We start from the raw sequence: 47,278 nt of genomic DNA, 5'->3' as shown, positions 1-47,278 counted from the left end.
CAAGTGGCGATAAAACCTACAGGTTTTATCCATCCTCCACGTCTACAGGGCAACCCTCAGCTTCGTTGACAATTTCAGGTGTCAAAAAGCCAGTTACGAAAATTAGATTTGTCGGAGAATGAAGTGATGGTAGTGAATGTCAGCCCTGTTAACTTATCTCGCATAGTAGAAAAACTATCAGAAGTCGTCGACTTCAAAAGCGACTTGCCTTCAAAAGTTTTTTTAGAAAACGAATTGGTGTTTTGGTTTTTCGAGCGCCCACTGCTTGCATTTATAGAGGTAGTTTCTGGGTTGATTTCAAAAAGTATCTCTAGTTATGGGGTGGATGTCTTTGTTAAGTTCTCTGGTGATGAATTGCTGGATAACTCTTGCATTGTTTTTGATGGGTGTGACACTGAAAATAAAATTTTAATTGTTAATGATGATTACGTTAATTTTCTTGGTGGGAAAGTTGGCTATCCGATAGTCTTGTTTAATGAGAGTCACGACTGGGTGGCTTTCGAGAGTGCGCATGAAGAATTTGGTGTTATAGCGGTAAGGGAAGCTAGTCTTTCAAAGGGTTTTTTTGATTATTTGGAGTCGAATTTCATTTCAGCTAAAATTCTTGATGAGCTGGCATTGAGTTCCACTGCTGATGGCCTTACAGCAAGAGCTTTTAAGGAGTCATACAGAAGTTAACTGATCCAAAAGCTACTGATAGCGTTTCAGGAAAGGTAGATGATCTAGCCTCTAGTGGCTCAAGTTCGGTGTAAAATATTCCAAGTGGAGCAGGTCTTGGTGGTTTCAGTGACTTCGAATTAGAATGCCCGATCGCCCTAGGGATCGCTCACCAGCCCACTGCTGCCGAGGACAGTTAAGTGGGCACGGAGAGGGATACCAGGGCTATCGCAATCATTGCTTAACCGAGCTTCAGGCCTAGTGCCGCGGACAACTGGATTGATAGGGCAGGTACCGAAGACCTCCATGAAACGCTGGCGCGCGAGGTTTTCCTCAGCCTTCGGTTTCGGCATTTCCAGCGGTTTCCACTTCAAGCAAATCTGCTGCCATTCCCGCACCTTCGAACACTCGGATAATCATTTCCGCGCGGCGGCTGCCAGGCTCGTCATGAACAATGCTTTTGCAGGCTGCCAAGAAGTGTGCTGCGGCCTCGCCAAAGTCAGCGCCGTAGGAGTGACGGTGCTTCAAGATATCCGTCCCCTTGAACATGATCAGCTGAAGGGAAGGGCCTTGAGCCGTACGTATCGCCTGGTCATAGGTCTGTTTCGTCGTCGCTCGAAGAAACTCCAACTCGCGTGCTCCCCACCCTTGGTTATTCACCAGCCCCTCGTACACCTCCAACAGGGTGAGCGAGCTGGTATCAGCTTGTTGGACTGCTTTGAGCTCCGCGGCGATATCAGGATGAATGGGAGAATCCGTTCCAAACATTGAAGGTGTGCGAAGTCCTTCCTTGATTCGTGCCCGAAACCCTTCGAGCCAGTCACGAATCAGCGATCTTGCAAGGTCAGTATTTCCTGTCAGTTGCTCAGCACGCTTCGCTAATGCTGACACCGCGTACATGTCCATCATCGTGACCGCTGGAAGCAATGCCTCGAGCTCGCCAATGAGGTCGGCGTCACTGAGGTCAGGGTACCAATCGCAGTGGGAGTAGAATTGCAGAGTACGTTCTCGTACAGCCAGAATCTCACCTTCCGAAATGTACCGCTGAATGATTTGCTCCACTGCTGAGCTATCTAGAAGACCTGAAGTCAGAAAATCGACTACGAGCACCTCATATTCGTCCGTTTCCTCAATCCCTAATTTGCGAAGAAAGAGGCTCCACGCTTCGTGTGTTTTTTCCTCAGCGGTGACCTCTTGGTTTGTCTGTTTCTTGAGGAACAGTCGTGTGAGCGTCGTGGCCGAGTTGTACCCTAGTACGAAGTCAAAATCCGGGCCTGTCTCCAAAGCTTTGTAGTGGATGGCGCTGAGCAGCACAGTTGAAGGAATCACCCGCTTCAGCACGTCCAAGGAGGCGTTCGTACCACCGCCCAGCAGCCTGTTAGCGACACCAATGATCTTTCGAATGATGCGAATATTAGTGATGGCACAGAGCTCAATGGCCGGCTTCACTTGATCCGCCCAGGCGGTTGGGGTGTACAGGAGGCCAATATCGAAAGCCTCCGATGGAGTCGTATCGAGCCGTAGCTCCTGGTCGATGACCTTCTCGCGAAACTGCTCCCAAACCAGCTTATCACTCAGCTTATCGCTGTTAAGCACCAAGAGAATCCGACAGCCGTGAACTTGCACGCACTCGTCAATGAAACCCAAAATCTCATCGATGGAAAGCTTCTCATGCTTTCGCTCAATGTCGTCGATGACGATAAACCGCCCCTTCAGCAACAAGGGGGCAGCGAGCAGGCCTAGCTCATCGAGCGCTGAAAAACCTGAGTGGACTGATCGCAGTATTTTTTTCGTACCCGCGATCAAATTGCCCACAGCTGCCGTGACAGCGCTGTTGCTTTTCAACGTAGGGAGGATGGCTTGAGCTACCTTGAGCTTCAGATCGTTGATCGAATTGACGCCGAAGAGTGAAACCGAAATTGAGCTTTTTGCCTGCTCATCATCAGTCTCCTCACATACCTTGCGCCACATGTGCGTCTTGCCCGTCCCCCATTTACCAGACAGCGCAATGACCTTGTTCTGCGGATCCGCGATCAACCCAAGCAAACTCGCTTTGCACCTAGCCAGTGTCATGCAAGCCCCTAAATATGGTGAATTCACGACCCAACCCCGTGTCGAATCGTTGGATTTAACTTACCAAAACGTCAGTGCCTGTTTGATGAATTCGGCAGCCTGGACGGCCTAGTGGGCCGCGCTTGGTTGTAACTGATCACAGCCCCAGACTTTTAGCGTCAATGTCTACGTCTTAGGGCAGATTAGGCTCAGGGCCCATCGCTCAAGCCGCCTTGCCTACGACGCTCGTCCTCTCGCTCCTGGCGCAGGGCTTAAGCCGCTCTGTAGCGTCGAACCATCGTCCAAAGCATGGATGCACCGGTTGCAAATAAAAGAGCTTCCATCGTAGCCACGGTCAGCGATACCAACGTCTGGGGGTAGAGGTGGGTGGTTATAATGGAATAGAGCGACCATGCGAGCCCTAACAACAATCCGAAGATGAGCTTGAGTTGAGGCTTAAGAATTTGGCGCCTCATGCACGCATCAAACCCGATACGCCCCACACTCACAACACCCCATATTCCGCAAAAAACTTGGAATAAAACCCAGTAGGTGCCAAGGACGAGGTTCAGATGCCATCCGAGATAGCGAAGCGACTGGATCATCACAGCGCCCTGCCCAAGCAATCCCACCCCCAAGGGGAGGAGCACGAACAAAGCGATGAATCCGAAATAGCCTCTGCGCAGCAGCAGATTGCGTCGGGAAGAGGATGGGACTTCTGAGTTTACTGGCATGGATGTTGTCTTCGTCATCGTTTGAGTTCCCACGTTACGGCTCGTCATTTCCCTTCGACCTACTCATCGAAAGCAGCATCGTTCTTGCCGGATCAAATTCCTACTCCGCAGAACGCTGGGGGAAGGGTGTGTCGCAGTGGCTACGGCGTGTGGCGCGAAATTGCCCTCTAGCTACTGCAGTCTTTACCGCGATCAGGTGATTGCCCGCGACAGAGGACAGTTTGCCGTGGACACGCCGAGCTCCGGAGATATCATTGTGCCACTCAAATGGAAGTGGCTCTATGACATCAAACGAATCCATCAACCCTGGAGCTGGGATTCTCAAAAAGACCCAGCTTGGCCTTAGTGCGAACTTGCTGCGAGCCATGCAGGTCTCCGGCCTCACCGAAACCGGCGAGCCAAAGAAACTCAGTCAGCAGCGCCTAGCCCAGACCTCAGGCATTGCTCGGTCGACAATTAGCAAATACCTGACCCAACACACCGACGCCAATCCAGATCTGGAGACACTGTGTCGTCTCGCGTCAGCTTTGAACATCTCGCCGGCACTGTTGCTGATGAGCGAGGGGGACTGGCTTCAGCTGGCGCGAGCGCTGCTGGAAGTCGGGCATGTCCGAAACAACGAATCAATCAGCAACATGATCGAGGAGCTCGGCAGCGAACAAAACAACAGGCCGCTGACGCGAGCCGCGACTGTCATGCGCATGGCGAAATACGTGGGTGTGAATAACCACAACGACTCTGCGCTTAGCCGAAAAATGCAGCAGGGCATCCTGGCCACGTCCGCCATGCCTATGCATCCAGATTTCGAACAAGGCATCTACACCCATCTCTTGCCGCTCTGCATCGTCATGGGCGCGCGAATCATTGATCAGGAGAATCACTCATGAAATTGGAAGACGTGCTGTCGACTACCAGCATTGAAGCCCTGCTTTCCGTATCGGACGTAGAGGACATCAGCGCACTGGTGAACTATCTCACCGACAATGGGGAAGGGCGCCTAGCCCTGGATGGCGATATCTGTAAGCGCTTGATTGCGGCTCGGAATGCGGGGCGTTACTCCCTGGGGGATCACGAGATCATAGCCAAAGAAATCCGGCTATTCGGTGGCAACTCCTTGTTGAACCTGTTCCGTAAGGACGGTGTACCGTACGACGAGATTGTTCGGGATGTGGCCAAACACCTCAAGGTCAACTTTGGCAACGATTCGATCAGCGTAATTGAGCAGGAAATCCTCGGGAAAATCCTCTCACGCGCGTTCGAAGAAATGTCAGAAGAAGAGCGTCGGGCCATCCTGGAAGAGCTCGGCGTCGCTAACTTCTCAACGGCTGGGCCTGCGGCCGCGATTGCAACGATTTGTGCAGCAAAGGCCGGCGGCTTTGCCACCTACAAGCTTGCAGCCATTGTTGCAAACGCCATTGCCAAGGCCCTGATCGGCAAAGGCCTCACCTTCGCGGCCACAGGCCAGCTAATGCGCAGCATCAGCGTCGCGATCGGCCCGATCGGCTGGGCAATCACCGCGCTCTGGACTGCCGCTGACCTGGCTAGCCCGGCATACCGGGTCACGGTGCCCTGCATTGTGCAACTGGCCTACATGCGCCAGAAAGCGATCATGGCGCGTAGCACGACTGACTGCACCCAATGCCAGCACCCAATTGGCAATGCCGCCCGTTTTTGCTCCGAATGCGGTGCGCCCGCACCGGTCTGATTGATGCAAACCGCACGGCGCCGCCTCCCTCGCGTAGCGTGACTGCACGAGGGCGGCGATCTCCTGCTCACTTAAACAAAGCTTACCGCATGCCCAAGATTGAACTGCTCACCGAATGGCGTAAAAAGCTCACTTTCGAACTTACGAACGAGGAGCTTTTGAAACTCAGGACGCTGGTGCACATCAGGACTACAGGCCCGGTCGTTTTGGGGAGAACCGCCTTCAAGATGGACGTTGGTTGCCTTAGCTTTGGGAGCACCAACCCCGACACCGCCGGCGATTGCGGCATTGCCATGACACCTGGCGAAATCATCGCCGCGATCGACAAAGCCCTAAGATAGACCTTCAACCAATACCGCGACAACTTTCTACCCAGCGCCGGGCAGGTTACCGCTCCCTTAATCCGGCTCCTCCTCCAGCTGTGTCTGCGTCTCTTCCAATGCCGTTGCGGCTGGTAGCGGCGCAACTGATGTCGACGCAGGCGCAAGCTCTGCGGCAGTCAAGGCGATATAGAGCGGCCATGCGTAGGCATACGACACCCTCGCATCGAGTACGACTGATTTAAGGGGGCGCTCAGCTCGGAGTTTGGCCCTGACCAAGTGGTTGGCAATCGCGGCTATCGCGTTCTTGCCTGGCCTAGCCAGCTCCAGCCTACGTATCAGGCGGTGAAACACCAAGTTGTGCAGGTCGTCTGGACAATTGGGGTGCCTATACAAAGGCTCAATGCAGTACTCCACCAGCTGAAGCATAACCGGTACGGTGCACCGGCCTCGCATGTACATCAGGCCTACGAAATCCGACACGATAGGGATTGCTCCCTTGAGTTCTAGGGTTGGCTCAGCCAGGTAACCTCGTAAAGCATTCAGCCCCGCGTTAGCAAATGCCTCTCCCTGATCCATCATCGCAATCAGATCAACCGCTCGGATGGAAATGAAGCTGCGCCTGGCCATGACCATTTTTATCAGGGCGCACGAATACTCGACCTCCCGCAGGTGCCCCTGGTCTACCATCTCGTATAACAGCAGCTGGGGTGAGGCCGAAACGATGTCCTGCAGCATAGCGAAAGTGCGCAAGCGTCCATCTAGGGACAACAAACCGCTCTCGTATTCCAGACATGTGAGCAGAGTGGCATGCTCCTCCTCGCTCATGATGTCCTTGAGGGTGTGCAGTTCGGGCGAAGGCGAGCGGGGGCCGTACGCGGGTACGACTCGGCAGCAGTGATCGATCGTCAACTGGATGGCTTCCAGAAATTCTTTGCCTTGCAGCCAAAGCGCCTCTGTCTTCTCCTGCAGGCCCAACCGCCCATCCTGCGTATAGAGTGTTCCGCCTTTACGGTAACGAGCGGACGCCTGAATTTTAGCTTGCAAGGCTTGAATCGTCAGCGTGGTGACGTACACCTGGGGCAGGTGATCCAGCAGGTGTAGCATGTCTAAGCTGGCAAGCTCGACCAGCATCGACAGGTCAATGACCCAATCAGAAGCCGGCGCCGTATCGTCACGAAACTTTTCGGACACGATGCCCCCAGCCAGCGAGACCTCCAGCGGCTGGCCCTCATGTGGCCAGTCTCTCACCAGATCTACCACGTCCGCGTTCAACATCCTCGCTATCAACCCAAGGGTGGCCATGTGTTGACGATACACATTGATCGTTTCCAGCCCCTGAGCTTTCCGCTGTTCAAGCTGCTCTACGAAGAAAGATAGATCCATATCCCCATTCTCAAGTTTGGGGATATGCATGGCCATCAGTGTTTTGCTCGGCAGAACAGACCCGAACACTTGCTCGCGGGACAACTCAAGCAGCCGGTGATGAATCGTCTGAATACGCTTGATCGTATAGGTCTGTGTACCAATGAGATGGGGAAGACTGAATGTCTCGCCCATCCTCAAGCCAATGAGCGCGATCGCGGAAGGTGAATCAGCCGCAATGAACTCAGTTGATCTCGGAAGAGACGTCCCTGCTTCAGTGTCGATGCTGAGCCGCCCCTCATGGCCCTGCGCATCTACAATATCAACGGACGTGCCGGGTCTGACGTGCTCGGGTACTTCGTCAACTTCCCCCAGCCCCTCAGCGGCCATGATCATGACAGACAGATGACCCGCCGCGGCTTCAGGGTCGCTCAGGTTGCAGCGCATTGTCCCGTAGATGCGTCGCAGGCCTTTTCCAACTTCATGATGCGTAAGCTCGACATTGGCGATTCTCAACTGGTCTTTGGCGGTACCGAGCAGGGAGGAGGGCAGCCGTGCCACGACTTCCAGCATCTGTTCAATGCTTTGGTTGGCACTAATGTGGATCAGCATCAACCATGCGGAAGCCTCTTGGGGCTTGTCCGCCACGACCAGTTCAGCCAGCTCACGCATCCTGAGCCAATCGCCGGACTTGCTGTAAACGTGCAGCGCAGCTTCTCGGGCATCATCCGAATGACGCCACTCACTTGGCATCGCCAGTAGCAAGTCTCGGGCTTTTGCTCGCTGGTCGGCGAGCGCGTAGCACCGTAGCAGGTCGACATGCAGTGGGCTGAACGCATCAGTGGGCAACAAACGCTCTAACATCTCAATGGCGACGTCGAACCGCCGGGCGTGGAGCATCCATTGCGATGCCATCGCCACTTCCAGCAAGTCGAAACAGGCCGGAGCAAGTGCTACCACTCGGTCTTCATAAAGCTGGCACGCGGATGGATCACCCGCGCAAGCCCGTATAGCGAAGACCCCATCGCACATCGTGGCGTTAAGGTGCGTCACGCCGCTCTCGGCGAGCTCCTGGCGTACCTCATCATTTCGGCCTTGCCGCAGCAACGCCTCCCAGTGCAAATGCTGCAGTATCCGCGTCGCCTTTGCTGACTCATCTGTGGGCGATCGGCGCAACAAAATATCTCTGGCCAGCTCAAGCAGATCAACCCGCTCGTGCTCCAAACACGCCCGGCCAAAGATAACCATTGCATCATTTGCCAGATTCTCGATTCTCGCTGCAAAGCGCTCAACCACCTCGGTCTCACGATCGAGATCGCATAACGCTTCAATCTCCACTCGAGTTGTCACTTCGTGATCCGGAATGCTTCGCTGCCGGCCTTGGTCAATGATGGCCAGCGCCTTATCAGCTTGCCCCAGCAGCAGGTAGCCGTAGGCGAGGTGGAACACGATGTCGGTTTGCAACCACGAGGGCTTGAGGCACGGAGATGTGGTAGTCCCGTAGATGACCACGCATGATAAAGCGCGGATCGCTGGAGGCGATTGATGTAAAACAGGCCATTGAAAAGTGGCTGCGCTCCGAGCGCCATTCCTTGAAGCTCAGGCGAAGGTAATAGCAGACCGAGAACACGAACAAGCTACGTTCAGAAACCTTGGTGGATGGCGCCAGGTTGGTAAGGTATCGGAGATATTCCAGGGCCTGAGAATCGTCATGGTCAATGAAAGGCGCTTGCGGTGGTCTAAACAGATCAGAGCTCGATAGTCTGGGCTGCATCCCCAATTCCGGGCTCAAGAATTTGAAAAACCGGTTAATCACATATCCCAGTTCGGGCATTGTTATCGACCGTACGAATGGCTTCCAGTCTTCGCAATGGCGTTCGCTGCCTTCGTTAATAAATCGCGCTTTCCGAGTACCAACCCAAGGCTCTGGTGGATCCGCGCAGAAGGCGCTGAAGTTCCTGAGATCTGCTGCCGCAAATTGCTCTAGTGGTTTCCTCCTGATGCAAATTGCCCAGAGGACAAACTTTTCGAGAAGCGCGAGGATGCGAGATTTGTTTCGCATATAGGACGGGAGGCTATGTGCGTAGCGGCAAAAATGCTCGTAGGTTTTGACTGCGGCCGTTTTTGCCGGAAACAAGGCCAGGTAACCATAGATTACAGCTGACTGGGATGCGGAGCGCTCATCGGCTTCGATGATGTCGTTGAAGGAGGGCTCAGTACGGGATGCGGGTTCACCACGGTCTGTGAGAATTGATCTTGGGGTCACCTTGACGTCCTAGATGGGGCCGATTTGAGCGATGCATTCGCCCAATGTAGCCAAGTCTCTAGGTTTCGCAAAACTTAAAGGTAAATGCATAGCGAAGCGCATCATTTTTCCGTTTTGGCTCCGGCAGCGATGACCAGATGCGCCAAATGCGGTTCCGAGAAAAGTCTAGATGTCAGGTAGTTAGGTGTGGCTGAGACGGAGGTCAAAATATTTTTCCGTTTTGATTCCGACAGGTAAGGATGAAAAAAGACGAGTTTTAGGTCGCAGGGCATTCCGTTTTGGGTTCGACACTGGTCGGCTAGAGTTCAGGTTAAACCTTAGCTGTAACGGGCAACGCGTTGGGAAGGCGTTGTTTCCGGTGATGCGACAGAACTCCGTTTTGGTTTCAACGTTCACATCACACTTGAGGCAGGCCGTATCGTTTCGGTCGCGGTAATAATCGCCGTTCCCACACTCAATACGCGATTTAACATAATATACATTATGCGTAGTCTCGTATGGCCAACCCAGCCCCACACCTGAAGAGCCCCAGCCCCAACAATTGCATTACCGTTCGCAAAACGTCTCACCTTTGAGATGCTCAATGTCCCCCCGCAAAACCTCCGCACGCTTAACGTTGGTTTGTAATCTCGCGTCGCTCTCCGGCCGACACGCCAGCAGTCCTCAGAAGTGATGTTGAGTACGAGCCGGAACTAATCGTGGGAATTTAGCTTAGGCGTCCAGAACGTGGCGGTTGATACTTCTCGTCGCAAAGCATTGAACCGGATTGAAACCTTTGATTTTTGGTCTGTTTCAGGGGGTCCAGCTTTTCGTTCTCAATTTGTCTTGCTCGTGGACCCAGTGATATCGGTTTTTCGTTCTCAATTTGACTTGTCCGGAGTATCAGCGGTACGGGTATCTGGATGCGTAGCTACGCGAAATCCAAGCATCTGCGCTGGGGTAATGGCCGCAGATTTCACGTACAGGCGCGTACTGACGTGGGCGAATATGCCCAAGAGTAGTCTTCTGAGGTGCAACCAGGCCAACTCGCCGTTAATGATGTTCTTGCGGTGAGGCCCGTCGCCCCCGGTTCATGCCCTGGACATGGGGACCAGCCAAGCAGACGGCGCAGCCCTATAGGCTTCACATGCGTAGACCAGCGGTTTGGTTGCCCGCGACGAGGGCCCAATAGGTAAGGCGGTTTAGCCGTCTTACTGGCACCGGTCGCTGCAAAAAGCGGATTGTTATACGCTGTAACGCTGCATCAAGCTTGGCAAGCCCGTTGATGATCAGATGCGCAACTGCCCGAAAGGCCTATAGTATAGACGCCCTCCCTCATTGTTTTCCCGGCCCCCATAGTTAACTCAACTAAACGACTATTTAGTTGAGTTATTTATTTTTATTCTTCTGCCTTATGCTCTTGGCTGAGGCGTCATTTGCAGGCACTGCCCTGAAATCACGGATTACTACAGGTTGAGGCTGCGCGCTGGGTGACGACCAGCACGGGTCTATGAATTCGTCACGTTCCGCTTGGGTCTTTAGCGACTTGGTTTCGAGGGCTGGTTTGAGTAACGGAGCATGATCGAACGTTTTTCACAGTGAAATTCGCCTGATTGCGCTGCCACATCATCCACGTCCGCCGTGCTTCGAAATCTGCAATCATGCCCATCTGCCCCCTCCCCCCCCCCTCGGGTAGGTTCAGATCGTGCTCAACGCCAAACCACCTCGCCGGCTTGGTCGGATACACCAATGGCCTTCCCAACGCCAATTTTGCATACAGGTTGAGGACGCAGTCACGCCAAACGTTTTTGGCTTTACCATGCCCTACTGGTGACGCGCTCGCCTTGGCCTCCTTCGTGTTTACCTACACCGCGTTGTCCATCAACAGCTGGACCAGGAAACTGAGCACGATCTATCTGACCCTGATCGGCTTCACGGATTTGCGCGAAAGCCTGGGGGGCCCGGCGTTGCGCCACTGACCGTGGTCAAGGCAGCAGGCGCAAGGCCGAAGGGCTGAGCCCCAGCCGTTGCTTGAAGGCTGTGGCCATGTGCGCCTGAGAAGCGAAGCCGCAGGCTTGGGCGATGTCTGCCAGGCGCAGCGAGGGGCTGCGCATCAGGCGGCGGGCGCGGGCCAGGCGACGATCGATCACATATCGGTGCGGGCTGGTGCCCACTGCCTGCTTGAATGCCCTCAGGAAAAAACCTTCGGACAAGCCCAACAGTGCCGCCATAGCCGTGAGGCTCAAGGGGCCATCGAGTCCGGCTTCGATAAAGTCATCGAGCAGGCGCAGCCGTGCGGCGGTCATCGAGCCGCCCGGCAAACAATGGGGGACCTGCCCAAGGGTGGCACGCTCGGCCAGCGCCAGCGCCCAGGCCTCGCAGTCATCGGCAGGCTTTGGGGCAAGCAATGCATTGCGCAACCGCCGGGCCAGGGCAATGGCCTGGGGGTCGATCCGGTTGTTGCAGGCGTGCATGCCCACCAGCGGCGCGCCATCAGTACGGACCAGCCGCAGGTACTCACCCCCTTCGGCCGACTGCGAATACACATCGCAGCCCGCAGGCACGAAGGCCAGGCCATTGGGGGTCGCCAGAAAGGGCTGCAGGCGGTCACTGCCAATGGCATGCACGCCGCGCTGGCTGTCGAAGGCGAAGCCGATGGCCGCCTGGGCCGCGACGTAGCGGGTTTCGTAGGCCGCACCCGGCAGCAATTCGATCGCCCATGGCCCGGCTTCGGCACGGCGTGCCGGTACAGGGGTTGCGGGTGCAGGCACGGCGGGTAAACGGCTCATGTGACGCATCTTAACCAATGCCACCGGCTAAGGTCAGGTCGTTTTTTTGAAAGCCCGCCAGCCCCTGTCCCACCTAGACTGGGCGAAACTTCTGGAGCACACGAACATGCACGGACTGACCCGCGAAGACCTACAAAACGCTGCCCGCCAGGTGTACCGGGTAATGTCGCCCACCGCCCAGTATGCCTGGCCGCTGCTGGCCCAGCGGCTGGGCTGCACCGTGTGGGTCAAGCACGAAAACCACACCCCCACGGGCGCCTTCAAGGTGCGCGGCGGCATCACCTTCATGCATTGGCTCAAGCGCACCCACCCCCAGGTGCAGGGCATCGTCAGCGCCACCCGTGGCAACCATGGGCAAAGCCTGGCCTTGGCCGCTCGGGCACAAGGGGTGCGCGCGCTGATCGTGGTGCCCCATGGCAACTCGGTGGAAAAAAACAGCGCCATGCGTGCCTTCGGCGCCGAAGTGGTCGAGCACGGCCAGGACTTTGACCAGGCGCGCGATGAGGCCGCGCGCCTGGCCCAGGTACACGGCCTGTATCTGGTGCCGCCTTACCACGCCGAACTGGTCAAGGGGGTGGCCAGCTACGCGCTGGAGCTGTTCGCGGCAGCGCCAGGCTTGCACACGGTGTACGTGCCCCTCGGCTGCGGCTCGGGCATTTGCGCGGTGATCGCCGCCCGCGACGCACTGGGGCTCGATACCCAGGTGGTGGGCGTGGTGTCCACCGAGGCGGACGCGGCAAAACAATCGTTCGACGCCGGCGCCCTGCGCGAAACGCCGTCGGCCAACACCTTTGCCGACGGCCTGGCGGTGCGCAAGCCCATCCCCGAGGCCTTTGCCATTTACGCGGCGGGCGCTGCGCGGATAGTGGCGGTGAATGAGGCCCAAATCGCCGACGCCATGCGTGCGTACTACACCGACACCCACAACCTGACCGAAGGCGCCGGCGCGGCGGCCCTGGCGGCCTTGATGCAGGAACGCGATGCGATGGCCGGCAAGCAGGTGGGCGTCATACTTTCTGGTGGCAATATCGACCGTTCGGTCTATGCACAGCTCATCGCCTGAATATCGAGCGCGCGCCTACAACAGCGTGAGCAACCGCTGCACGTCCACCCGCCCACGCTTGGCCGCCGGTACGAAGCCACAGTAACCGTGCCCCAGCCTCAACGAGGCGGTGGACAAGGCGATCAACCGACCCGCCTCCAGATCCCGTTTGGCGATCACCTTCTGCCCCAGGGCGATGCCCATGCCCAGCCGAGCCAAGGTCACCGACAGGCTGGACAGCCCGGAACGACGGCCCAGGGCCGGGTCAGGTGCCACGGCCGCGCCCTGGGCGGCAAACCAATCGCTCCAGGTGGGGTGCGAGGCATAGTTGGCGCCCCACTGGGTATGGATGAACTGGCTGGGGTGGATCTGTGTCAGGTCGAAGTCGGTGTTGCCATGCCGGTACCACAACTCTGGCGCGCACATCGGGATGACCTCGTCATGGAACAAGGCGATGGCCTCGCAGGCCGGGTAGTGGTAGTCGCCATAGCTGATGCGCAGGTCCACGTCATGCCGGGCGAGGTCGACCGGGTCGTCTTCCACGCGCACGTCCACCGAAAGTTGCGGGTAAACCTCCAGCAGCCCGGACAACGCCGGTGCCAACCAGCATTCGGCCAGGGAAAACGGCACGCTGACGATCAGCCGCGTGCGCATCTCACCTTCCATCAGGCGCACCGTCATCGCGGCCAAGTCGCTCAGTGCCCGCGACGTCTGCGGGAAAATGGCCAGGCCCGCGTCGGTCAAGGCCAATCGGTTGCCGTTGCGCACGAAGAGTTTCTTGCCGAAGTAGTCTTCCAGGTGGCGGATCTGCTGGCTCACGGCGGCCGATGACACGCCAAGTTCGGCCCCGGCCAGCACGAAGCTGCCCAGGCGCGCGGCCACCTCGAAGGTGCGCACGGCGTTGAGCGGTGGTAAACGTTGCATCCGCGTGCCCCCCATAAGTTTTACTAGGGGGAGCCTAACAATTTGTGCCGTTGTTGCGAAGTTTTTCGTGGGGTACGTTGGGGGCGTCAACAAGAGAGGGTCATTATGAACAACGTCATCGATCTGGCGCGTTATCCACTCGACCGCATGGGTAGCCCGGGGTGGCTGGAACTGGTGGAGCAATCGCGCACCGCGCTCAGGCAGCACGGCATGTTCAACCTGGAAGGCTTCATCCACGCAGGCACCGTGAGCCAGGCCGCCGCGCAGATCAAGCCGACCATGGACAGCCAGAGCCACACCCACGCACGCACCCACAACATCTACTTCAAGCCGCACATCGACGACTTGCCTGCCGACCACCCGGCCCTGCGCGCCGTGCAAACCGTAAGCCACACCCTGTGCGCCGACCAGTTGCAAGGCAGCCTGGTCAGCCAAGTGTACGAATACCCGCCCTTGGTGGCGTTTTTGGCCGCGGTGATGGAAAAGCCCGAGCTTCACGTGATGGCCGACCCACTGGCGCGGGTCAACGTGATGAGCTATCGCCACGGGGAAACCCTGAACTGGCACTTCGACCGCTCGGAGTTCACCACCACGCTGATGCTGCAGGCCCCGGCCCAGGGCGGCGAGTTCCAGTACCGCAGCGATTTGCGCAGTGCCGAAAACCCCAACTACGCAGGCGTGGCCGAGCTGCTGGAAGGCCGCGATCCCCAGGTGCAAACCCTGACCCTGCGCGCCGGCACGCTGAACGTGTTCCGCGGCAAGCACACCGCCCATCGCGTGACGCCCGTGGCCGGTGAGCGTGAGCGCATGGTGGCGGTGTTTTCCTACTACGAAAAACCTGGCGTGCTGTTCAGCGCCGAAGAACAACAAGGCTTCTACGGCCGTACCGCCTGACGCTTGCGCATCACCAGAACAACAATAATGCCGCACACTTGCTTGCCCCTGCCGAACCGACGTGTACTTTTTGGGGAAACACATGCAGACCATGACGCGCTTTACCCGCAACCTGTTGACCACCACCGTGCTGGGCGCAAGCCTGCTGGGCACCGGCATGGCCAGTGCCAAGGAATGGACCACCGTGCGCGTGGCCACCGAAGGGGCCTACGAGCCCTGGAGCACGACCTTGCCCAACGGCGAGATCGCCGGCTTCGAGCCGGAGCTTTTGAAGAACCTGTGCGCGCGCCTGAAACTTGAATGCAAGCTGCAGGCCCAGGACTGGGACGGGATGATCGCAGGGCTTAACGCCAACAAGTTCGACATGATGATGGACGCGATCATGATCACGCCCGAACGCCAGGCCATCGTCGATTTCTCCCACCCCTACGCCGCCACCCAAGGCGTGTTCGTCAGCACCGCGCCGGGTGCCGCCAGTGACCAGACGATCAAGCTCAGCGGTAATCAGGCCCAGGACCAGGCCGCCATCGACCAGCTCAAGGCGCTGGTCAAGGGCAAGACCATCGGCATCCAGTCCGGCACCGCCTACACCGACTTCATCGAGCATAACTTCCAGGACGTCGCCACCATAAGGGTGTACAAAAAGTCTGGCGAACACATGATGGATTTGACTGCAGGCCGCATTGACCTGGCCTTCGACGACGTGACGTTTTTCACCTCCGTGCTGCAAAACCCTGAAAACGAGGGCGTGCACATGATCGGCCCCAAAATCGGCGGGCCTATCTGGGGTCCTGGCGAGGCACTGGCGTTCCGCAAGGGCGACCCGGAGCTCAAGGCCAAGTTCAACCAGGCTCTGACCGAAGCCCTGGCCGATGGCACGGTGCAGCAGTTGTCGCAAAAATGGTTCAAGGCGGACATTGCGCCTTGATCCCAACGGCCCGGTGATCGAGGCGCGCCAAGCAACTCACCAGCCACTGTCACGGCCCATGGGGCCGTGGCACTGCGTCTGGCACAGGTCAGCGCTGGGAGGTTGCCCCTCGATCCAGATGCGTATTGGCAGCCTGCCAGAACCGTACTAAGCCCTTGCCCTTGCGCTTCCCCTTTTTGTTCGTTTTCCACAATAAATCGCCACCACGAGCACGTTGACATATTCATGACTACGCTTGCGCTCAGTGATCATAAGGAGCATGGACATGGGCACTGTACTGCGTGTGGATACCCGTATGGTACGGCGGCAGGTAACCGTTCCCATCGTCTGCTGCCTGGTCTCATTGCTGAGCCTGTTAGCGGGCTGTGACAAGGCCCCTACCCCCGCTGCTCGCCACGCGCCTGACGTCACGGTCATGACCGTGACGGCCCGGGACACCCCTGTCACCTTTGAGTTTGTGGCGCAGACCACCAGTTTTCGAGAGGTGGAAATTCGTGCCCGGGTGGCCGGTTTCCTGGAAAAGCGCCTGTATACCGAAGGCGACCTGGTAAAAGCTGGGCAAACGCTGTTCCAAATGGACCGCAAGCCTTTCGAGGCATCTTTGCTGTCGGCGCAAGGGCAGTTGGCCCAGCAACAGGCACGCTGGGAAGTAGCCAAGGCCACCCTCGCCCGGGTTCGGCCACTGGCAGCGCAAAACGCCGTAAGCAAGATGGACCTGGACAACGCCATCGGTGAAGAGCGTCAAACCAGGGCCTCGGTGCTGGCCGCCGAAGGTACGGTGCGCACCGAGCAGTTGAACCTGAGTTACACCACCATTAATTCCCCGCTCACCGGCCTGTCCAGTTTTGCCAAGAAGCAGGAAGGCAGCTATATCTCGCCCGGCGAATCCGGATTGCTGACCACGGTCTCGCAAATGGACCCGATTTACGTCAACTTCAGCCTGTCGGAAAACGAGATCCTCAAGTACCGCGACGAAGTGGCCAAGGGCAGCTTGAAATTCCCGCCACGCAGCGAGTTTTTTGTTGAGGTGGTACTGGCGGACGGTTCGGTGGTGCCAGAGCGCGGCACGGTCAATTTCACTGCGCCATCCTATAGCCGGGACACCGGAACCTTTCTGGTGCGCGCTGTGCTGGCCAATCCCCGGGCCCAGTTGCGTCCTGGCCAGTTCGTGAAGGCCCGGGCCATTGGCGGGTCGCGGCCCAATGCTATTCTTGTCCCGCAAAAGGCAGTGCTTGAAGGCGCCAAGAGCCGGTTCGTGTGGGTGGTCAATGCGGATGGCAAACCCGAACAACGGGTGGTAGAGGTCGGCGAATGGCAAGGCGACAATTGGTTTATCAACCAGGGCCTGCGTGCGGGTGAGCGTATCGTGGTGGATGGGGCGATCAGGGTCACGCCCGGCAGCGCGCTGAACATCGTCGACCCACAGGCCAAGGCCACGCAAGCGGCGAATGACAGCGAGAAACGCCCATGAGCATTTCTCACTTTTGCATCGACAGACCCATCTTTGCCTCAGTGATTTCCATCGTCATTACCCTGGCCGGGGCCGTGGCCATGTCGCAGCTGCCCGTGGCCCAGTACCCGGACATCACCCCGCCGCAAATCACCATTTCCGCCACATACCCCGGCGCCGACGCGGAGGTGGTAGCCAATAACGTGGCCGCGCCCATCGAGCAACAGGTGAACGGCGCCGACAACATGATCTACATGAACTCGTCGAGCTCGGCGACGGGCAACATGACCCTTAACGTATTTTTCGAAATCGGCACCGACCCTGCCCTTGCCCAGGTGGACGTGCAGAACCGCGTCAACCTGGCCCTGCCGCAACTGCCCTCCTCGGTGCAAAGCCAAGGTATCCAGGTGCAGAAGAAGTCCTCGGCCTTCATGATGGTACTGGCGGTGTATGGCGACGGCGACCGCTACGACAGCACCTATGTCGCCAACTATGCCAACCTGTACGTGCTGGATGCGATCAAGCGTGTGCCTGGGGCTAACCAGGCCAGCATCTTTGGCACGCCGGACTACGCCATGCGTATCTGGCTCAAGCCCGACCGCATGGCGCAGTTGGGCATCACTGCCGCCGATGTGCAAAAGGCCGTGGCCAACCAGAACCAGCAGTTTGCCGTGGGCCGTATTGGCCAGTCGCCTACCGGGCAGGCGGTGGAGCAGTCGTTTGCGGTGACTACCCAGGGGCGACTCACCGAGCCGGCAGAATTTGAAAACATTATCCTGCGCGCCAGCAACAATGGTGCCGCCATCGTCCGGCTCAAGGACGTGGGGCGCGCCGAGCTGGGGCAGAAGGACTACTCACTGCGCAGCACTTATCAAGGCCGACCGGCCACGCTGATTGCCGTGTATCAACAGCCTGGCGCCAACGCCCTGGATGTCTCCAAGGCAGTGACCGCGACCCTGGCCGAGATGAAGAAAACCTTCCCGCAGGGCATCGAATACAAGATCGTGATGGACACCACGGCTTTTACCCGCGCGTCCATTTCCGAGGTTATCCATACCTTCTTCGAAGCGCTGGTGCTGGTGGTGATCGTGGTGTTTGTGTTCCTGCAGAGCCTGCGCGCCACGCTGATTCCCGTGCTGGCGGTGCCGGTGTCCATCATGGGCACGTTCATCGGTATGGCAGCCCTGGGGTTTTCCGTGAACATGCTGACGCTGTTCGGCATGGTGTTGGCCATCGGCATTGTGGTGGACGACGCGATCGTGGTGGTGGAGAACGTCGAACGCAACATGCAGGTGCACAAGATGAATGCCAAGGACGCCGCCAAACGCGCCATGGACGAGGTGGCCGGCCCTGTGGTGGCCATCGTGCTGGTGCTGTGCGCGGTGTTTATTCCGGTGGCGTTCATGGGCGGTATCACCGGGCAGCTGTATAAACAGTTCGCTATCACCATCGCCATTTCGGTGGTGTTTTCCGGCGTGGTGGCGCTCACCCTGTCGCCGGCGCTGGCCGCCCTGCTGCTCAAACCCAATCACGGGGAAAAGAACGCGTTTTTCCGTTGGTTCGAACGCAGTTTCGAACGCTTGACCGAGGGCTACGCGCGTTCCGTGGCCTTCTTGATCAAACGTTTTGTGCTGGCGCTGCTGCTGTTCGCCGGCATGCTGATGCTGATTGTTGTCATGGCGCACCGCATACCCAGCGCTTTCCTGCCACCCGAAGACCAGGGCTACCTGCTGGGCGCAGTGATCATGCCCGACGCTGCCAGCCTGGACCGCACTGGCGAGGTGGGCAAGGTCGCCAGCGACTTCTTCATGAAGCAACCGGCGGTGGAAGGCGTGGCCATCATCAGCGGTTTCAGCCTGCTCGATGGCCAGAACAAAAACAATGCCGCCACGTTCTTTGTCGGGCTCAAGGATTTTGACGAGCGCTACAAGGACGCCGACAGTATCAGCCAGCAAAGCGCGCCACAGCTGATCCACAAGGCTGGCCGTGCCTTTGCCAATGTGCAGGAAGGCGTGATCGTACCGGTGAACCCGCCGTCTATTCCGGGCCTGGGCACTACGGGGGGCATGGAAGTGTGGGTGCAGAGCAAGGGTGAAGGCAGCACCGAGCAATTGGCCGAGATCATCAGCACGCTCCAGGCCAAGGCCCGGCAGCGTCCGGAACTGGGGGCGGTGACGTCCACCTTCAATGCTCACTCACGGCAATTGATGGTGACCGTCGACCGCGAAAAGGCCGAGAGCCTCGGCGTGCCGGTTGAGGATGTGTACAGCACCATGCAGACTCTGTTTGGCTCGCTGTACGTGTCGCAGTTCAACAAGTTCAGCCGTTTGTGGCAGGTGATTTTGCAAGCCGAACCCAACTACCGCCTCAAGGCCGAAGACTTGCAGGAAATCTATGTGCGCAGCACCAGCCTGGGTATGGTGCCACTCAAGGCTTTGCTCACCACCCGTTACGTGACCGGCCCCGACCTGCTGACGCGGTTCAACAACTTTCCGGCCGTGAAGCTCACCGCCAACCCGGCGCCTGGCTACAGCTCCGGCCAGGCGCTGCAAGCCCTGGAGGAAATCAGTAGCGAGGTGATGACCAGCGATTACGCCCTGGCCTTGAGCGGTGAAGCCTTTGAAGAGAGCAAAAGCGGCGGCTCCTCGTCCCGGGTATTCATCTTTGGCCTGGTGATGGTGTTTCTGATTCTGGCGGCCCAGTACGAGAAATGGTCGCTGCCGGTAGGCGTGCTGCTGGCGGTGCCGTTCGCCTTGTTCGGCGCTTTGCTGGCGGTGTTGATACGCGGCCTGAGCAACGACGTGTACTTTCAGATCGGCCTGACCATGCTGATCGCCTTGGCGGCGAAAAACGCCATCCTGATTTTCGAGTTCGCCGTGCTCAACCGCGAAAACGGTATGAGCATCTACGACGCCGCCATGACCGCTGCGCGCGAGCGTCTGCGGCCCATCGTGATGACGTCCCTGGCGTTTATCCTCGGCTGCGTGCCCCTGGCCATCGCCGTGGGCGCCTCGGAAAACAGCCGCCACTCCATCGGCACTGGCGTGATTGGCGGCATGCTGGCCGCCACGGTGATCGCGATCTTCTTTATCCCATTGTTCTATTACCTGGTGGAGCGCCTGACCGACAAAAAACCTGCGCCCCCCCCTGCCCCGGTTGCCGGCACGACACCGGCCCACCGCCAGGAGGAGCACTGAGATGGCCCGCGTCCCGCTTGCCCTGCTGCTGTGCCTGGCGGTGACCGCCTGCATGGTCGGCCCTGACTACCAACGCCCCGCCATCGACACCCCGGCCGCCTATCGCTTCGCCGACCCCGAGGCCAAGGCCTTGTCCAACACACTGTGGTGGCAGCAGTTCAACGACCCGGTGCTGGACGAACTGATCCGCAGCGCCCTGGCCGAGAACAAGGACATCAAGATCGCCGCCGCGCGCGTTGAACAGTTCCAGGGCCGCTACGGCGAAGTGCGCTCGCAGATGTTCCCCCAAGTCGGTGCAGACCTGCAGGGCTACCGCAACCGCGCCCCGCGAGCCAGTGGCCCGGTGCCGCTGGACTCAAGCGTGGACCCCACCTACAACACCTACCAGGCGGCCCTCAGCGTCAGTTGGGAACTGGACATCTGGGGCCGCCTGCGCCGCCTCAACGAATCGGCCCGCGCCGACCTGCTGGCCTCCGAAGAAGGCCGGCGCACGGTTATCCTCAGCTTGGTATCGGCCGTGGCCACCAGCTACATCAACCTGCGCGACCTGGACCGCGAACTGGAGATTTCCCGTACCACCGCCAAGGCCCGCGGCGACTCCTATGAAATTTTCAAACTGCGCTTTGGGGCCGGCACCATCTCGGAAATGGAGTTGGCGCAAAACCTCTCCGAATTCCAGCGCACCCAGGCCTCCATCGCCCAATTCGAGGGCCAGGTAGCGCAACAGGAGAACAACCTGGCCGTGCTGCTGGGCCGTAACCCCGGCGCTATCCTGCGCGGCCGCGACCTCTCTCAACTGACTTTGCCCAGCGTGCCTGCGGGGCTTGCGTCCGACCTGCTGCAACAGCGCCCCGACCTGCGCCAGGCCGAGCAGAACCTAATCTCCGCCAACGCTCAGATCGGTGCCGCCAAGGCGCTGTACTACCCCAGCATCTCCCTGACTGGCCTGCTGGGCAGCGCCAGCACTGAGCTGAACAACCTGTTTACCGGGCCTGCCCGCACCTGGAACTACGGCGCTGGCATCAGCCTGCCGATTTTCACCGCCGGCGGTATCGCCGGGCAGGTCAAACAGGCCGAGGCGTTGCAACAACAGGCCTTGCTGACCTACCAGCAGTCAATTCAGTCAGCCTTCCGCGACGTGGAGAATGCCCTGGTAGCGTCACAGAAAAACCGCGAACAGATGGCGTTTCAGGAAAAACAGGTAGAGGCATTACGTACCTACACCCGGTATGCCCGGCTGCGCTATGACAATGGCTATACCAGTTACATCGAGGTGCTGGATGCAGAGCGCAGCCTGTTTGATGCCGAGTTGAACTACACCACTACCCGAGGCGCGGTGTTTGAGTCGATGGTGGATGTTTACAAGGCAACGGGCGGCGGCTGGGTGGCGCAGGCGGATAGCCTGACAACGAGCGCCAATAAGTAAACCCAGCGAGCTTCCAGGGCCATAAAAGCTCGCTGGCAAGCCTGTTCCCACACCGGAATGCAGAAGGCCCCGTTGGCGCATGCACGGCAACGGGGCATAGGGTCAGGCCTGAGGGTTGAGCGTGGCGCTGTCGATGACGAAGCGGTATTTCACGTCACCCTTGAGCATGCGCTCGTAGGCCTCGTTGATCTCGTCGGCGCGTATCAACTCGATGTCGGCGGTAATCTGGTGTTCGGCGCAGAAATCCAGCATTTCCTGGGTATCGGTAATGCCGCCAATCATGGAGCCGGCCAGGGTGCGGCGTTTCATGATCATGTTGAACACGTTGGGCGATGGGTGCGGCGACGCCGGTGCGCCCACCAGGGTCAGCACGCCGTCACGTTTGAGCAGCACCAGGAACGCATCCAGGTCATGGGGCGCCGCCACGGTGTTGATGATCAGGTCGAAGCTTTTAGTGTGGGCCGCCATCTGCTCGGCGTCCCGTGACACCACCACTTCATCCGCACCCAGGGCCTTGGCCGCTTCGCGCTTGGCCTCTGAGGTGGTGAATGCCACCACGTGGGCGCCCATGGCGTGGGCCAGCTTGATGCCCATGTGGCCCAGGCCACCGATGCCGACCACGCCGACTTTCTTGCCGGGCCCGGCCTGCCAGTGACGCAGTGGCGAGTAAGTGGTTATGCCGGCACACAACAGCGGCGCCACGGCCGCCAGTTGCTGGTCGGGATGGCGCACGTGCAGGACATAGCGCTCATGCACCACCATCTGTTCCGAGTAACCGCCCTGGGTCCAACCGGGCGCGTCCGGGGTGGGGAAGTTGTACGTGCCCACCATGCCGTCGCAGTAGTTTTCCAGGCCTTCTTCGCAGTCCGCGCAGTGTCTGCAGCTGTCGACAAGGCACCCTACGCCCACCCGATCGCCCACCTTGAAACCGGTGACATGGGCGCCGACGGCGCGCACGCGGCCAACGATTTCATGACCGGGGACGCACGGAAACTGCGTGCCCTCCCATTCAGCGCGCACTTGGTGCAGGTCCGAGTGGCACACACCGCAGAAGGCGATGTCGATGGCCACGTCATGGGCGCCTGGTTCGCGACGGTGAACCTGCATGGGTTCCAGGGGTTTGTCGCCGGCATAGGCGCCGTAGGCATGTACTGACATTTTAGGCTTCCATAATCATGGCTGGCGGTTACCAGCGCGGATATCCATATTCACAGGCCCGGGCACGCGTTCGTTAGAGCAATCCGGTTGAATGATTGCCTATTCCTGTGAGCAGCCACGGCGACGTGTAGACGCCCTGCCGCGAGGCGACGTACAGTTTGCGCCTGAACTGGAGCTGCCGACGAACTCGGCCATGACCCAGGCCAGCGCAGCGGCGCCATGCCTGGGCTTGGTGTTCAAGCTGGACCTGCGCACCCTGGCCACCGCCATCATCCTCATCGATATCCAGCATCACGCCAATGAAGTTCTTCTCTGCGCGTCCGGGGGCAACATTAGCCACACACCCCCAAACACAGATTCACGGAGAGCAACCTCATGAAACGTCAAATCATCCTCGGCATCGCTTTCTCGGTATTGGCAGCCAACGCATTTGCCCAGGACGGCTCGGACCGCACCTTGAACCGCGTAGCGCAAGATGGCTCGGAACACACCCTGCAACGCGTTGCTCAGGATGGTTCTGATCGCACCCTGAACCGCGTCGCTCAAGATGGTTCGGACCGCACATTGAACCGCGTCGCTCAAGATGGCTCCGATCGCACGCTGAACCGCGTCGCCCAGGACGGCTCGGAGCACGTACTGAACACCCACGTATGAGTGATCCGTACCCCGCCCTTGCCCACAGAATGCCCGACTGCCTTGTCGGGTTTTTTGTGGGGTCATGATCGCATTCGCAAAAAAACCACCGTTTATTAAAGCGTTTCTTTCCGAGTTGAATCAGCGCTCTTTGGCCGGCATTAATGAATTAAGCTCATCTACCCAAGTAGCAAGCAACCAATTGTTACGCGCCGCTGGGAAACCTATAGTGCACGGTCACGCCTCCCTGGACTTCTTTGCCCCATGCACCCCAACGGACACCCTGCCACACGCGCCGTGCCCTCGGACACCCAAAGCCTGAAGCTGCTGGCCATCCTCAGCGCGCTCATGGCGTTCGCTTCCATTTCCACCGACGTGTACCTTCCTGCCCTCCCCGCCATGGCGCAGTCACTGCACGCCAATGCCGGCCAGGTGGAGTGGACCATTTCCGGCTACCTGATCGGTTTCAGTCTCGGCCAACTGCTGTGGGGCCCCATCGGCGACCGCTACGGCCGACGCTTGCCGGTGGCGCTAGGGCTGCTACTGTTTATCCTCGGGTCGGCAGGCTGCGCCATGGTCGACAGCGCGCCGATGATGATTGCCTGGCGTGCGATCCAGGCAGTGGGCGCCTGCGCCAGCGTCGTGCTGGCCCGGGCGATGGTGCGCGATTTGTATGAGGGACATCGGGCCGCGCAGATGCTGTCGACGTTGATGAGTGTGATGGCGATCGCGCCGCTGCTGGGGCCGAGCCTTGGCGGCCTGATCGTCAAGTTCGGCTCCTGGCGCCTGATTTTCTGGGCGTTGGCAGGCGTGGGTGCGCTGACACTGGTGGCGCTCCAGCGTTTGCCCGAGACCCTGCCCGTGGAGCGACGCAACCCGGCCTCGGTGCTGGGCGTGGTAAGACGTTATGGCCAGTTGCTGGGTAACGCGAAGCTGTTGGGCTACGCCGGTGCCGGTGGCTTCTATTATGCCGGTATGTATGCGTACATAGCGGGTACACCCTTCGCGTACATCAATTACTACCACGTGTCTCCCCAGGTGTATGGGCTGCTGTTTGGCGGCGGGATCGTCGGCATCATGTTTGCCAACCAGCTGAACGCAAAACTGGTGAAACGCCTGGGCAGTGACCGTTTGCTGCGCGCAGGCACGGTGGTTGCCGCGCTGGCGTCCCTGTGGCTGGCGGTGGACGCCAGCACCGGTTTTGCCGGTTTGTGGGGCTTGGTGTTGCCCTTGTTCGTGTTCGTGGCGGCCGCGGGCCTGATCATCGCCAATTCGATCATTGGCGCGCTGAACGGCTTCCCCGAGGTGGCCGGCGCCGTGTCGGCGTTGATCGGTGCGCTGCACTACGGTTCAGGCATCTATGGTTCAGGCCTGGTAGGCGCCCTTGCCGACGGGACACCACGGCCCATGGCCTGGGTGATTGCCGCGTGCGGGGTGGGCAGCGTGGTGTGTGCGTTCGGTATGGTCAAGCCGCAGCCGCCTCGACGTTTCACGCTTTGAAACGCGGTAGTCTGGTGGGCGTAGGTGTTGCCGGCGGGCGGCGCCATTAATGCGGCCGTGCGCCTGTGCCCAGAACGCATGGCACAGTGGGTCAATGCGCAGTGGATTGACGTGGCCCAAAGCTGAGCAGTCCGTCAGTGTCAAAGGGCCCTGCCGGGGGTGCGGGCTATGCTTGTAACACCGCCGGCCTCGCGGGTCGGCACTTGACAGGACTTCCCTCATGTTAAGAAGCATGCACGACCTGACGCACTACACGCTGGGCGCCACCGACGGTGACATCGGCGAAGTGAAGGATGTTTACTTCGACGATGCCACGTGGGTAATTCGCTATTTCGTGGTTGAAACCGGCTCGTGGCTCAAGAGCCGCCGGGTGCTGATTTCAACTCAGTCGATCCAGCACTGCGACGATGAAACCCGCCAACTGACCCTGAGCATCACCCGCGAACAGGTCAAGGCCAGCCCCGACATCGATACCCACAAGCCCGTGTCCCGCCAGCACGAAATGGACCACCTCGGCTACTACGGCTACCCCTACTACTGGGGCACCGGCGGCCTGTGGAACAGCGCCCGCGCGGATGCGTCGGCCCCCGACAAAGTGATCGAGCCCAAAGACGATTTGCGCCTGCGCAGCGGCCAGCAAGTGAGCGGTTACCACATCCAGGCCACCGACGGTGAAATCGGCCATGTGGACAGCCTGCTGATCAACGACGCGTCCTGGGCCGTCCAATACCTGGTGGTCAACACCAGCAACTGGTGGGTCGGCCACAAAGTGCTGATTGCCCCGGAATGGACTGAGGCGGTGTCGTGGGAGGAACAGAAAGTATTCCTCGACCTGGACCGCGCCTCGATACAGGCCTCCCCGGCCTATGATGAAGCCGTTGCGCTGAGCCGCGAACACGAGACGGTGCTGTACGCCCACTATCAACGCACGGTGTACTGGTCGGTGGAAACCCGCACCGACCGGTCCCACTGAGGTGCCTTAAACGGCTTCCAGTGCCTCGCTGTACTGCCCCAGCGCCGCCGCACCGTTGCATTGGGCGCGACGCAGCAGGGCCTGTTGTGCCTGGGTACGGTTAGCATCATCGCCCCCCCAGGTGCGCAGCGCATCGTCCTGCAGGGCGCGGCCATAGGAGAAGGTCAACGGCCAGGGCAGAGCCAGGCCCTGATGCATGGCATTCAGGTGCGCGGTGGCCAGTGGTGACGACTGGCCGCCGGACAGGAATGCAATACCGCCCACCGCAGCAGGCACTTTGCGCCGCAGGGTCTGCACCGTGGCCTGGGCCACCTCTTCCACCGACGCGGGTACCCCGCCCTGCCCTGGTACTACCATGTTGGGTTTGAGCAGCATGCCTTCCAGCAACACCGCATGGCGATGCAGCTGGGTAAATACCTCGTCCAGTACCTCGCCGGTCACGGCCTGGCAGCGCGCCAGGCTGTGATCGCCGTCCATCAATACCTCGGGCTCGACGATGGGCACCAGCCCCGCTTCCTGGCACAGCGCTGCATAACGGGCCAGGCCCTGGGCATTGGCTTCGATGGCCGTGCGGCTGGGAATACCGTCGCCGATGGCAATCACCGCCCGCCACTTGGCGAAACGGGCGCCTTGGGCGGCATAGCGTTGCAGGCGCTCCCGCAGGCCGTCCAGCCCCTCGGTGATGCGCTCGCCAGCAAAGCCTGCCAGCGGCTGGGCGCCAGCATCCACTTTGATGCCGGTGACAATGCCGGCAGCCTTGAGGATATCCACGAAGGGCGTGCCGTCGGCGCTGTGCTGGAACAGGGTTTCCTCGAACAGGATGGCGCCGCTGATGTACTGGCCCAGCTGTGGGGTGGTCACCAGCAGCTCGCGATAACGGCGGCGGTTCTCTTCAGTCTGGGCAATGCCCAGCGGCGCGAACCGCCGGTTGCAGGTGCCCAGGCTCTCGTCCATGGCCAACAGGCCCTTGCCGGGAGCCATCAGGGTACGCGCCGTTTCGATCAATGAATTCGCTGGTAGGGTCATGTTTGCCTCCACTGTATTGACCCGCTCAAGGATAGGCGCGGTGGGCGAAAATGACAGCTGGGCTGGCGACGCGGTTATTTGCGCGCCAGCGTGTAATGAATGCAGCCATCGTAGAAAGTGTCGTGGACCACGGCCGGTTTCGCTCGCGAGGCGCTGTCGTAGGTCTGTTCGGTGATGCCCATGGCCATCATGCGCATCCAGCCCCTGCTGAATTTGATGGTCTGGATTTTCTGTCGCGCGGCGTACAGCGACACACCCGACAGTTTGAGTTCCTGGGCGCGGGCGGCGGTGCCAGCGCCCCAGCTGCACAGGTAGCGGTCATCGGGCCGAATGTCCCTGGCCTGGGCGCACAACGTAACCCCGGTCAGGGCAAACCCTGCCAGCGTGAACATTACACTTCGCATTCAATCCATTCCCCAAACACCTGAAAGTACGGTGATTTTGGCTGGAACAAAACGCCTTGGGGGCCAGTATTACGCCTTCTTTGTCGCGATATTGGGGGTTGGGGAGCAATGGAACAGAAAGTGCACTTAAGCTCGGATAACCCTGTTTCTTGACCCGTCAGCAGCGTACCTGGCCAGGTTTTTGGTAAGCTCCAGCCTTCAAATGCCGACGAGGGCACGCCCTTGCCTGCCGGACTGAAGCCGAAGCGGACATGCTTCAATAGGTCGGGAAGGAAACGGCGCACGCTGCGGTAGCGCTCCTCCAGGGCGAGGTAATACACATCGTTGGCCGGACGGACCAACGCGGTGACCTCTTCGAGGGCTTTCTCCAGCGTGATACGCGGTAGGTCGTTGAACAGCCGGGCACGGACGTTGTCATCGCTGATTGAGCTATCCAGCACCACCTTGCATGCGGCGGCGAGCGTTGCCGCCGAGCGATCCAGATCCTTTAGACTGCGCAACCGAGCTTTCTTGTCGGCCCTCTCTGCGTTGCTGAACAGGTCGCGCAGCAAGGCTTCCAAAACTTCCAGGGCGTCGTCATGCGCAGTCTCCTCCAGACAAAGCGCAAACGCCACCAACGTTGCCATCCGCCGCGATGCCGGCAGCCGGTTGATCGCTGTGACCTTGGCCGTGTTGGCAAAGCGTGCCAGGGCCGCAATTCGGCTGGGTGGGATATGGGCCGCTGCGGGCAAGGTGATGCCGATGCCTCGCACGTCATCGAGTCGCCGTAGCGCACGGATCAGGCGGGCCCACTGATCATCACCGGGCCGGAGAGCAATTGATCCAAGCGGGAGTAACGGTTGCCTTCGACCACTGCCAGCAATTCTTGCAGGTGCTGTCTCTGCTTCTCGGTCACGCTGCGGCCCAGGTGAGCCAGAGGCGTTCTTCGAACCGACTGCGCAGTTGGGCGATAAACCGCTCCAGTAGTTACACCCGGCAGTAAAACCTTGTGCGTCAGTAACCAGGTCGTCGCCCGATTGAACAACTCACCAGGACGATCTGTCCCTGTCCAGCACAGCGCATACAGCCAGCGAGCAAGTCGAAAGCCGACGCTGGAGTCAGCAAACACCCGATAGCCATAACGCTCCTGAATCTCGCCAGCATGACGTTGACGCTGGCGGGTTTCAGCATAGGCCAGGATGCAAGTCGGATCATTGATGCCGAGCTGACGACTGAGTGCTTGCAGCACCTCATCCGGAACGGCAGAAAAGTCTTAGGGAAGGTGCCCAGGTAGCGGACGCTGGTCAGTTGCGTGGCGTAGCCGAGGCGGTTGTGTTCGCCGCGCAGCCGCAGGAGGGCTTTGTGGTCGTCATCGCTCAGGTGGAAATAGCGTTCCAGCTCTTCGCGGCTAGGAGGATCGACATAGTGACCAAAGCCGTCGCGTTGTTCCTGAGTCAGAAAGCCAACCGGCATCGATCACAGTACCTCGGTGCAGAACACGGCGGGAGTGACAATCCGCGTGCGTTCGATATGCCCGCGTTGCAAGAGGCCTGCGCGGCGATCACCGGTTACCAGGTAGTCCGCATTGCCTGCCAAGGCCATGGCCAGCAGAAAGGAGTCATCCGGATCATCGGCTTCAATCTCGATGGTCAAGCGCTCCAGCACCATCGCCCGTTGCAGGTTATTGATCATGGCCCCCACTTTGGCAGGCTGAAGGATGGCCTGAAGCTTGGGGTAACGACTGGCGCGACGAATTTCGTCGAGCTGTGCCCGCGAAGTCACCACCTCGAAGCGAGCTGAACGCCAGGCCCGATAGATCGCATCAGGAGCCCCATGCGGTGAGATCAACGCACTGAACAGGATGTTGGTATCCAATACAACCCGCATCAGCGCTTACGTGCCCAGTCGAGTGCCTCTTCAACCGCTTCGGTCAGTTCTGCCTCACTCAGATGGGCATTGGAAGCTTTGGCCTGTTCGGCGCTCAGTTCCAGGATGTGTGCCCGCACCGCTTCTTCGATGAAGCGCGACAGGTCGCCCTTACGGCCACCGCCTTGGCTGGCCAAAAACATGCGAAGCGATTGGTCGGTGTCGGTGGAGACGGCGACGTTCCAACGAGTGGTATTCATGACTTTTTCCAATGATAGGTGTTTATGTGTTTATACGCCCATCGTATGCCACTCTGCAACAGGCAACTGTTACTAATGCAGTCGAGTAAACGGTACTTTTCATGAAGATCGGTTATGCGCGGGTAAGCACTCGGGATCAGAAAGCCTTCTTCAGGTCGATGCCCTGAAGAAGGCCGACTGATCCGGGAGCGCACCCAAGCCGGTCTTTCTGCCGCACTGGCACGAGGCCGAGTCGGTGGCCGTCCCAAAGGGTTGCCACCATTACCTTGCGTTTGGCGGTGGAGAACAACAGCAAGTTCGTGCGCGGCCGGAAGAGGGCCAAGGAGAACATTGAGCGCTATTGCCTGGAGCCATTCTGCGTGAAGCGCCTGGGGTCGGGAAACTATGAACTGACAGTTCCCTATCAGAGCGACGAGGAATTGGATAAGGCAGTGCATGACCTGCTGAGCGAGATCAGTCAGGAAGCCGAGATGCGGAACTACTTTATCGAAGCGGATGCCTGGGAAGAAGGTACTGAACGACGCTGGTAGGGCCTAAGTGCACTTTCTGTTCCGTTGCTCCCCAAACCCCATATTCGCTGGAGGGTGTCGCCGCTGCCAAGGGCTGCGCGGGCCGTCACTGACACACTACAGTTCAACTGCGCTGAATCAGTTTGGCGGCCATGAAGCGGTGCTGCGCCGAGAACAGGCGCCGGTAGGTGAGCAGCACCGCCGCCACGGTGCCCAGCGCCGAGGCGGCGGCAATCAGGAACATGATGATGATCTGGTAACGCACGGCCTGCATCGGGCTTTGGCCCGCCAACACCTGGCCGGTCATCATGCCCGGCAAGCTGACCAGGCCCACCACCGACATCTGGTTCAACGTGGGGATCATCCCCGCCCTCACCGCCTGGCGCGCCGCCAGTTGCGCGGCTTCCCAGCGCGTGCCACCCAAGGCCAACGTCATTTCGATCTGGCCACGGCCCGCCGTCAGTTCCTGAATCATGCGCTCGATGCCCAGCGACACACCGGTCAGGGTGTTGCCCAGGATCATGCCCAGAATGGGAATGGCGTATTGCGGCTCGTACCAGGGATGAATGCGGATCACCGCGAACAAACCCACGGCGGCCACCAGCCAGCTGCTCACCCAGATCGAGCCAATGCTGTCGGCGCGCCGCCCGGCGTAGGTGCGCTTGCCACGCCCGGCCGCGGACAGCCCGGCCACCAGGGTCATCAGGCACATCACCGGCAGCACCACGTACCAATGGGCGTTGGCGAAGATCCAGGTCAACACATACCCAACCGCCAGCAGCTGTACCACCGTGCGTATCGACGCCACCAGCAACTGGCGGCCCAGGCCCAGGTTCAAGCACAGGGAGAGCACGCCATTGATCAGGATCAGCGCTGCCGCCAGCGCAATGTCCAGGTTCGACAGGTTCTGATAGTTCATGCCAGCTTCCCCGCCTTCATGACCAACTGGCGATTGCTGACACGCTCAGCCTGGGCCGGGTCGTGGGACACCCAGATCAAGGCGCGACCCGGATTGAACCAGGCATCGACCAGGTCTTCCACCTGGCGCGCCGAGGCCGGGTCCAGCGCCGCGGTAGGCTCGTCGAGCAGCAACACCTGCGGATTGAGTTGCAGGGCCCGCACCAGTGCCATGACCTGGCTTTCACCGCCGGACAACTCACTGGCCTGCTTGTCGAGAAAACCTGCGGGCTTGCCGGCCTTGGTCAATAGCTGCACCACGGTGTCGCGCTCGAATTGTGCCTTGGCATGCACGTTCAGCGAGTAGGGATAACGCAGGTTGTCCTCGACACTGCCATCGATCACCGCCGGTTTCTGTGCGATGTAGCACACCTGGCTGCGGTATGTGGGGATCTGCGCGGTGGCAACGGGCGTGCCCTGCCAGCGAACCTCGCCCCCATGGGGCGCGTCCAGCAATGCCAGGGCGCGCAGCAGCACGCTTTTCCCTGACCCCGAGGGCCCGGTGATCGCCACTCGATCGCCGGGCGCCAGGGTAAAGGCCAGGGGGTGCAGCAACATCGTGGCGCTGCGTTCGTCAATACGCGACAGGTGAACGGTAGTGATCAAGGTGCAACTGGGGGATACATTCAATCGTGCAGTTTCCGAACGGGAAAGGCTTCAGGACGCTCATGCGTGGGTTTGCTTCAATGAACCCAATCCTCATACACCAACCCAGGCACCCGTGAAAACTCACGGGTGTTTTTTGTGATGAGGTGATGCTGTTTTACCCGCTGGCCGTACCGCATCTGCGCGTACGTAATAGCCGAGATGACGATGCGGTCATTGCACGTGGCGGCTTGCGTCAGTTGTTGCAGCACACAGGCCGGGCGCTCGCGCATAATGAACGAGCCGATACAGTATGCTGCCAATTCAAGCATAGGCAAGGCATTGGTCAGCATTCACAACACCTTCCCAATCCCGGGCAAATTCCACCCATAGCGCAACGACAACATCCGCAACCCTGTGCACAAGCCAATGCCCACCCACGCGCTGAACGCCGGGTTCAGCCACTGCAGTTCGCCGCCCACCTGCACCAGCGCGCACAGCAAGGCCGCCGAGGCGTAGATGTCCTTGCTCAGGATCACCGGCACCCTGCCCAGCAGCACGTCGCGCAGGATGCCGCCGCCCACGGCGCTGACCACACCCAGCAGCACGGCCAGTTCCACGTCGGGGATGTGGGTGTAGACCTTGTGCACGCCGAAGGCGGCGAAGAACCCCAGGCCGATGGCGTCGAAGAACAGCGTGGGCTGCGCCAGTTTTTGCAAGCGCGTCTGGAAGCCGCCAGCCAGGGCCACGGCCAGGCCCACCACGGCCACGTAGGCCAGGTTGGTCAGCCCCGCCGGCGGCAGTGCGCCGATGCACAGGTCGCGGATGACCCCGCCGCCGCAGGCGGTGACGAAGGCGATGACGACCACGCCAAACAGGTCCAGGCGCCGGTCAATGGCCGCCAGCGCTCCGCTGAGGGCGAAGACGAAGGTGCCCATCAAATCAATGTAACGGAACGCTTCAAAGCCCATGGTTGCTTCCTGAAGCCAATGTGGCGCCATGTTGCCAGAAATCCTCTTGGGCCCATGATGAGGCTTTATCAAGCCGTTGCGAAACGGTGCGCGCGGCCAGTTGCACCTCCAGGCTGTCGGCCAGCCGGTACACGCCGGCCATGACGCCGCCATTAGGGTCGCTCAGCACCTTGAGCCAGGCTTGATCGAAGGCGGTGCCCAGGCTTTTGCGCAGCAGCGCCTCGCTGTCCGGCCGCTCGCCCGCATGAATGATGGCGCGAACGCCAGCCATGCCCAGGGAAATCAGCGGCCCCACTATCTTGCCCGCCACCGCCGCGGCAAACCCGCCGGCGCCACGGCTGCTCATTTGCCCCTGCAGTTTGCTGTTGGTGGCCTTGGCCACCTCGGCCAGGCCTGCGGGCGCGGCCTGGTCGCCAGCATGCAGGCGTTGCACCAACGCGGCATAGTCGGGCACCTGGGTGGGCGGCTGGGTGTGAGTGATTTGCTGCAAGGTGGCCGTGCCCAGCACCACGATGCCTTGCAGGTGCTGGGCGTACTGATTGGCCGGCAGTTGATGCTGTTGGCCGATGGCGGCCAGTTGCGCGCCCAGCAATTGCACGTAGAAATCGGTGGCCTGCACGGCAATGGCGTTCGGCTCGATGTCCACCGCCACCGGCGCCAGCACACGGTTGTGATACTGCTCTTGCAGATAAGCCTCCAGGCGCCTGGCCGATTCGGTTTTGTCCTGGCCGCTGCTCAGGGTGTACCAGCTTACGCGCATGGACAGCCACTCTTGGGTCCAGTAGCTGTCGAACCAGGGTATGAACACCTCTTCGGTCTGCTGGTACACGCGCACCCGCCAATGGTCCATGGAACCACGGGCAAACACCCGGGCCTGCTCGCGCGCGTCGCTGGACGCCTGCAGGATCTGCCCGTCCACCTGCTGCCAGGTGGCGGCGCTCACCGGGGCCGCAGGCAACGGCCGGTGGCCGGCACAGGCGGTCAGCAGCAGGGTCAGGACAACGATCAGTGCGCGCCAGCAAGTCACCCCAGGCTCCGTATCGTCAACAGTACGTGGGCGTTGCCTTGAGTATAGGGCGCGACAGCCCTTGAGGCCCGGTGACAGGTCGGCATTGGTACCAAAGGGATACGTTGAACCCTGAAGACAATGTTATGGTTTGAATAACGCCTGACGGGCCCACGCGCAATGATCAAGTCACGCACCCTGTTTGCTCGTATCTTCAACGTGACCCTTGCGGCGATTTTCCTCGCCCATGGGCTGACGTACCTGTGGATCGTGCACTACCGCATCCCGCCTCCACCGAGGTTGGGCACCACGGCGCAAACGGCCGATCCGGCCCTGGCGCTGGAGGCCAGTTCGCACTACCTGCTGGTATGGCCCAAGGCGATGCTGGCATTCCAATTCCTGGCACTGATCGCCATGGCCTGGTACGTCAGCCGCTCGCTGACGCGGCCATTGAAGCGCTTCAGCCAGGCAGCCGAACGCCTGGGCGACAACCTGGACAGCCGTCCGCTGGCGGAAACCGGCAGCGTCGAGGCCCGCCACGTGGCTAGCCTGCTCAACCGCATGCAGCAATCCATCCGCGATCAGGTGGACATGCGCCGGCGCACGCTGGGAGCGGTCTCCCATGACCTGCGCACGCCGCTGTCGCGCCTCAAGCTGCGCCTGGCGCTGCTGGATGACCCGGTGCTGACCAAGGAAATGTCCAGCGACATCGACGCCATTGTCAAAGTGCTGGACGCCACCCAGCACTATCTGCACGACGACACCAAGGCGCCTTAGGGCTACCACGTTCGCTGGGAATCTTCAGTGAATGCAAGGGCCAGCGCAGCGTTGCGGCAGCGGCTACAGTGTGGGTGTGGTCTGCACACTCCTGCCGAGGCACCGACATCATGCACTACAGCCTGTTCGCCAAGCAAAGCAACGAAATCATCCTGCTCGCCCGCGTGCTGTTGGCCGTGTCCGGTCCCGGCAGGTACTCGGTGGACGGCCGCTGAGCCTGGCGCTCACAGCGGGCCCGCGATCGGCATGACACCGCCAAAGGCCCTGCGGACTTTTCTGCAGCCTGTCGGCAGTTCCTACGACTCCAACCTCACACAAGTATGCGCCCTTTCAGCGGTAGTGAACCGCCAGAAACTTCAGCAGATGGGCATTGACCACCTCCGGTTGCTCGCTCTGTATCCAGTGCCCGCACGCCTTCACTACATGCTGTTCCAGGCGCGGCACGCGGTTGGGCATGCGCAGCAAAGTGTGGGCTTCGAGCACGCCCACCGGGTCCAGGTCACCAATCAGGAACAGCGCTGGCTGTTCCACGTTGGCATTGGCCAGAGGCTCGGTGCGTTGCCAGTTTTTTTCGAAATTGCGATACCAGTTCAGCGCCCCATGAAAGCCGTGCTCGGCAAAGGTGTCCACGTACACCTGAAAATCCTCGGGCGCGCACCAGGCGGGCAACCGGTCCGGCTGGTTGATGCCGTCGAACAGCCTCGCCGTGGCAGGCTTGTCCTTGAGGATCAGGTCGCCGCTGTCGCCGCCCTGCATGAACATACGCACGGTATGGGCGATGTCGGCATCCAGTTCGGCTTCGGCTACCCCGGGTGCCTGGAAGTACAGGATGTAGTTGAAGCGATCCTTGAAGTGCGCCCGCAGAATATCCACCGCAGGCTGGCGCGGCCGGCCGGCGAACGGTACCGACAGGGCCACCACCGCCTGTACCCGCTCAGGTTCCAGCAGCGCCAGGTGCCAGGCGACCGGCGCGCCCCAGTCATGGCCCACCACGCTCACCCGGGTATGGCCCAGCAGGTCCATGGCGCCCTGAATGTCCGCGCACAGGGTCAACAGGTCGTAGGCGTCTACCGCTGCCGGGGCGGAGCTTGCGCCGTAGCCACGCATTTCCGGCAACCACACCTGGTACCCGGCCGCCACCAGGGGCGCAATCTGCAAGCGCCAGGAATGCCAGCACTCGGGAAAGCCATGCAGCAGCCAGATCGGCTTGCCAGTGTCGGGGCCGGCGCTGTGCACGCTCAGGTTGATGCCGTTGACTGCCAGGGTGCGCTGCTGTGTGGCCTTCATCGTCGTCCATGCTCGTTTGACCGGGATAACCCACCCTAGCAAATCCACGGCACTGCGCTAACCACTATTGATGGGCGCTATGCCCGCGCTGCTGGCGACGGAATTGGCCTGGCGGCAGGCCCTGGGTCTGGCGAAAGCGCCGGGAGAAATAAGCCTCGTCGGCAAACCCGCAACGCTGGGCAATGTGGCTGATGGGCTCGTCACTGTTCAGCAGGTGGGTGCGCGCCAGGCGCATGCGCCGCTCCAGCACCAGTTCGCTGAAGGTGCTGCCGGTGTCCTTGCGCAACAGGTGGGTGAGGTAGTTGGGCGACAGGAACGCCGCGGCCGCCGCTTCCTTTAGGGTCAGCTGCGGGTCGGCGATGTGCTCGCGAATGTACGCCGTGACGCGCGCCAGGGCATCACGACGGCCGCGGTGGGTGGCCTTGTCACTGGCCAACTGCTGCAACGGCTCGGCAAAGTGTTGGCTGACCACCCCGATTACGTGCAGCAAACCGGCCCGCAACAGCGTGGTGGTGCCGAAATCACGGGTGCGGTCCAGTGTGCGCAGGCGTTGCAGCACGGTCTCGATTTCCGCGAAGGCGCCATCGTCGAGGATGAAGTCCAGGTGCTCCTGGAACTGGAACGGCGCCAATTCGGGCGCCTGGGCCAACGGCACGTCTTCAAGGTCCAGCGGGTCGCAGGCCAGGTGCGGCAGCAGGAACCCCTGGGCAACATTGATGAGCATGAAGTTGCCCTGCTCCGGGTGCGGAATCAGGTGCAGGCGGTGCGGCAGGATAAAGCTCAGGGCGTTGCGCGGAAAAGGCCGCACCGCACCGCCAATGTGCTGCACGGTGTCGCCGCCCAGGTTGATCTGAATTTGAAAGTATTCGTGGCGATGGGGAGAGGTCAGCGCTTCGCGGTCCTGCTTGTCGCGGATATAGAAATCTTCGCGGTCGCTGCGCTGCTGCATGCCGTAGGTGGGCACGCGGGACAGGGATGACATGGCAGCAACCTCGCAGGAAACGACGCCGCACAGTTTAAAGCGTGCGGCGCCCTCCTCCAAGCCTGCCTTCAGTGGTTACCGATGCGCAGTGCCAACTGGGCCACGCCGTCGATGCCAGCGCTGACCTGGTCACCCGGTTGCAACGCACCGACCCCGGCAGGCGTGCCGGTGAAGATCAGGTCGCCGGGCTGCAACGCCACCGAGCGCGACAGGTAGGCGATCACGTCCGGAACGGCCCAGATCTGGTCCGACAGGTCGCCACGCTGGCGCTCTTCGCCATTCACGCTCAACCAGATGGCGCCGCTGGCCGGGTGGCCCAGGGTAGCGGCCGGAATCAGCGCTGTGCATGGCGCCGACTCGTCGAAGCCCTTGGCCCAGTCCCACGGCCGGCCCTGCTTCTTGGCCTGGGCCTGCAGGTCACGGCGGGTGAGGTCCAGGCCCAGGCCATAGCCCCACACATGGGTCAGGGCCTGCGCCGGGTCAATGTTCACGCCGCCTTCGCCGATGGCCACCACCAGCTCCACTTCATGGTGCAGGTCGCTGGTCAACGGCGGGTAGGCGATCACGCCTTCGGCCGGCACCACGGCATCGGCCGGCTTGCAGAAAAAGAACGGCGGCTCGCGGTCCGGGTCATGGCCCATCTCGCGGGCGTGCTCGGAATAGTTGCGGCCCACGCAGAACACCCGGCGGATCGGAAAGCGGCGGCTGTCACCGGCAATGGCGACGCTGGCGGCGGGTGGTGGGGCAATCACGTACTCGGTCATGTTCAGCTCCTGGCTCAAAGGCAGGCTGCCAGTGTGCGCCGCACTCGTACGCAAGGCTTGTACAGAACCACGTGGATTGTGGACAGGGCAACGCTATGGCGCATACTTATGCCTAACGCTACTGTCGAGAAGCAGATCCCATGGCCGATCACGACGACAACGTCATCCCCTTGCGCAGTACCCGGGTGTTCGCCGAGGACGGCAGCGACCCGCAGTTGCTGGACGATGTTCAGCGTGAATGGATGCAGCGCACCTTTGCCGGCAGCGATATCGACTGCGCGGCCATCCTCACCCAGGGCCAGTACCGCCAGGCGCTGGCGTACATGATAAAGGGCATTTTGCAGGGCCCGCACGCGGGCGATAAGCTGCTGGCCTTCGCCATGAAAACCGTGCACATGACTGGCGAGCAGTTTGCCAAGCTCGACGGTTATGGGGCGCAGCTGTGTGCCAAGGCGTTGATGGACATGGGCAATGGCGTGCCCGGGGCGCTGGAAAAGGTCCAGCGCGCCCGGCGTATCCTGCGCAGCGGCCTGCACCCGGTGGAGCCGGGCCAGCCCTGAAGCTTATTCGGCGCTGGCCGCCGCCCGGTCGGCGCGCCATTGCGCCAGCGTGGCGTTGGCCTGCTGCAACTGTTGCTCCAGGCGCGCTTCGCGCAGCACCTGGGCCTTGGTGGCCTTGACCTGGGCCGCCTGTTCGTGGCGAAACACCTCGATCTGCCCATTCAACGCTTCACGCGCACCCAGGGCCTGGGCCAGTTGGGTGGTCAGGGCACTGACTTCATTGACCTTGTCGGCGAGGGCCTGGTTGGCGCTGTCCTGGTCCTTGCGGGCCTGACGTGCTTCCACCAGCATGCGCTCGTTATCACGGCTCAGGCGCATCAGTTCGTCCTGCTTGACGATAAGGCTTTGTTGCAGCTGCCGCACTTCCACTTGCGCCTGCTGAACCTGGCCTTCGTGACGACGCTGATCCTGATCGCGCTGCTCTTTCACCGCCTGGCGGTAATGTTCGAGGGCATCGCGGGCGTGCTGGTGTTTTTCTTCCAGCGAGCGAATCTGCTCGTCCTTTTCGCCGACGCGCGCTTGCAGGTCGGTGCACGCCTGAGTGAGCCGGGCGTTGCGGGTGTGTTCGGTCTGCAACGAGGTGCGGCAGGTCAGCAGTTGCTCGGATTCGCTGGCCAGCGCTTCGGTCTGAATCTCGAATTGCTGTTGCAGGGCGGCGTTGGCTTTCAGGGCCTTGTCCAGGTCGCCTTCCAGCACGGCCTTTTGCAGGTCGAAGCGGGCCTGAGCCTGTTGCACGTACTCGTCGCCCTCCTCTTTCAAGCGCTCGGCCAGGCGGCCCACCAGTTCGCCCAGTTCCTGGGTCAGGTGTTCACGCGGGGCCAGGCGGCGCTGGTCGGTTTCTTCCAGTTCCTTGAGGTAGCGGTGGATGGTGGTTTTCGAACCGGTGTTGCCCAAGGCCACTCGAACGGCGTCGATGGTGGGGTTTTCGCCACGGGCCAGCAGCCCTTCACGCGCTTTCTGTACCACTGCCTTGTTGATCCCGCCGCGTGCCATGCTTGCTCCTGTTGGGCTGTACTACGTTACGTATTCTGTATGGGCCGCACTATACATGCCTTGTAGCCGTTGCCGCCAGGCGGCGCTGGCCATCGTCCACGATGAGGATCTCGACGGTTCATGCGGGCCGGCAGCGGCTACAGACCTGGCTACAGGCTGGGCAAACGAAACTCAGCGCGGGCATCCAGGTAACGCAACGCCGACTGGCTGTCTTTCCAGCCCACATAACTCATCAGCGACTTCTGGTCCCAGCCGCTCTGGCTGGCCCAATTGGCAAAACCGCGACGCAGCGAATGGCTGCTGTAGGCGTCGCCGTCCAGCCCGGCACCCAACAGGGCCTCGCGCAGCAGGTGCATGACGCTGTACGGATGCAGGCCCTTGTCGCTCAACCGCCCCCAGCGGTCGATGCCGCGAAACACCGGGCCGTGGGCAATGCCCGCGGTTTGCAGCCAGTCGCAGTAGGCGTCCACCGGGCACAACCGCTCCAGCGCCGGGGCCGAGTGGGTGGTACCGCGACTGTCGCGATCACCCTTGCTCCAGGGCAGGAAAATACGCATGCCCTCCCCGCGCCGGGCCTGGATGAACTGCACGTCCAGGCGGCACAGCTCATCGCTGCGAAACGCGCGCCAGAAGCCCATCAGGATCAGCGCCTTGTCACGCTGGCAACGCAGCAGGCGCTTGCTGTCGTGACGGCCCCTGGCGGCTTCGATCTCCACATCCAGCCAGCGCACGCAGCGTTCCAGGGCCAGCAGTTGCAGCGGCTCGGCCTGTTTTTCCTGCTGAGGGTGCAAGGTGCGGATGCCCTTCATCACCTGCTTCACCTGCGCGCTTTTGGTAGGGTCCGGAAAGCCCTGGCTCACATGCCACTGAGCCAGCGCCGCCAGCCGCAATCGCAGGGTGTTGAGTGACAACTTGCCGGCGAACGCGGCCAGGTAACGGCTGACGGCATCGCTGGTGGCCGGCAGGAAGCCGCCCCAGGTCACCTCGAAGTGCTCCACCGCCGACTGATAGCTGCGCCGGGTGTTCTCGCGGGTGCCGGCGGCGATGTAGCGATCAACTTCGGAGACCATGGAATGACGGGCCTTGCAGGTGGGTGCAGATGACCACGCAGTATACCAGCGCAATCGGTGCAGCCTGCGGTAGCGGCTACAGGTATTGCTCACGATTCGTGTTTCAGCGCATTCCCAATGGCCTATTGATGCAAAACCCCCTGGGAATATGCTGACTGCAAACAATGACCGTGAGCCCTCCGATGAGCAGCCCCCGTACCCTCTATCAAAAACACATCGACAGCCACACCGTGTGCACCCTGGACGACCAAGGGCATGTGCTGCTGTATATAGACCGTCAGGTCGCCAACGAATACACCAGCCCCCAGGCCTTCAGCGGCCTGCGCAAGGCTGGACGTAGCGTGTGGCGGCCGGCCGCGACGCTGGCGGTGGTGGACCACGTCAACCCGACCGCGCCTTTGCGCACAGCGACCATGCCCGACGCCGGCGGTGCTCGCCAGGTGGCGTATTTCACCGAGAACTGCCGCGACTTCGGCATCGAACTGTTCGACGTACTGGACAAGCGCCAGGGCATCGAGCATGTGGTCGCCCCCGAGCAAGGCTTCATCCTGCCGGGCATGGTGGTGGCTGCCGGCGACAGCCACACCACCACCTATGGCGCCCTGGGCGCGTTCGGTTTTGGCATCGGGACCTCGGAGATCGAGCATCTGCTGGCGTCCCAGACCCTGGTGTACAAGCGCCTGAACACCCTGCGAGTGACGGTCATCGGAATGCTGGGGCCGGGCCTGACGTCCAAGGACGTCATCATGGCGGTGATCGCCCGTATTGGCGCATCGGGCGCTACCGGCTACGCCATCGAGTTCGACGGCCCGGCCATCACCGCGCTGAGCGTCGAGGCACGCATGACCATCTGCAACATGGCCGTGGAAGCCGGCGCCCGTGGCGCGTTCATGGCCCCGGACGAAAAGGTGTTCGCCTACCTGAAAAGCAAACCCCGCGCGCCGAAAGGCCCGCTGTGGGAGGCCGCCCTGGCCAGTTGGCAGCAACTGCGCAGCGACCCCGGCGCCCGGTTCGACCGTGAAGTGTTGATTGACGTGAACGACCTGGCGCCCATGGTCACTTGGGGCACCAGCCCGGACCAGGCCGCCAGCATCAGCGGCGCCGTGCCCGACCCCGCCACCCAGACCGACCTGATCGTGCGCCAGGGCCAGCAGCGCGCCTTGACCTACATGGGCCTGACCCCTGGCATGGCGTTGAGCGAGGTGGTGGTCAACCATGCCTTCATCGGTTCCTGCACCAATGCCCGCATCGAAGACCTGCGCGACGTGGCGCGGGTGGTGCGCGGCAAACGCGTGGCCAGCCACGTGCGGGCGATGATCGTGCCCGGTTCCACCCTGGTGCGCGAACAGGCCGAAGCCGAGGGCCTGGCCGCCGTGTTTCTGGACGCAGGGTTTGAGTGGCGCCAGTCGGGTTGTTCCATGTGCCTGGCCATGAATGACGACGTGCTGGCACCCGGCGATCGTTGCGCGTCCAGCACCAATCGCAACTTCGAAGGGCGCCAGGGCGCGGGTGCACGCACCCACCTGATGAGCCCGGCCATGGTCGCCGCTGCGGCGATCGCCGGCCATTTGACCGACGTCCGTTCCTTCGTACTGGAGGCCTGAACCATGCAACCTTTCGACATTGTGACTGGCAGCGCTGCCCCCATGCTGGCGGCCAACATCGACACCGACGTGATCATGCCCAAGCAGTTTCTCAAGGGCATCGACCGCAGTGGCCTGGACCAGGGGCTGTTCTTTGATTTGCGCGTACTCGAATCAGGCGCGCCCAACCCTGATTTCGTGCTCAACCAGCCGGCCTGGCAGGATGCGCGTTTCCTGGTCACCGGGCCTAACTTCGGCTGCGGCTCCAGTCGCGAGCATGCTGTGTGGGGCCTTAAGCAGCGCGGCATTCGGGCACTGATCGGTACCGGCTTCGCCGGCATCTTCTTCGACAACTGCCAGCGCAACGGGCTGCTGGCGATTCAGTTGGATGAGGCTCAGTTGGCCACGCTGGGGCGAAAGATCAGTTGCCCAGAGACCTCCACCTTAAGCGTCGACCTGCCACGCCAGGAGATCCGCCTGGACGATGGCACCGTCATAGCTTTCGCCATCGATGAACTGCGCAAACAAGCCCTGCTGTCAGGGCTGGACGCCATTGGTACCACCCTGCAACGGGCCGAACAGATCCGCGCGTTCGAACAGCGCCATTTGCACCACAATCCCTGGCTGGCCTGACCCCAGGAGGCAACCGTCGCCCCCATGCGCCCGGCCGCAGGACCTGCCGCCCATTTCGCAGCCTGGCAGCAGCCTACAGGCTTGGGTGCATCAGGGTGACAGGTTGCGGAAATATTCCTGCAAAAACTCCACGCACACCCGCAGCTTCGCCGACTGGCTCAACCGCATCGGGTATACCGCCCACACGTTCGCGCTCTGGCTGTAGTCGTGCAGCACCTGCACCAGCCGGCCCTGGTCGAGCATGGGCTTGACGTCCCACAGCGAACGCAGAATGATCCCCGCGCCATCGAGCGCCCACTGCAGCACAATTTCGCCGTTGTTCGACGACAGCGGGCCGCTGACCTTGACGGATTCGGCCTGCCCTTCCCGGCTCAAACTCCACACGCCAAAGGCGTTGTTGCGCTCCTTGATCACTAGGCAGTCGTGCTCGGCCAGGTCGGCCAGGGTCTGCGGCGTGCCCCGCGCCGCCAGGTACTCGGGCGTGGCGCACAACACCCGGAGGTTGCGCACCAGTTGCTTGCCCAGGTGCTGGCCGGCCAGGTCGTCACCTACGCGGATCTCCAGGTCAAAACCTTCATTGACCACGTCCACCACCCGGTCGAACACGTCCAGGCGAATGTCCAGTCGCGGGTAGGCCCGGGACAACGCGCAGACGGCTGGGGCCACGTGGTTGCGGCCAAAGCCGAAGCTGCTGCAGATGTGCAAGGCGCCGCGCGGGGCCTGACGCGCTTCGGACATCTCGCCCAGGAAGTCATCGATATCGCCCAGCAACCGCGCGGCCCACACGCGCACGCGCTCGCCGTCATCGGTCAGGGCAATGCGCCGCGTGCTGCGGTGCAGCAAGCGGGCGCCCAGTGTGGTTTCGAGAATCGAGATGCGCTTGCTGACGTAGGCTGGAGAAAAGCCCAGCTCTTGCGCCGCAGCGGCAAAACCGCCCTTGCGCAGCACGGTGAGGAAAACCCGAAGGTCTTCGGGCAGGGGCAGTTGTTCACGAATCGTGCTCATGGAGCTCGCAAAATGCCTGTGTGTTCATGGATAGTCGAAGGATAGCACCCGCTACCCTTCGCCGGGGCGTCAGTGCGGTTGGCTTGAAACCTGTACCGCAGCGGCCGCCTTGCGCGAGCGCTTGAGGGCAATGGGCGCGAGTTTGTCGCGGTCCAGCTCGCCGTCCCAGGCGGCCACCACCAGCGCGGCGACGGCGTTGCCAATGATGTTGGTCAGCGAGCGACACTCGGCCATGAACCGGTCCACGCCCAGCATCAGCACCATGGCGGCCACAGGCACGGTTGGCACCACCGCCAGGCTCGCGGCCAGGGCTACGAAGCCTGCGCCCACCACGGCGCCAGCGACCTTGGAGGTGACCCGCGCCGCCCCGTGAACGGGCGGCGGCAGGCGGGTGAACAGGGTCGGCAACGCACGGCGGTCAGCGCAGGAAGCGCAGCGCCTCGTCCAGAAGCAGCTGTGGGGCTTCTTCGGCGATGTAGTGGCCAGCGGGCAAGGCTCTACCGCGCACGTCGGTGGCTACCTGGCGCCATTCTTCCAGGGGCTGGAAGCAGCGCCCTACGGTGCCCTCGGCGCCCCACAGCACCAGCAGTGGCAGGGTCAGGCCGTGGCCGCGTTCGAGGTCGGCGCGGTCATGCGTAAGGTCGATGGAGGCACTGGCGCGGTAGTCCTCGCAAATGCCCATGGCACTGCCCGGCCGTTGCAGGCAACGCAGGTACTCGGCGAAGGCCTGCTCGGTAAAGGGCGCGAGCCCCGCGCTGCGGCTGCCCATCACGCTGCGCAGGTAGCCTTCGGGGTTGGCTTCCAGCAAGGTCTCGGGCAGCGGCGCTGGGCGAATCAGGAAAAACCAGTGCCAGTATGCACGGGCGAAAGCCTCGTTGGTCTGGCTGTACATGGCCAGCGTCGGTGCGATGTCCAGCAACACCATGCGCTGCACCGCGTCCGGGTGGTCCAGTGCCAGGCGGTGCGCCACCCGTGCGCCACGGTCGTGGGCCAGCACGCTGAAGCGCTCGAACCCCAGTTCGGCCATCAGCGCCACGTTGTCCTGGGCCATCACGCGCTTGCTGTAGGGCGCGTGATCGTCGGTGGCGGCGGGCCGGTCGCTGTCGCCGTAGCCGCGCAGGTCGGCGGCCACCACGGTGAAATGCTCGGCCAGCTGTTCGGCCACCTTGTGCCAGATCACATGGGTTTGCGGGTGGCCGTGCAACAGCAGCAACCCGGGGCCGCTGCCGCCGATGCGGTAGGCAATGGTGACGCCGTTGACGTGACGCTGCGCTTTGCTGAATCCGGAGAACATCGGTGGGTTCCTTCTTGTTGTGAGGGCAAGGCCGGTAATGGTCCAGTACAGGATATGCCTTGGCGAGCAAGCATCAAGACGGGTTGCGCAATGCCATGGAACACGAAATGTAGACAATCAAAGGGCTATTTTCCCCGGGGTGAATCGACCTATGGCCTGGCAGCCGGGACGGCCCCGGGCCTGAGGCCGCCGCCTTTTTGCGACGCGGTGTCCAGTTGCGCAGCCGTTGCCTCGGATTGCACTACGCTTTCGCTATATAGTTTTGTATATTGCGCTTAGCAATTCCCGGCTGCGTTCCGGCCAGGGGATGAAGCACAACAAGGATTCGACGATGTACATCATGCCGTTCGACCCAAAGCTCGACGCTGCCCCTGCCCCGCAACTGCCGGTTCGCGAGCTGATTCTGCACGCCGCCTGCCAAGTGTTCGCCCACGAAGGCTACGCGGCCGCCACGGTCAGCGGCATTGCCGCCAAGGCCGGCCTGCCCAAGCCCAACGTGCTGTATTACTTCAAATCCAAGGACAAGCTCTACGCCCAGGTGCTGGAAAGCATCGCCGCCCCTTATATGGACGCCTGCCTGTGCTTGCGCGCCGGTGATGAACCGGTAGAAGCGCTGACGCGCACGGTGCTGGCCATGGTGCGGCTGTTCGAGCGCCAGCCGTTTGCCTCCAAGGTGTTCATGGTGGAACTCAAGGAAGGCGCCACACGCTTGCCGCCGGCCTACGCCGAGCGCTGGTCGACACGGGTGCGCGACAGCGTCGATTGCCTGCGCCATTGGGTTGACCGGGGCCTGCTGGCCAGCATGGACCCGGAGCACCTGTTGCTGTCGATCTGGGCCATTGCCCAGTCCTGCATCAGCCTGGGCTGGCAGGTACCCGCGCTGCGGGGCCGCGACCAGCTTGAAGCGGTGGATTACGCCGCCGCCACGCAGACCGCCACTCGCCTACTGCTGCAAGGGCTGCTGCCCGCCCCCGCCGATATTCGCCGCAAGCGCGCCTGATCGCGCTCTTCCCCCAAAAACTCCCCGATTGCAGCGTTTCATACCCATTTACGGGAGCGTTTACGTGCCTGCGCTTAATGACATTTGATAATCCTATATTATCAATGATCAGATTTTTCAAAATAAAGACCAAACTTCGACATAAAATAATATGTAATTACAGGGTATGTAATACAGTATGAAAACGGGCCATTGCATAGCTATAGGGGGTATACCTATACTGCTCAGCTTCACTCGGCAGACAGGCAAAATCATGGGCCACATAGCATCCAACAAAGACGACCTGCTCAAGCGCGTTAAACGTATTGCCGGGCAGATCCAGGCCATCGAGCGCGCTTTGGATGGCGATCATGACTGCGCCAAGACCCTGCACCTGGTGGCGGCCACCCGCGGCGCCATCAATGGCTTGATGGACGAGATCATCGAAGACCACGCCCGTGAGCACGTGGCCAACCCTGCGCTCACCGACGCCCAGCGCAACCAGGGCGTCGAAGAATTGCTCGAAGCCATCCGCCGGTACTCCAAATGAAAGCCACGACGAACCACCACAGCCATGTATTCCTGGGTTCGGCCCACGCCGAAAACGCCCGGCGCACCCTGTGGGTCACGGTGCTGACGATCGTGATGATGGTGGGCGAGATTGGCGCCGGCTATTTCACCCGCTCCATGGCGCTGTTGGCCGATGGCTTTCACATGGCCACCCACGCGGTGGCGCTGGGCATCACGGCAGCGGCGTACGCCTACGCCAAACGCCATGCCGAAAGCCGGCGTTTCAGCTTCGGCACCGGCAAGGTTGGCGACCTGGGCGGCTTCGCCTCAGCGCTGATTCTGGGGCTGGTGTCCCTGGGCGTAGCGGTAGAATCCGCCCAGCGCCTGCTGCACCCCAGTGATGTGCAATTTGGCACGGCCACCTGGATCGCCATCGTTGGCCTGTTGGTGAACATCGTCAGTGCCCTGCTGCTGGGGCATGGTCATGATCACGGCCACCATGAACATGAACACGAACAGGGCCACGACCACCATGGGCACGACAACAACCTCAAGTCTGCCTATGTGCATGTGATCGCCGACGCCTTTACCTCGGTGCTGGCCATTGCCGCGCTGCTGGCCGGTCGCTTCCTGGGGTGGGTATGGCTGGACCCGGTGATCGGCCTGGTCGGCGCCGTGGTGATTGCCCGCTGGGCCTGGACGTTGATGGGTGCCACCGCAGCGGTGCTGCTGGACCATACCGATGACCAGGTCGCCGAGGAAATCCGCCAGCTCATCGAGACGCCGGAGGACGCCATCATCACCGACCTGCACGTATGGCGCGTCGGCCCTGAGGCACGTGCGGCCATTGTCAGCGTCACAGGCCAGGCCACCACCTCGGTTGAAATCATCCGCGAACGGTTGGCATCAGTGCACGAAATCCATCACCTGACCGTCGAACTCCAGCAGGGCAGATAGAACATGGCCAAGGAAATTGAAAACCCCTGCACCGCACTGTGCCAGCTCAGCGGCGACCTGTGCGTGAGCTGCGGGCGCAGCAAGGACGACATACGCAAATGGAAGCGCATGAAGCGCCCGGAGAAAATGGCCGCCGTGCAGCGTGCCACGGCCCGGCTCAAGGGCCTGAAAAAACGGTAATCTCCTTCACCGCCGCGCGTGGCGGCGTCTCGGCAAGACCGTTGGTTTACTGCAGCGCGCCATGGCTTAGCGTGTCCCACAGCAGCTTCAGGTTCAGCGCCACGATCAGCCCTGCCACCACCCAGGCGGCCACTTTGGTCACCGGCCCG

Annotated in this window: 49 protein-coding genes and 3 pseudogenes (1 of these 52 only partly in view); 25 read left to right on the top strand and 27 right to left on the bottom strand. The window is 61.0% G+C overall.

Annotated elements, in window-relative coordinates:
• Positions 1-123 precede the first annotated feature (123 nt).
• A complete protein-coding gene (locus tag PMM47T1_RS29545; protein ID WP_443216100.1) occupies positions 124-678 on the top strand; it encodes a hypothetical protein in 555 nt (184 codons plus the stop codon).
• A gap of 312 nt (positions 679-990) precedes the next feature.
• On the opposite strand, the gene PMM47T1_RS16955 is transcribed toward PMM47T1_RS29545, so the two are convergent.
• Positions 991-2,694 carry a P-loop NTPase fold protein gene (locus PMM47T1_RS16955; protein WP_157213036.1) on the bottom strand — a complete coding sequence of 568 codons (1,704 nt, stop codon included), beginning with the start codon at positions 2,692-2,694 and terminating at the stop codon, positions 991-993.
• 287 nt (positions 2,695-2,981) lie between these two features.
• Positions 2,982-3,461: a hypothetical protein gene (locus PMM47T1_RS16950; RefSeq protein ID WP_008371061.1), complete on the bottom strand. Its 480-nt coding sequence runs from the start codon at positions 3,459-3,461 to the stop codon at positions 2,982-2,984.
• Between the two features lie 263 nt (positions 3,462-3,724).
• On the opposite strand from PMM47T1_RS16950, the gene PMM47T1_RS16945 reads away from it, so the two are divergent.
• The 3 genes from PMM47T1_RS16945 to PMM47T1_RS16935 all read left to right on the top strand — a co-directional run bounded on the left by PMM47T1_RS16945 (position 3,725) and on the right by PMM47T1_RS16935 (position 5,489).
• The gene (locus tag PMM47T1_RS16945; RefSeq protein WP_008371059.1) at positions 3,725-4,330 is read left to right on the top strand and encodes a helix-turn-helix domain-containing protein; all 606 of its coding nucleotides are present in this window, start codon (positions 3,725-3,727) and stop codon (positions 4,328-4,330) included.
• Complete coding sequence (locus tag PMM47T1_RS16940; RefSeq protein ID WP_008371057.1) at positions 4,327-5,148, top strand: ubiquinol-cytochrome C chaperone family protein; 822 nt, start codon at positions 4,327-4,329, stop codon at positions 5,146-5,148. The genes PMM47T1_RS16945 and PMM47T1_RS16940 overlap by 4 nt, the downstream gene beginning before the upstream one ends.
• 89 nt (positions 5,149-5,237) lie before the next feature.
• Positions 5,238-5,489 carry a hypothetical protein gene (locus PMM47T1_RS16935; RefSeq protein WP_008371055.1) on the top strand — a complete coding sequence of 84 codons (252 nt, stop codon included), beginning with the start codon at positions 5,238-5,240 and terminating at the stop codon, positions 5,487-5,489.
• Between the two features lie 57 nt (positions 5,490-5,546).
• Here the strand turns inward: PMM47T1_RS16935 and PMM47T1_RS16930 are convergent, their stop codons facing one another.
• Both PMM47T1_RS16930 and PMM47T1_RS29895 read right to left on the bottom strand, forming a co-directional pair.
• Entirely contained in the window at positions 5,547-8,297 is a 2,751-nt protein-coding gene (locus tag PMM47T1_RS16930; protein ID WP_008371053.1) for a tetratricopeptide repeat protein, read from the bottom strand.
• Positions 8,239-9,099: a hypothetical protein gene (locus tag PMM47T1_RS29895; protein ID WP_157213035.1), complete on the bottom strand. Its 861-nt coding sequence runs from the start codon at positions 9,097-9,099 to the stop codon at positions 8,239-8,241. The genes PMM47T1_RS16930 and PMM47T1_RS29895 overlap by 59 nt, the downstream gene beginning before the upstream one ends.
• Before the next feature lie 1,823 nt (positions 9,100-10,922).
• On the opposite strand from PMM47T1_RS29895, the gene PMM47T1_RS30605 reads away from it, so the two are divergent.
• Positions 10,923-11,057, top strand: a complete 135-nt coding sequence (locus tag PMM47T1_RS30605) for a hypothetical protein (protein ID WP_274379863.1) — start codon at positions 10,923-10,925, stop codon at positions 11,055-11,057.
• Positions 11,058-11,063: 6 nt separating this feature from the next.
• Here the strand turns inward: PMM47T1_RS30605 and PMM47T1_RS16925 are convergent, their stop codons facing one another.
• Positions 11,064-11,867, bottom strand: a complete 804-nt coding sequence (locus PMM47T1_RS16925; protein WP_008371051.1) for a helix-turn-helix transcriptional regulator — start codon at positions 11,865-11,867, stop codon at positions 11,064-11,066.
• Between the two features lie 106 nt (positions 11,868-11,973).
• Between PMM47T1_RS16925 and PMM47T1_RS16920 the strand changes: the two genes are divergently transcribed.
• Positions 11,974-12,930 (top strand): threonine dehydratase, encoded by a 957-nt coding sequence (locus tag PMM47T1_RS16920; RefSeq protein ID WP_008371047.1) that lies wholly within the window; start codon positions 11,974-11,976, stop codon positions 12,928-12,930.
• A gap of 15 nt (positions 12,931-12,945) precedes the next feature.
• Here the strand turns inward: PMM47T1_RS16920 and PMM47T1_RS16915 are convergent, their stop codons facing one another.
• Complete coding sequence (locus PMM47T1_RS16915; protein WP_008371044.1) at positions 12,946-13,833, bottom strand: LysR substrate-binding domain-containing protein; 888 nt, start codon at positions 13,831-13,833, stop codon at positions 12,946-12,948.
• A 105-nt stretch (positions 13,834-13,938) separates the two neighbouring features.
• On the opposite strand from PMM47T1_RS16915, the gene PMM47T1_RS16910 reads away from it, so the two are divergent.
• The 5 genes from PMM47T1_RS16910 (at position 13,939) to PMM47T1_RS16890 (ending at position 21,728) form a co-directional block, all read left to right on the top strand.
• On the top strand, positions 13,939-14,727 hold the full coding sequence (locus PMM47T1_RS16910; protein ID WP_008371041.1) for a HalD/BesD family halogenase: 789 nt from the start codon (positions 13,939-13,941) through the stop codon (positions 14,725-14,727).
• Between the two features lie 82 nt (positions 14,728-14,809).
• The gene (locus tag PMM47T1_RS16905) at positions 14,810-15,655 is read left to right on the top strand and encodes a transporter substrate-binding domain-containing protein (protein WP_008371037.1); all 846 of its coding nucleotides are present in this window, start codon (positions 14,810-14,812) and stop codon (positions 15,653-15,655) included.
• Between the two features lie 265 nt (positions 15,656-15,920).
• A complete protein-coding gene (locus PMM47T1_RS16900; RefSeq protein ID WP_008371034.1) occupies positions 15,921-17,126 on the top strand; it encodes an efflux RND transporter periplasmic adaptor subunit in 1,206 nt (401 codons plus the stop codon).
• Positions 17,123-20,302 (top strand): efflux RND transporter permease subunit, encoded by a 3,180-nt coding sequence (locus PMM47T1_RS16895; RefSeq protein ID WP_008371032.1) that lies wholly within the window; start codon positions 17,123-17,125, stop codon positions 20,300-20,302. The genes PMM47T1_RS16900 and PMM47T1_RS16895 overlap by 4 nt, the downstream gene beginning before the upstream one ends.
• A gap of 1 nt (position 20,303) precedes the next feature.
• Positions 20,304-21,728: an efflux transporter outer membrane subunit gene (locus PMM47T1_RS16890; RefSeq protein WP_008371029.1), complete on the top strand. Its 1,425-nt coding sequence runs from the start codon at positions 20,304-20,306 to the stop codon at positions 21,726-21,728.
• 102 nt (positions 21,729-21,830) lie between these two features.
• Here PMM47T1_RS16890 and PMM47T1_RS16885 read toward each other — a convergent pair whose 3' ends face one another.
• Positions 21,831-22,886 carry an NAD(P)-dependent alcohol dehydrogenase gene (locus PMM47T1_RS16885; protein WP_008371025.1) on the bottom strand — a complete coding sequence of 352 codons (1,056 nt, stop codon included), beginning with the start codon at positions 22,884-22,886 and terminating at the stop codon, positions 21,831-21,833.
• 91 nt (positions 22,887-22,977) lie between these two features.
• Here PMM47T1_RS16885 and PMM47T1_RS30700 point away from each other — a divergent pair, with 91 nt between their 5' ends.
• The 5 genes and pseudogenes from PMM47T1_RS30700 to PMM47T1_RS16865 all read left to right on the top strand — a co-directional run bounded on the left by PMM47T1_RS30700 (position 22,978) and on the right by PMM47T1_RS16865 (position 25,992).
• A complete protein-coding gene (locus PMM47T1_RS30700) occupies positions 22,978-23,265 on the top strand; it encodes an AraC family transcriptional regulator (protein WP_008371022.1) in 288 nt (95 codons plus the stop codon).
• A complete protein-coding gene (locus tag PMM47T1_RS16875; protein ID WP_008371020.1) occupies positions 23,262-23,540 on the top strand; it encodes a hypothetical protein in 279 nt (92 codons plus the stop codon). Before PMM47T1_RS30700 ends, PMM47T1_RS16875 begins: the two co-directional genes overlap by 4 nt.
• 243 nt (positions 23,541-23,783) lie before the next feature.
• Positions 23,784-25,019 carry a Bcr/CflA family multidrug efflux MFS transporter gene (locus PMM47T1_RS16870; protein WP_008371017.1) on the top strand — a complete coding sequence of 412 codons (1,236 nt, stop codon included), beginning with the start codon at positions 23,784-23,786 and terminating at the stop codon, positions 25,017-25,019.
• A 24-nt stretch (positions 25,020-25,043) separates the two neighbouring features.
• Positions 25,044-25,145: pseudogene (locus tag PMM47T1_RS30695) on the top strand (YbaK/EbsC family protein); the annotation flags it as partial.
• Positions 25,146-25,239: 94 nt separating this feature from the next.
• Entirely contained in the window at positions 25,240-25,992 is a 753-nt protein-coding gene (locus PMM47T1_RS16865; RefSeq protein ID WP_043301185.1) for a PRC-barrel domain-containing protein, read from the top strand.
• A 6-nt stretch (positions 25,993-25,998) separates the two neighbouring features.
• Here PMM47T1_RS16865 and PMM47T1_RS16860 read toward each other — a convergent pair whose 3' ends face one another.
• The 6 genes and pseudogenes from PMM47T1_RS16860 to PMM47T1_RS16840 form a co-directional block, all read right to left on the bottom strand.
• On the bottom strand, positions 25,999-27,018 hold the full coding sequence (locus tag PMM47T1_RS16860) for a class I fructose-bisphosphate aldolase (protein ID WP_008371011.1): 1,020 nt from the start codon (positions 27,016-27,018) through the stop codon (positions 25,999-26,001).
• A gap of 74 nt (positions 27,019-27,092) precedes the next feature.
• Positions 27,093-27,422 carry a hypothetical protein gene (locus PMM47T1_RS16855; RefSeq protein ID WP_043301184.1) on the bottom strand — a complete coding sequence of 110 codons (330 nt, stop codon included), beginning with the start codon at positions 27,420-27,422 and terminating at the stop codon, positions 27,093-27,095.
• Complete coding sequence (locus tag PMM47T1_RS30915) at positions 27,410-28,174, bottom strand: hypothetical protein (protein WP_238536627.1); 765 nt, start codon at positions 28,172-28,174, stop codon at positions 27,410-27,412. The genes PMM47T1_RS16855 and PMM47T1_RS30915 overlap by 13 nt, the downstream gene beginning before the upstream one ends.
• A gap of 26 nt (positions 28,175-28,200) precedes the next feature.
• A pseudogene (locus PMM47T1_RS30910) lies at positions 28,201-28,874 on the bottom strand (DUF4158 domain-containing protein).
• A 3-nt stretch (positions 28,875-28,877) separates the two neighbouring features.
• Positions 28,878-29,288, bottom strand: coding sequence for a putative toxin-antitoxin system toxin component, PIN family (locus tag PMM47T1_RS16845; RefSeq protein ID WP_008371007.1), 411 nt, complete (start codon positions 29,286-29,288; stop codon positions 28,878-28,880).
• On the bottom strand, positions 29,288-29,527 hold the full coding sequence (locus PMM47T1_RS16840) for a ribbon-helix-helix domain-containing protein (protein WP_008371006.1): 240 nt from the start codon (positions 29,525-29,527) through the stop codon (positions 29,288-29,290). Before PMM47T1_RS16840 ends, PMM47T1_RS16845 begins: the two co-directional genes overlap by 1 nt.
• 278 nt (positions 29,528-29,805) lie before the next feature.
• Between PMM47T1_RS16840 and PMM47T1_RS16835 the strand changes: the two genes are divergently transcribed.
• Positions 29,806-30,057 carry a hypothetical protein gene (locus PMM47T1_RS16835; RefSeq protein WP_238536626.1) on the top strand — a complete coding sequence of 84 codons (252 nt, stop codon included), beginning with the start codon at positions 29,806-29,808 and terminating at the stop codon, positions 30,055-30,057.
• Between the two features lie 103 nt (positions 30,058-30,160).
• On the opposite strand, the gene PMM47T1_RS16830 is transcribed toward PMM47T1_RS16835, so the two are convergent.
• From PMM47T1_RS16830 to PMM47T1_RS16810, 5 genes are all read right to left on the bottom strand, one after another.
• Positions 30,161-30,955 carry an ABC transporter permease gene (locus tag PMM47T1_RS16830; protein WP_008371002.1) on the bottom strand — a complete coding sequence of 265 codons (795 nt, stop codon included), beginning with the start codon at positions 30,953-30,955 and terminating at the stop codon, positions 30,161-30,163.
• Positions 30,952-31,551: an ABC transporter ATP-binding protein gene (locus tag PMM47T1_RS16825; protein ID WP_050990428.1), complete on the bottom strand. Its 600-nt coding sequence runs from the start codon at positions 31,549-31,551 to the stop codon at positions 30,952-30,954. The genes PMM47T1_RS16830 and PMM47T1_RS16825 overlap by 4 nt, the downstream gene beginning before the upstream one ends.
• A 125-nt stretch (positions 31,552-31,676) precedes the next feature.
• Entirely contained in the window at positions 31,677-31,931 is a 255-nt protein-coding gene (locus tag PMM47T1_RS16820) for a DNA-binding protein (RefSeq protein ID WP_008370997.1), read from the bottom strand.
• A complete protein-coding gene (locus tag PMM47T1_RS16815; RefSeq protein ID WP_008370995.1) occupies positions 31,932-32,549 on the bottom strand; it encodes a trimeric intracellular cation channel family protein in 618 nt (205 codons plus the stop codon). It lies immediately after the preceding gene.
• Positions 32,539-33,576 carry a hypothetical protein gene (locus PMM47T1_RS16810; protein WP_008370993.1) on the bottom strand — a complete coding sequence of 346 codons (1,038 nt, stop codon included), beginning with the start codon at positions 33,574-33,576 and terminating at the stop codon, positions 32,539-32,541. The genes PMM47T1_RS16815 and PMM47T1_RS16810 overlap by 11 nt, the downstream gene beginning before the upstream one ends.
• A gap of 159 nt (positions 33,577-33,735) precedes the next feature.
• On the opposite strand from PMM47T1_RS16810, the gene PMM47T1_RS16805 reads away from it, so the two are divergent.
• Positions 33,736-34,332, top strand: coding sequence for a HAMP domain-containing protein (locus PMM47T1_RS16805; protein ID WP_008370992.1), 597 nt, complete (start codon positions 33,736-33,738; stop codon positions 34,330-34,332).
• Between the two features lie 330 nt (positions 34,333-34,662).
• Here PMM47T1_RS16805 and PMM47T1_RS16800 read toward each other — a convergent pair whose 3' ends face one another.
• The 3 genes from PMM47T1_RS16800 to PMM47T1_RS16790 all read right to left on the bottom strand — a co-directional run bounded on the left by PMM47T1_RS16800 (position 34,663) and on the right by PMM47T1_RS16790 (position 37,365).
• The gene (locus PMM47T1_RS16800) at positions 34,663-35,619 is read right to left on the bottom strand and encodes an alpha/beta fold hydrolase (protein WP_008370990.1); all 957 of its coding nucleotides are present in this window, start codon (positions 35,617-35,619) and stop codon (positions 34,663-34,665) included.
• 64 nt (positions 35,620-35,683) lie between these two features.
• Complete coding sequence (locus PMM47T1_RS16795) at positions 35,684-36,601, bottom strand: helix-turn-helix transcriptional regulator (RefSeq protein ID WP_008370988.1); 918 nt, start codon at positions 36,599-36,601, stop codon at positions 35,684-35,686.
• 68 nt (positions 36,602-36,669) lie between these two features.
• The gene (locus tag PMM47T1_RS16790; RefSeq protein WP_008370987.1) at positions 36,670-37,365 is read right to left on the bottom strand and encodes a fumarylacetoacetate hydrolase family protein; all 696 of its coding nucleotides are present in this window, start codon (positions 37,363-37,365) and stop codon (positions 36,670-36,672) included.
• 140 nt (positions 37,366-37,505) lie between these two features.
• Here PMM47T1_RS16790 and PMM47T1_RS16785 point away from each other — a divergent pair, with 140 nt between their 5' ends.
• A complete protein-coding gene (locus PMM47T1_RS16785) occupies positions 37,506-37,925 on the top strand; it encodes a hypothetical protein (protein WP_008370985.1) in 420 nt (139 codons plus the stop codon).
• A 3-nt stretch (positions 37,926-37,928) separates the two neighbouring features.
• Here PMM47T1_RS16785 and PMM47T1_RS16780 read toward each other — a convergent pair whose 3' ends face one another.
• Positions 37,929-38,918 (bottom strand): DNA-binding protein, encoded by a 990-nt coding sequence (locus tag PMM47T1_RS16780; protein WP_008370983.1) that lies wholly within the window; start codon positions 38,916-38,918, stop codon positions 37,929-37,931.
• A gap of 149 nt (positions 38,919-39,067) precedes the next feature.
• A complete protein-coding gene (locus PMM47T1_RS16775; RefSeq protein WP_008370981.1) occupies positions 39,068-39,988 on the bottom strand; it encodes a site-specific integrase in 921 nt (306 codons plus the stop codon).
• 182 nt (positions 39,989-40,170) lie between these two features.
• Here PMM47T1_RS16775 and leuC point away from each other — a divergent pair, with 182 nt between their 5' ends.
• Positions 40,171-41,592, top strand: coding sequence for a 3-isopropylmalate dehydratase large subunit (leuC, locus tag PMM47T1_RS16770; protein WP_008370980.1), 1,422 nt, complete (start codon positions 40,171-40,173; stop codon positions 41,590-41,592).
• A 3-nt stretch (positions 41,593-41,595) separates the two neighbouring features.
• On the top strand, positions 41,596-42,204 hold the full coding sequence (leuD, locus tag PMM47T1_RS16765; protein ID WP_008370977.1) for a 3-isopropylmalate dehydratase small subunit: 609 nt from the start codon (positions 41,596-41,598) through the stop codon (positions 42,202-42,204).
• A 90-nt stretch (positions 42,205-42,294) separates the two neighbouring features.
• On the opposite strand, the gene PMM47T1_RS16760 is transcribed toward leuD, so the two are convergent.
• The 3 genes and pseudogenes from PMM47T1_RS16760 to PMM47T1_RS16750 all read right to left on the bottom strand — a co-directional run bounded on the left by PMM47T1_RS16760 (position 42,295) and on the right by PMM47T1_RS16750 (position 44,503).
• Positions 42,295-43,209 (bottom strand): LysR substrate-binding domain-containing protein, encoded by a 915-nt coding sequence (locus tag PMM47T1_RS16760; protein ID WP_008370975.1) that lies wholly within the window; start codon positions 43,207-43,209, stop codon positions 42,295-42,297.
• 69 nt (positions 43,210-43,278) lie between these two features.
• Positions 43,279-43,572, bottom strand: a pseudogene (locus PMM47T1_RS16755) (cation:dicarboxylate symporter family transporter); the annotation flags it as partial.
• A 55-nt stretch (positions 43,573-43,627) separates the two neighbouring features.
• Entirely contained in the window at positions 43,628-44,503 is an 876-nt protein-coding gene (locus PMM47T1_RS16750; protein WP_008370971.1) for an alpha/beta fold hydrolase, read from the bottom strand.
• Between the two features lie 331 nt (positions 44,504-44,834).
• Between PMM47T1_RS16750 and PMM47T1_RS16745 the strand changes: the two genes are divergently transcribed.
• The 4 genes from PMM47T1_RS16745 to PMM47T1_RS16730 all read left to right on the top strand — a co-directional run bounded on the left by PMM47T1_RS16745 (position 44,835) and on the right by PMM47T1_RS16730 (position 47,129).
• A complete protein-coding gene (locus PMM47T1_RS16745; protein ID WP_008370970.1) occupies positions 44,835-45,503 on the top strand; it encodes a TetR/AcrR family transcriptional regulator in 669 nt (222 codons plus the stop codon).
• A 253-nt stretch (positions 45,504-45,756) separates the two neighbouring features.
• Positions 45,757-46,032: a metal/formaldehyde-sensitive transcriptional repressor gene (locus tag PMM47T1_RS16740; RefSeq protein WP_008370968.1), complete on the top strand. Its 276-nt coding sequence runs from the start codon at positions 45,757-45,759 to the stop codon at positions 46,030-46,032.
• On the top strand, positions 46,029-46,949 hold the full coding sequence (gene dmeF, locus PMM47T1_RS16735; RefSeq protein WP_008370966.1) for a CDF family Co(II)/Ni(II) efflux transporter DmeF: 921 nt from the start codon (positions 46,029-46,031) through the stop codon (positions 46,947-46,949). Before PMM47T1_RS16740 ends, dmeF begins: the two co-directional genes overlap by 4 nt.
• A 3-nt stretch (positions 46,950-46,952) precedes the next feature.
• Positions 46,953-47,129: a DUF1289 domain-containing protein gene (locus PMM47T1_RS16730; protein ID WP_008370964.1), complete on the top strand. Its 177-nt coding sequence runs from the start codon at positions 46,953-46,955 to the stop codon at positions 47,127-47,129.
• A gap of 46 nt (positions 47,130-47,175) precedes the next feature.
• Here the strand turns inward: PMM47T1_RS16730 and PMM47T1_RS16725 are convergent, their stop codons facing one another.
• Positions 47,176-47,278, bottom strand: partial view of an Nramp family divalent metal transporter gene (locus PMM47T1_RS16725; protein ID WP_008370962.1) — the 3' portion only. It continues 1,265 nt past the right edge of the window; only the last 103 of its 1,368 coding nucleotides appear in the window; its start codon lies beyond the right edge, outside the window — the gene reads right to left on this strand; its stop codon occupies positions 47,176-47,178.

The organism is Pseudomonas sp. M47T1, from assembly GCF_000263855.1.
Lineage (GTDB): Bacteria > Pseudomonadota > Gammaproteobacteria > Pseudomonadales > Pseudomonadaceae > Aquipseudomonas.
This window is presented reverse-complemented; position numbering and strand designations above follow the sequence as displayed.

What these genes read in the sequence shown, in the direction of transcription:
- PMM47T1_RS16950 (WP_008371061.1), bottom strand. Translation starts at nt 3,461, where the DNA reads ATGACGAAGACAACATCCATGCCAGTAAACTCAGAAGTCCCATCCTCT.
- PMM47T1_RS16945 (WP_008371059.1), top strand. Translation starts at nt 3,725, where the DNA reads ATGACATCAAACGAATCCATCAACCCTGGAGCTGGGATTCTCAAAAAG.
- PMM47T1_RS16940 (WP_008371057.1), top strand. Translation starts at nt 4,327, where the DNA reads ATGAAATTGGAAGACGTGCTGTCGACTACCAGCATTGAAGCCCTGCTT.
- PMM47T1_RS16935 (WP_008371055.1), top strand. Translation starts at nt 5,238, where the DNA reads ATGCCCAAGATTGAACTGCTCACCGAATGGCGTAAAAAGCTCACTTTC.
- PMM47T1_RS16925 (WP_008371051.1), bottom strand. Translation starts at nt 11,867, where the DNA reads ATGAGCCGTTTACCCGCCGTGCCTGCACCCGCAACCCCTGTACCGGCA.
- PMM47T1_RS16920 (WP_008371047.1), top strand. Translation starts at nt 11,974, where the DNA reads ATGCACGGACTGACCCGCGAAGACCTACAAAACGCTGCCCGCCAGGTG.
- PMM47T1_RS16915 (WP_008371044.1), bottom strand. Translation starts at nt 13,833, where the DNA reads ATGCAACGTTTACCACCGCTCAACGCCGTGCGCACCTTCGAGGTGGCC.
- PMM47T1_RS16910 (WP_008371041.1), top strand. Translation starts at nt 13,939, where the DNA reads ATGAACAACGTCATCGATCTGGCGCGTTATCCACTCGACCGCATGGGT.
- PMM47T1_RS16905 (WP_008371037.1), top strand. Translation starts at nt 14,810, where the DNA reads ATGCAGACCATGACGCGCTTTACCCGCAACCTGTTGACCACCACCGTG.
- PMM47T1_RS16900 (WP_008371034.1), top strand. Translation starts at nt 15,921, where the DNA reads ATGGGCACTGTACTGCGTGTGGATACCCGTATGGTACGGCGGCAGGTA.
- PMM47T1_RS16895 (WP_008371032.1), top strand. Translation starts at nt 17,123, where the DNA reads ATGAGCATTTCTCACTTTTGCATCGACAGACCCATCTTTGCCTCAGTG.
- PMM47T1_RS16890 (WP_008371029.1), top strand. Translation starts at nt 20,304, where the DNA reads ATGGCCCGCGTCCCGCTTGCCCTGCTGCTGTGCCTGGCGGTGACCGCC.
- PMM47T1_RS16885 (WP_008371025.1), bottom strand. Translation starts at nt 22,886, where the DNA reads ATGTCAGTACATGCCTACGGCGCCTATGCCGGCGACAAACCCCTGGAA.
- PMM47T1_RS30700 (WP_008371022.1), top strand. Translation starts at nt 22,978, where the DNA reads ATGATTGCCTATTCCTGTGAGCAGCCACGGCGACGTGTAGACGCCCTG.
- PMM47T1_RS16875 (WP_008371020.1), top strand. Translation starts at nt 23,262, where the DNA reads ATGAAACGTCAAATCATCCTCGGCATCGCTTTCTCGGTATTGGCAGCC.
- PMM47T1_RS16870 (WP_008371017.1), top strand. Translation starts at nt 23,784, where the DNA reads ATGCACCCCAACGGACACCCTGCCACACGCGCCGTGCCCTCGGACACC.
- PMM47T1_RS16865 (WP_043301185.1), top strand. Translation starts at nt 25,240, where the DNA reads ATGTTAAGAAGCATGCACGACCTGACGCACTACACGCTGGGCGCCACC.
- PMM47T1_RS16860 (WP_008371011.1), bottom strand. Translation starts at nt 27,018, where the DNA reads ATGACCCTACCAGCGAATTCATTGATCGAAACGGCGCGTACCCTGATG.
- PMM47T1_RS16855 (WP_043301184.1), bottom strand. Translation starts at nt 27,422, where the DNA reads ATGCGAAGTGTAATGTTCACGCTGGCAGGGTTTGCCCTGACCGGGGTT.
- PMM47T1_RS16845 (WP_008371007.1), bottom strand. Translation starts at nt 29,288, where the DNA reads ATGCGGGTTGTATTGGATACCAACATCCTGTTCAGTGCGTTGATCTCA.
- PMM47T1_RS16840 (WP_008371006.1), bottom strand. Translation starts at nt 29,527, where the DNA reads ATGAATACCACTCGTTGGAACGTCGCCGTCTCCACCGACACCGACCAA.
- PMM47T1_RS16830 (WP_008371002.1), bottom strand. Translation starts at nt 30,955, where the DNA reads ATGAACTATCAGAACCTGTCGAACCTGGACATTGCGCTGGCGGCAGCG.
- PMM47T1_RS16825 (WP_050990428.1), bottom strand. Translation starts at nt 31,551, where the DNA reads ATGTTGCTGCACCCCCTGGCCTTTACCCTGGCGCCCGGCGATCGAGTG.
- PMM47T1_RS16820 (WP_008370997.1), bottom strand. Translation starts at nt 31,931, where the DNA reads ATGCTGACCAATGCCTTGCCTATGCTTGAATTGGCAGCATACTGTATC.
- PMM47T1_RS16815 (WP_008370995.1), bottom strand. Translation starts at nt 32,549, where the DNA reads ATGGGCTTTGAAGCGTTCCGTTACATTGATTTGATGGGCACCTTCGTC.
- PMM47T1_RS16805 (WP_008370992.1), top strand. Translation starts at nt 33,736, where the DNA reads ATGATCAAGTCACGCACCCTGTTTGCTCGTATCTTCAACGTGACCCTT.
- PMM47T1_RS16800 (WP_008370990.1), bottom strand. Translation starts at nt 35,619, where the DNA reads ATGAAGGCCACACAGCAGCGCACCCTGGCAGTCAACGGCATCAACCTG.
- PMM47T1_RS16795 (WP_008370988.1), bottom strand. Translation starts at nt 36,601, where the DNA reads ATGTCATCCCTGTCCCGCGTGCCCACCTACGGCATGCAGCAGCGCAGC.
- PMM47T1_RS16790 (WP_008370987.1), bottom strand. Translation starts at nt 37,365, where the DNA reads ATGACCGAGTACGTGATTGCCCCACCACCCGCCGCCAGCGTCGCCATT.
- PMM47T1_RS16785 (WP_008370985.1), top strand. Translation starts at nt 37,506, where the DNA reads ATGGCCGATCACGACGACAACGTCATCCCCTTGCGCAGTACCCGGGTG.
- PMM47T1_RS16780 (WP_008370983.1), bottom strand. Translation starts at nt 38,918, where the DNA reads ATGGCACGCGGCGGGATCAACAAGGCAGTGGTACAGAAAGCGCGTGAA.
- PMM47T1_RS16775 (WP_008370981.1), bottom strand. Translation starts at nt 39,988, where the DNA reads ATGGTCTCCGAAGTTGATCGCTACATCGCCGCCGGCACCCGCGAGAAC.
- leuC (WP_008370980.1), top strand. Translation starts at nt 40,171, where the DNA reads ATGAGCAGCCCCCGTACCCTCTATCAAAAACACATCGACAGCCACACC.
- leuD (WP_008370977.1), top strand. Translation starts at nt 41,596, where the DNA reads ATGCAACCTTTCGACATTGTGACTGGCAGCGCTGCCCCCATGCTGGCG.
- PMM47T1_RS16760 (WP_008370975.1), bottom strand. Translation starts at nt 43,209, where the DNA reads ATGAGCACGATTCGTGAACAACTGCCCCTGCCCGAAGACCTTCGGGTT.
- PMM47T1_RS16750 (WP_008370971.1), bottom strand. Translation starts at nt 44,503, where the DNA reads ATGTTCTCCGGATTCAGCAAAGCGCAGCGTCACGTCAACGGCGTCACC.
- PMM47T1_RS16745 (WP_008370970.1), top strand. Translation starts at nt 44,835, where the DNA reads ATGTACATCATGCCGTTCGACCCAAAGCTCGACGCTGCCCCTGCCCCG.
- PMM47T1_RS16740 (WP_008370968.1), top strand. Translation starts at nt 45,757, where the DNA reads ATGGGCCACATAGCATCCAACAAAGACGACCTGCTCAAGCGCGTTAAA.
- dmeF (WP_008370966.1), top strand. Translation starts at nt 46,029, where the DNA reads ATGAAAGCCACGACGAACCACCACAGCCATGTATTCCTGGGTTCGGCC.
- PMM47T1_RS16730 (WP_008370964.1), top strand. Translation starts at nt 46,953, where the DNA reads ATGGCCAAGGAAATTGAAAACCCCTGCACCGCACTGTGCCAGCTCAGC.